We start from the raw sequence: 57,671 nt of genomic DNA, 5'->3' as shown, positions 1-57,671 counted from the left end.
TCAGAACCTTGACATCGATCTCGTCGCCAACGTTGACGATTTCCGAAGGATGCTTGATACGCTTCCAAGCCATGTCGGTAATGTGCAGCAGGCCATCGACGCCACCCAGATCGACGAATGCGCCGTAATCGGTGAGGTTCTTGACGATACCTTTGACTTGCTGGCCTTCCTGCAGGGATTCCAGCAGAGCTTCACGCTCAGCGGAGTTCTCGGCTTCGAGGACGCTACGACGGGAAACGACAACGTTGTTGCGTTTCTGGTCAAGCTTGATGACCTTGAATTCCAGCTCTTTGCCTTCCAGGTGCGTGGTGTCGCGCACAGGACGGACGTCAACCAGAGAACCTGGCAGGAACGCACGGATGCCGTTAACGTCGACAGTGAAGCCGCCTTTAACCTTACCGTTGATAACGCCCTTGACCACTTCTTCGGCTGCGAAGGCTGCTTCCAGAACAATCCAGCATTCAGCGCGCTTGGCTTTTTCACGGGACAGCTTGGTTTCACCAAAGCCGTCTTCAACCGAGTCCAGAGCAACGTGAACTTCGTCACCGACGTTGATGTTCAGTTCGCCAGCGTCGTTGTAGAACTGCTCAAGCGGGATGAGTGCTTCAGACTTCAGGCCAGCGTGAACGGTTACCCAGCGAGCTTGGTAATCGATATCAACGATAACACCGGTGATGATGGAGCCTGCCTGAAGGTTCAGGGTTTTTAGGCTTTCTTCAAAGAGTTCCGCAAAGCTTTCGCTCATTTTAATTCCTGTTGATAAGGGCGAAGAATACGCCCATCTCCACACCCCAGACGGTGTGGGTTAGTTTCATTTAAAAGAAGCGCCGCAGGACTATGACTGGTCCCCTACGGCCTTCTTGGTCACCCGGCGATATCGCGCAGGGCGATTTCGCTCATGATGCGTTCCAGCACCTGATCGATGGACAACTCCGTGGAATCCAGCTGAATCGCGTCGACCGCCGGCTTGAGCGGGGCTACCGCTCGCTGGGTGTCGCGCTCATCGCGCACACGGATCTCATCTAGCAGACTCGACAGACTAACATCCTCGCCTTTGCCCTTCAACTGCAAATATCGGCGGCGCGCCCGTTCCTCGGCGCTGGCGGTCAGAAAAATCTTCAAAGGTGCATCGGGAAAGACCACCGTGCCCATGTCGCGGCCATCGGCCACCAGCCCCGGGGCCTCCTGGAAAGCCCGCTGGCGCTGTAGCAGCGCCTCACGTACAGCCGGCAGCGCAGCCACCTGGGACGCCCCGGCACCGGCAGCTTCGGTGCGAATCGCGTCGCTGACTTCATCCCCTTCGAGAATGATGCGCTGCAACTGACCGTCGGTCGCCGCAATGAACTGCACGTCCAGATGAGCGGCGAGTTTCTTCAGCAACTCCTCGTTGGTCAGGTCGACCCCGTGGTTACGCGCAGCGAACGCCAGCAGACGGTACAACGCCCCGGAATCCAGCAGATTCCAGTTCAGGCGCCTGGCGAGCATGCCGGCAATAGTGCCTTTACCCGAACCGCTTGGCCCGTCGATGGTGATAACTGGAGCAATGTTGTTCACGACTGAGCCTCTTGGGCAACGCGGATACCGACCTGCGCGCACAACGCGAGGAAATTCGGGAAGGAGGTGGCGACGTTGGCGCAATCATGGATGCGGATCGGCGCATTGGCGCGCAGCGACGCAACACTGAAGGCCATCGCAATCCGGTGATCGCCATGACCGTGGACTTCGCCACCACCGATCTGGCCACCATCAATGATAATGCCATCCGGGGTCGGCTCGCACTTGACGCCCAGCGCCAGCAGACCGTCGGCCATGACCTGGATGCGATCCGACTCCTTGACCCGCAGCTCTTCGGCACCGCGCAGGATGGTCCGACCTTGCGCACAAGCCGCCGCCACGAACAGCACCGGGAATTCGTCGATGGCCAGCGGCACCAGCGCCTCGGGAATCTCGATGCCCTTGAGTTGAGCCGCGCGCACACGCAGGTCAGCGACAGGCTCGCCGCCGACTTCACGCTGGTTCTCCAGGGAAATGTCGGCACCCATGAGACGCAGGATATCGATCACCCCGGTGCGCGTCGGGTTGATGCCGACATGTTCCAGCACCAGTTCGGAACCTTCGGCAATCGAAGCAGCGACCAGGAAGAAGGCCGACGAAGAGATATCGCCCGGCACTTCAATGTGGGTGGCCGTCAGCTTGTGGCCGGACTCGACCGAGGCCGTTGCCCCCTCGACAGTCACCGGATAGCCGAAGCCGCGCAGCATGCGCTCGGTATGGTCACGGGTAGGCGCAGGCTCGGTGACCGTGGTCTGGCCTTCGGCGTACAGACCGGCCAATAGCAGGCAGGACTTAACCTGGGCACTGGCCATCGGCATGGTATAGGTCAGGCCCTTGAGGGCATGACCACCACGAATGATCATCGGCGGACGACCCTCGGCGGCGGTTTCGATCACGGCGCCCATTTCCCGCAGGGGATTGGCCACACGATTCATCGGACGCTTGGACAACGAGGCATCACCCGTCAGGGTGCTATCGAAGCTCTGCGCAGCCAGAAGGCCAGACAGCAGGCGCATCGAAGTGCCGGAGTTGCCCAGGTAGATCGGGCCAGGAGCCGGTTTCAAGCCATGCAGGCCCACACCGTGGATGGTCACACGACCATGGTGCGGCCCTTCGATGACCACCCCCATGTCACGGAAGGCTTGCAGAGTCGCCAGGGCGTCTTCACCCTCAAGGAAGCCTTCGACTTCGGTGACACCTTCAGCCAGGGAACCAAGCATGATCGAACGGTGGGAAATCGATTTATCGCCCGGTACACGAATCCGCCCAGTCAGGCGGCCACCAGGTTGTGCCAGGAAAATCAGGTCGTTGGAGTTCATAGCGTCCACATAGGCCCGGCGGGCCAGGATTTTACTGAAATGCTCGCGGGCAACCCGGGCGCGAGTGAATACGCCCAACAATTGGTGCCCGTCCCCTGCATCGACCGCGTCGCGCAAGGCGTCGAGGTCACTGCGAAATGTATCGAGTGTGCGCAGCACCGCTTCCCGGTTAGCGAGAAAGATGTCATGCCACATCACCGGGTCGCTACCGGCGATTCTTGTGAAATCGCGGAAGCCGCCCGCAGCGTAACGGAAGATCTCAAGATTTTCATTGCGCTTGGCCAACGAATCGACCAAACCGAACGCCAGCAGGTGCGGCAGATGGCTGGTTGCGGCCAGCACTTCATCGTGACGTTCGACCTGCATGTGCTCGACATCGGCACCCAATTCGCGCCAGAGTCGATCAACCACCGCCAGGGCAGCCGGATCGGTTTGCTCAAGCGGCGTGAGGATCACCTTGTGCCGGCGGAACAACTGGGCATTGGAAGCCTCTACCCCACTCTGCTCGGAACCGGCAATCGGGTGCCCCGGCACGAAGCGTGGCGGCATGCCGCCGAATGCCTGGGTCGCCGCTCGCACTACATTACCCTTGGCACTGCCGACATCCGTCAGGATCGCGGCGCCCAGGTCCATGCCAGCCAGCAACGCCAGAAGCTTTTCCATGGCCAGGATCGGCACTGCCAACTGGATGACGTCCGCACCGACACAGGCGCTCGCCAGGTCGTCTTCACAACGGTCGACCACCCCCAGCTCCACGGCCAGCTTGCGTGATTGCGGATCAAGATCGACACCCACCACCTCACGGCAAATGCCGCTTTCACGCAAGCCCTTGGCAAACGAACCGCCGATCAGCCCCAGGCCAACCACCACCAGGCGACCGATCAACGGCGCAGCAGGTTGCGCGGCACTGACATCAACCACGGGCCAGGACCTTGCTCAGCGCTTCGAGGAAACGGCTGTTTTCCGCCGGCAGACCGACAGTGACGCGCAGGTGATTCGGCATGCCATAGTTGGCCACCGGACGCACGATTACGCCCTCACGCAGCAAGCCCTGGAAGATCGGCGCAGCATCCTGCCCCAGATCCACACAGATGAAGTTGCCCCGGGACGGGATCCAGCCCAGCCCCAGCTCACGAAACCCCGCTTCCAACTGCTGCATGCCAGCGTCATTCAGGCGCCGGCTTTCAGCCAGGTATTCTTCGTCCCGCAAAGCGGCACAGGCGGCTGCCAGTGCCAGGCTGTTGACGTTGAAGGGCTGGCGCACGCGATTGAGCACGTCGGCCACCACCGCCGTCGACAAGCCGTAACCCACGCGCAACGCCGCCAGGCCATAGGCCTTGGAGAAGGTGCGCGATACCAGCAGGTTCGGATACGCGGCAAGGAAGTCCAGGCCATCTGGCAGGTCACTGCCCTCGGCGTACTCGATGTACGCCTCGTCCAGCACCACCAGCACCGATGCCGGCACATCCTGCAGGAACTCATCCAGCGCCTGGGCACTGAACCAGGTTCCGGTCGGGTTGTTCGGGTTGGCAATGAACACCACGCGGGTGTTGGCATCGATCGCCGCCAGCATGGCCGGCAGGTCGTGCCCCCAGTCCCTGGCCGGAATCACCCGCGCGTCAGCACCAATGGCCTGGGTGACGATTGGATAGACCGCAAAGGCGTGCTCACTGAACACCGCATTCAAGCCGGGCGCCAGATAGGCACGCGCCACCAGCTCAAGGATGTCGTTGGAGCCATTGCCCAACGTCACTTGGTTCAGTTCGACGCGGCATTGCTCAGCCAGCAGGGTCTTGAGCGCAAAGCCGTTACCGTCCGGATACCGGGTCAGCTCAGCCAGCGCTTCATGAATCGCTGCCAAGGCCTTGGGACTGGCGCCCAGCGGATTTTCATTGCTGGCCAGTTTGACGATGCTGGCCGGATCGATATCCAGCTCGCGAGCCAGTTCGTCCACGGGCTTGCCCGGAACGTAAGGCGAAAGTTGTTGCACGCCCGGCTGTGCCAGAGCGAGGAAGTCGCCACTCATTGTTAACGCCCTTAGAGAACTGCTTTGGGGTAGGAACCCAACACTTTCAGTGCCACTGCTTCCTGACTGATTTTCTCCAGCACACCCTTGACCAGCGGATCACGGTGGTGGCCGACGAAGTCGATGAAGAACACATAGGTCCACTTGCCACTGCGCGACGGACGCGTCTCGATGCGAGTCAGGTCAATGCCGTTGTCGTGGAAAGGCACCAGCAGTTCGTGCAGCGCACCTGGCTTGTTGCTCATCGAGACAATGATCGAGGTCTTGTCGTCGCCAGTCGGCGGCACTTCCTGGCTACCGATCATCAGGAAGCGCGTGGAGTTGTCCGGACGGTCTTCGATTTTCTCGGCCAGGCGCGTCAGGCCGTAAAGGCCCGCGGCCATATCGCCAGCGATTGCCGCCGAATTCCACTCACCCTTGACCCGCTTGGCCGCCTCGGCGTTGCTGGAGACCGCCACGCGCTCGACGTTCGGGTAGTGCGCGTCCAGCCACTTGCGGCACTGGGCCAAGGACTGGGCATGGGAGTAGATGCGACTGATGCTGTCGGTCTTGGTGTTTTCACCCACCAGCAAGTGGTGGTGAATCCGCAACTCGACTTCGCCACAAATGACCATGTCGTGCTCAAGGAAGCTGTCGAGGGTGTGATTGACTGCGCCTTCCGTGGAGTTTTCCACAGGCACCACGCCAAAATTCACCGCGCCGGCAGCTACTTCACGGAACACTTCGTCGATTGCCGCCATCGGCTTGCTGATCACCGCGTGACCGAAGTGCTTCATGGCGGCCGCCTGGGTGAAGGTGCCTTCAGGGCCCAGGTAAGCCACTTTCAGCGGCTGCTCGAGCGCCAGGCACGAGGACATGATTTCACGGAACAACCGCGCCATCTCTTCATTGCCCAGCGGCCCCTGGTTACGCTCCATCACGCGCTTGAGCACCTGAGCTTCACGCTCAGGACGATAGAACACCGGCACTTCGCCTTCGGCCAGCGAGGCCATCTTTACTCGCGCGACTTCCTGGGCGCAGCGGGCACGCTCACTGATCAGCTCCAGGACCTTTTCGTCCAGCGAATCAATGCGCAGGCGCAGTGCCTTGAGTTCTTGCTCAGACATTAGCCGTGTTCCTTCTCGAACTCTGCCATGTACGAAACCAGTGCGTTGACCGCAACGATGTCGACGGCGTTATAGATGGAGGCGCGCATACCGCCCACGGAGCGGTGACCTTTGAGGTTCAACAGACCCCGCTCGTCGGCACCAGCCAAAAATGGCTTGTCCAGACGATCGTCAGCCAGACGGAACGGCACGTTCATCCACGAGCGGTCGGTCCTGTTGATCGGGTTGCTGTACAGGCCACTGGCATCGATGAAGTCATACAGGGTGCGCTGCTTGACTTCGTTGAGCTTACCAATAGCTTCCACGCCGCCTTGCTCCTTGAGCCATTCGAACACCAGACCGGAGAGGTACCAGGCCAGGGTTGGCGGAGTGTTGTACATCGAGCCATTGTCGGCCGCGACCTTGTAGTCGAGCATGGTCGGGCACAGCGAGCGGGCACGACCCAGCAGGTCTTCGCGCACGATGTTGACCACAATACCGCTCGGGCCAATGTTTTTCTGGGCGCCAGCGTAGATCATGCCAAACCGCGAAACATCGATGGGACGCGACAGAATGTCCGAAGACATGTCGGCGACCAGCGGTACATCACCGGTTTCCGGCACCCAGCCAAACTCCAGGCCGCCGATGGTTTCGTTCGGTGCGTAGTGCACGTAGGCCGCGTCTTGCGACAACTGCCACTCGTTTTGTCCGGGAATTGCAAAATAGTCGTAGGGCTTGGCGGTCGCAGCAACGTTGACGTGGCCGTAACGGGAAGCCTCTTCGATAGCTTTCTGCGACCAGATACCAGTGTCGATATAGTCGGCGGTGCCGTTTTCCGGCAGCAGGTTCAGCGGAATCTGGGCAAATTGCTGGCTGGCGCCGCCTTGCAGAAATAGCACCTTGTAGTTCGAAGGGATATTCAGCAGATCACGCAGATCCTGCTCGGCCTTGGTGGCAATGGACACGAACTCATCACTGCGATGACTCATTTCCATGACGGAGAGGCCCTTGCCGTGCCAATCCAGGAGTTCACCCTGGGCACGTTGCAGGACAGCTTCGGGAAGTGCCGCCGGACCGGCACAGAAGTTATAGGCTCTCTTGCTCACATCCAATCTCGCTCTGATTTGGTGGTATCACACATTTATAGTGGGCGATCGCCACTCACATGGCTGAGCAGCGATCAACTGCAGGAGCGAGCTTGCTCGCGAAAAACCTGAGGACGCCGCGTTTAATCAGGAAACCCGCGTCATCGTTAACGTCCATCGCGAGCAAGCTCGCTCCTACAGGGTCATCAATTTTCCATAGGGACAAACAACAAGGGGGCGAATTTTCATCCGCCCCCTGTTTATCCGCTTACTCTTGCGGCTCTTCGTCAGCGGCGGCGTCAAGTTGCTGATCGTCAACCACGTCGTCGATCACGACTTCGCCGTCGAATACCGCGCCCTCTTCACCTTCCAGCTCGTCACCTTCGACTTCCGACGGCTCCTGAACCCGCTCCAGGCCCACCAGCGTTTCGTCGCTGGCCAGCTTGATCAGGGTCACACCCTGGGTGTTACGCCCCAGACTCGACACTTCGTCGACACGGGTACGCACCAAGGTGCCCTGGTCGGAAATCAGCATGATCTCCTCACCGTCGAGCACCTGCACGGCCCCTACCAGGCGGCCGTTGCGGTCGTTGCTGACCATGGCGATCACACCCTGGCCGCCACGCTTGTACTCCGGGAACTCGCTGATGGCGGTACGCTTGCCGTAGCCACGTGCCGAAGCGGTGAGGATCTGGCTGCCTTCTTCCGGGATCAGCATGGAAATCAGCTTCTGCCCTTCCGGCAGGCGCATGCCGCGCACACCGCGCGCGGTACGACCCATGGCACGTACATCGGACTCTTTGAAGCGAGTGACCTTGCCGCCATCGGAGAACAGCATGACCTCACGCTCGCCATCGGTGATGGCTGCGGAAATCAGCACATCGCCTTCGTCCAGCTCCAGCGCGATCAGGCCGACGCTGCGTTGACGGCTGAAGGATTCCAGCGGGGTCTTCTTCACGGTGCCCTTGGCGGTCGCCATGAAGATGAAGTGACCTTCGGTGTATTCCTCGACCGGCAGCATGGTGGTGATGTACTCATCACTGTCCAGCGGCAGCAGGTTGACCAGCGGACGCCCACGGGCGGCGCGGGAAGCTTCCGGAATTTCGTAGGTTTTCAGCCAGTACACTTTGCCCTTGCTGGAGAACAGCAGCAGCGTGGTATGGCTGTTGGCAACCAGCAGGTGAGCGATGTAGTCCTCATCCTTGACGCCCGTCGCCGACTTGCCTTTGCCGCCACGACGCTGGGCCTGGTACGCAGCCAATGGCTGGGTCTTGGCGTAGCCACCGTGGGAAATGGTCACGACGCGCTCTTCTTCCGGGATCATGTCACCCAGGGTCAAGTCGAGACGGGCATCGAGAATTTCGGTGCGACGCACATCGCCGTATTCGGCGCGGATCACTTCCAGCTCTTCGCGGATCACTTCCATCAGGCGCGTGGCGCTGTTGAGGATGCGGATCAGCTCGCCGATCTGGTTGAGGATCTCTTGATACTCGGCCAGCAGCTTTTCGTGCTCCAGGCCAGTTAGGCGATGCAGACGCAGTTCCAGAATGGCTTGCGCCTGTTCCGGCGACAGGAAGTACTTGCCTTCGCGCAGGCCATACTGCGGATCCAGGGTCTCTGGACGGCACGAATCAGCACCGGCACGCTCGACCATCGCCACCACGGCAGAGGATTCCCAGGCCGTGCTGATCAGCGCTTCCTTGGCTTCCGATGGCGTTGGCGAGGCCTTGATCAGGGCGATGACCGGGTCGATGTTCGACAGGGCTACGGCCTGGCCTTCCAGGATGTGGCCACGCTCGCGGGCTTTACGCAGCTCGAACACGGTACGACGGGTCACGACTTCGCGACGGTGACGCACGAAGGCTTCCAGCAGATCCTTGAGATTGAGGATCCGTGGACGGCCATCGATCAGCGCCACGATGTTGATACCGAACACTGCCTGCAGCTGGGTCTGGGCGTAGAGGTTGTTGAGAATCACCTCTGGCACTTCGCCACGGCGCAACTCGATCACGACCCGCATACCGTCCTTGTCGGACTCGTCGCGCAGTTCGGTGATGCCTTCCAGCTTCTTCTCTTTGACCAGCTCGGCGATCTTCTCGATCAGGCGCGCCTTGTTCAACTGGTAAGGCAGTTCGGTGATGACGATCTGCTGGCGACCACCGACCTTGTCGATGTCTTCGATCGTCGAGCGGGCACGCATGTAAATGCGCCCGCGACCGGTACGGTAGGCCTCGATGATGCCGGCGCGACCGTTGATGATCGCAGCGGTCGGGAAGTCCGGACCCGGGATGTATTGCATCAGCTCGTCGACAGTCAGCTCGGGATTGTCGATGAGCGCCAGGCAACCGTCGATGACTTCACCGAGGTTGTGCGGCGGAATGTTGGTCGCCATGCCCACGGCGATACCGCTGGAGCCGTTGACCAGCAGGTTGGGAATACGGGTCGGCATGACCGCCGGGATCATTTCGGTGCCGTCGTAGTTCGGCACCCAGTCCACGGTTTCCTTGTGCAGGTCAGCCAGCAGCTCGTGCGCCAGCTTGGTCATGCGCACTTCGGTGTATCGCATCGCAGCGGCGTTGTCGCCGTCGACCGAACCGAAGTTGCCCTGGCCGTCGACCAGCAGGTAACGCAGCGAGAATGGCTGCGCCATCCGAACGATGGTGTCGTACACCGCGGTATCACCGTGGGGGTGATACTTACCGATCACGTCACCGACAACACGGGCAGATTTCTTGTACGGCTTGTTGAAGTCGTTACCCAGCTCGCTCATAGCGAACAGCACACGCCGATGCACGGGCTTCAAGCCATCGCGCGCATCAGGCAGTGCCCGCCCGACAATTACGCTCATCGCGTAGTCGAGGTAGGACTGCTTCAGCTCGTCTTCGATATTGACCGGGAGGATTTCTTTGGCCAGTTCGCCCATGAGAAGCCTGATTCCTTTTTCTGGTGAAACTTCGTCACATCCAGATGGGACGAACGAAGCTCGCCGCTGCAGGCTGAGTGCCATGCACCGACTTACGACAAATCAACGAGTTATGCCATGGATCTGCGCAGTAAAGGTTACCCCGCGGGGCGACCTTGGAAACCGCCGGATGTTATCACAAGAGCCGCCACGCACCTATCCCCCTGATGCGCATGGAGCATAGTTAGTTGACCGATGACAGGCTTGAAGGGGACGAGAGAAGCTCAGAGGCTTATCGAATGCTGATTCGAGGCTCGATTAAAGGCTGGCTTGTCGATTTACGCGCGAACCTGTGGGAGCGTGCCTGCTCGCGATAGCCAGCGCACAGCCACCCGAGCTCATCAATGCAGGCGCTTGCGGCACATCAATTGCGCCATCTTCGCGGTATCCGGCCGCTCGACCAGGCCTTTTTCGGTGATGATGGCATCGATCAAGTCCGCTGGCGTGACGTCGAACACCGGATTGAAGGCCTCGACACCCTCGCCGATCCGCCGGCCGCCCACCTCGAGCAACTCACCGGCATCACGCTCTTCAAGAACGATGTCTTCACCGCTGGCCAGGTTCATGTCGATGGTCGAACTCGACGCCACCACCATGAAGCGCACGCCGTGGTGCATGGCGTTGACCGCCAGTTGGTAGGTACCGATCTGACTAGCGACATCGCCATTGGCGGCGATCCGGTCGGCACCGATAATCACCCAGGTAATGCCCTTGGTCTTCATGATGTGGGCGGCGGCGGCATCGGCGTTGACGGACACCGGGATGCCTTCGTTGGCCAGTTCCCAGGCAGTCAGGCGCGAGCCTTGCAGCCAGGGCCGGGTTTCGTCGGCGTAGACCCGCTCGACCATGCCCTCCAGGAACGCCCCGCGAATCACCCCCAGTGCCGTGCCGAAACCGCCCGTGGCCAACGCACCAGCGTTGCCATGGGTGAGGATGGTCTGCGCGTTGCCCTGATGCTTGCGAATCAGGTCGACGCCCAACTGGGCGATGGTCAGGTTGGCTTCACGATCACTTTCATGGATCGCCTGGGCTTCGGCTTCGAGCACGGCCAAGGGATGGGCGTGATTCTTGAGCCGTGCCAGGCGTTCGCGCATGCGCCCCAGGGCCCAGGACAGATTCGCTGCGGTCGGACGAGACTCGGCCAGCAGGGCAAAATCCTCCTCCAGCGCCGCCTGCCAATCCCCACCTGCGGCAAACCGGGCACGCGCGGCCAGCACCATGCCATAGGCGGCGCTGATGCCGATGGCCGGAGCGCCGCGCACCACCATGCCACGAATGGCCTCGGCCACCTGCGCCGCAGTGGTATAAGCCATCCAGCGCTCCTCGAACGGCAGCAGACGCTGGTCCAGCAGGTACAGGGCGCCGTCTCGCCAATCGATGGCCTTCACCTTCTCAGCAGCCAACAGTCGATCGCGCATCCCTCACCCCGTACTCATGAACAAAAGCCGTCGATTATAGCGATCCCCCCGCGAAGACGCTCGGGTATACTTCGCCATCCTTTACAAAAGCACTGGACCGAATCCTCGATGCCGAACCCTGTTGCTGCGCTCGACCTCCTCTTGCTGCCGACCTGGCTGGTGCCTGTCGAACCGGCGGGCGTGGTGCTCAAAGAGCATGGCCTGGGGATCCGCGACGGGCGAATTGCCTTCATCGGTCCGCGCAGCGCTGCACTCAAACTCGCGGCCCGCGAGGTCAGGGAGTTGCCAGGCATGCTGCTCAGCCCCGGGCTGATCAACGCCCACGGGCATGCCGCAATGACCCTGTTCCGCGGCCTGGCCGATGACTTGCCGCTGATGACCTGGCTCGAACAGCACATCTGGCCGGCCGAGGGTAAGTGGGTCGATGAAGCCTTCGTACGCGACGGCATGGACCTGGCCATCGCCGAGCAGATCAAAGGTGGCATCACCTGCTTCTCGGACATGTACTTCTACCCCAAAGTTGCCAGTGAGCGCGTACATAACAGCGGCATACGGGCCCAGATCGCGATTCCGATCCTCGACTTCCCGATTCCCGGCGCCAGCAGTGCCGATGAGGCGATCCGCCAGGGCATCGAACTGCTCGGCGACCTCAAGCACCATCCCCGCCTCAAAATCGCCTTCGGCCCCCATGCACCCTACACCGTTGGCGATGAAAACCTGGAGAAAGTCCGGATGATCGCCGAGGAGCTGGACGCCGCCATTCACATGCACGTTCACGAAACCGCGATCGAAGTGCAGCAGGCGCTGGAAAAACACGGCGAGCGGCCATTGGCCCGCCTGGCACGCCTGGGCCTGCTGGGGCCGCGCTTCCAGGCAGTGCACATGACCCAGATCAGCGAAGACGACCTGGCATTGCTGGTAGAAAGCAACAGCAGCGTGATTCATTGCCCGGAATCGAACCTGAAGCTGGCCAGCGGCTTCTGCCCGGTGGAGCGTTTGTGGCAGGCCGGGGTCAACGTAGCGATCGGCACCGATGGCGCCGCCAGCAACAATGACCTGGACCTGCTGGGTGAAACCCGCACCGCCGCTCTGCTGGCGAAGGCCGTTGCCGGCTCCGCCAGCGCCCTGGACGCCCATCGCGCCCTGCGCATGGCGACCCTCAACGGCGCCCGCGCCCTGGGCCAGGAGCAACAGATTGGTTCGCTGGAAGTCGGCAAATTTGCCGACCTGGTGGCCTTCGACCTGTCCGGCCTGGCCCAGCAACCGGTCTACGACCCGGTATCGCAACTGATCTATGCCACCGGCCGGGACTGCGTTAAACACCTTTGGGTCGCCGGCAAGCAATTGCTCGACGACCGGCGCCTGACGCGCCTCGATGAACAACAGCTGTGCGCCACGGCCAACGCCTGGGGCCAACGCATCAGCGGCCACACCGAATAGAACGAACCCTTGAGCTGAACCTCAAGGCTGACAGCAAACTATTTCAGATTCAGAGGATTACCCATGAGCAACGTCGACCACGCTGAAATCGCCAAATTCGAGGCCCTGGCCCATCGCTGGTGGGACCGCGAAAGCGAGTTCAAGCCCCTCCACGACATCAACCCACTGCGGGTCAACTGGATTGACGAACGCGTCAAACTGGCGGGCAAGAAGGTCCTGGACGTCGGCTGTGGTGGCGGCATCCTCAGCGAATCCATGGCACAGCGCGGCGCCACCGTGATGGGCATCGACATGGGCGAAGCGCCCCTGGCGGTCGCCCAGTTGCATCAGTTGGAGTCCGGGGTGAGCGTGGAATATCGGCAGATCACTGCCGAAGCCCTGGCCGAAGAAATGCCCGAGCAGTTCGACGTGGTTACCTGCCTGGAAATGCTCGAGCATGTGCCCGACCCCTCGTCGGTGATCCGCGCCTGCTTCCGCATGGTCAAGCCTGGCGGCCAGGTGTTCTTCTCCACCATCAACCGCAACCCGAAGGCCTACCTGTTCGCCATCGTCGGCGCTGAATACATCATGAAGCTGCTGCCGCGCGGCACCCACGACTTCAAGAAATTCATCCGCCCTTCCGAACTGGGCGCCTGGAGCCGTGCAGCCGGCCTGACCGTCAAGGACATCATCGGCCTGACCTACAACCCGCTGACCAAGCATTACAAGCTGGCCGCCGACGTTGACGTCAACTACATGATCCAGACCCTGCGCGAGGAGTAAGCCCATGGTTATCAGAGCAGTTCTCTTCGACATGGACGGCACCCTGCTCGACACCGCGCCGGACTTCATCGCCATCTGCCAGGACATGCTGGCCGAGCGCGGGCTGCCCGCGATCCTGGACACACGCATCCGCGACGAGATTTCCGGCGGGGCCAAGGCCATGGTCGCCGCAACCTTCATGATGGACCCGCAGGCGCCGGGCTTCGAGGCGCTGCGCCTGGAGTTCCTGGAACGCTACCTCAAGGGCTGTGCAGTCCACAGCAAACTGTTCGACGGCATGGCCGAACTCCTGGCCGACATCGAGAAGGCCAATCTGATCTGGGGCGTAGTGACCAACAAGCCGCTGCGTTTTGCCGAGCCGATCATGCAGCAACTGGGGCTGGCCGAGCGCTCGGCCCTGCTGATCTGTCCGGACCACGTGAAGAACAGCAAGCCCGACCCGGAACCGTTGATCCTGGCGTGCAAGATGCTCGACCTCGACCCGGCCAGCGTCCTGTTCGTCGGCGACGACCTGCGCGACATCGAGTCCGGACGCGATGCCGGCACCCGCACCGCCGCGGTGACCTACGGCTACATTCACCCAGACGACAACCCGCGACACTGGGGTGCGGACGTGGTAGTGGATCACCCGCTGGAGTTGCGCAAGGTGCTCGATAGCGCGGTGTGCAGCTGCTAAGCAGGCATCTATGGCAACGCGCCCGCGCCTGACCTGAAGAATTTTTGTAGAGGTTTTTTATGTTTGATTACTCCGCTCGTCCTGAATTGCTCAAGGACCGGGTCATCCTGGTCACCGGTGCCGGCCGCGGGATCGGCGCAGCCACCGCGAAAACCTACGCCGCTCACGGTGCCACTGTGCTGTTGCTGGGCAAGACCGAAGCCAACCTGACCCAGGTCTACGACGAGATCGAAGCCGCCGGCCACCCACAACCTGCGGTGATCCCGTTCAACCTGGAAACCGCCCTGCCGCACCAGTACGACGAACTGGCGGCGATGATCGAGACTGAATTCGGCCGCCTGGACGGCTTGCTGCACAACGCCTCGATCATTGGACCACGCACGCCGATCGAGCAGTTGTCCGGCGAAAACTTCATGCGCGTGATGCAAGTCAACGTCAACGCCATGTTCATGCTGACCAGCACCTTGCTGCCCCTGCTCAAACTGTCCCAGGACGCCTCGGTGATCTTCACCTCCAGCAGTGTCGGTCGTAAGGGTCGTGCGTACTGGGGCGCTTATGGCGTCTCGAAGTTCGCCACCGAGGGCCTGATGCAGACCCTGGCCGATGAAGTCGACACGGTCGCACCGGTCCGCGCCAACAGCATCAACCCGGGCGCCACCCGCACCAGCATGCGCGCCCAGGCCTACCCCGGGGAAAACCCGAACAACAACCCGACCCCGGAAGAAATCATGCCGGTCTACCTGTACCTGATGGGGCCGGACAGCAGCGGCATCAACGGCCAGGCGTTCGACGCCCAGTAAGTTGGCGCCATAGCCTGCCGCGACGGCTTCCCGTCGCGGCATGGCCAGGCCGGGGCCGCCCCTCTGCGACGTTGAGTCAAACAACTGTCAGATTGACCGTCAGCATGGTTCACCTAGCGACCCAACAGATTGATTGCATTCGGTTTTTCTTGAAAATGAACCGATGGCACGTATTTCGCTCTAAATCTGCATCAAACACGCTGTAACCCAGCTTGTCAGACAGCATTCCTGCTTGGGGACACACGCCATATGAAATCTCCGACCCAGACCCACGCAATTGATTTTGATAGCGCCAAATTGCAACGCCTGGGTTTTGGCCAAATCCCGCCCCTGCTGGAACGCCCTGCGAGCCTCAGCCAGTTGCGCCAGCAAATGGCCCTGCAACTGCAAACCAGCCTTGAACCGCAACGCATCCTCGGCCTGTTTTTTCGCGAAGTTCAGCGCCTCGTCCCGCTGGACGCCCTGCACTATCGACACGAGTCCAGCGAATTGCGCCTGGAGCTCGGTCAGCGTGGCCACCACTCGGTGAGCTACAGCCTCAGCCACCAGGGCGAGCACCTGGGTGAACTGGTGTTCCGGCGCAATCAGCGCTTCAGTGAGCAGGAGCAGACCAACCTCGAAGCCTTGCTGGTGCCGTTGTTGTTCCCGATGCGCAACGCCCTGCTGTATCGAGTGGCCACCCAAAGCGCGCTGCGCGATCCCCTGACCGGCACCGGCAACCGCATCGCCATGGATCAGACCCTGGAACGGGAAATCCACATGGCCCGGCGTCACCAACAGCCCTTGTCCCTGTTGATGCTGGATATCGACCACTTCAAGCGCGTCAATGACCGCCACGGCCACAGCGCCGGCGACCACGTGCTCAAGGCCGTCGCCACATCGATCAAGAGCCAGCTGCGCAACGTCGATATGGTCTTTCGTTTCGGCGGCGAAGAATTCCTGATCCTGCTCTCCAATACCAGCCGCGAGGCCGCGGCCATGGTCGGCGAACGCCTGCGATACAGTTCACAGGTGGCGGATTACCGGGTAGAGGGCAAGCAAATCGAGCTGACCGTCAGCCTTGGCTGTTCGACCCTGCTCCCCGCAGAATCGGCTGACAGCTTGCTGCGACGCGCTGACAGTGCGCTGTACGTGGCCAAGCGAGAGGGGCGGAACCGGCTGGCGATGGCAGGTTAACCGCCCCTTCACCCCGACGTGAGAACGTCGGGGTCGCTACGCAACCCAACGCAGGCTGCGCCAGCGGCTACAGGGCCCTAACGGTCAGCCTTCGGCCATCGCCATGCGCCCACGGACTACGCTGGGCTTGTGGACGTATTCCAGTTGCAGGCAACGCTCCAGGAACAGGTACATATAGTCGTAGCTTTTGCACACGGCTTGGCGCAGCTCTTGCTGCAGCGCCTTGCTGGGATTGAGGCCGGCGAGCGTACACATGATCTCCAGCGCCTCCCATGGATGAGCATCATCGTACTGCGCGTGCATTTTCAGCCACTTCATGGCGCGCTTGCGCTCCTCATCGGCAAAGGATGCCGCATAGATCCCATTGGAGCAGACCAGCGCCGACCACTCCCCGGTCGCGCCCTCGATCGCATAGTTGGTGGCGGCGATGGCCACGATCAGCGAGTCGGACGAACTGGTATGCCAGCACCAATGGCTCAACGCATGGAGCTCCGGCGCCACCTGTTGCGCCTGCAAGTCTTCCAGGCTGACGCCATGGGCGCGACTCCAATGCAGCCAATAGTCGGCATGGTTGAGTTCAACTCGGATATTGCGCATCAACCAGCGACGCGCCATGTCTTCGCCCGGGTGCCGGGCAAAACGGGTCTTGGTCAAGTTCTGCGCCATATACAGCGCAAACTGCTCCACCACGGGCCAACCACCAATCAAGTACTGGCGCATGGTCCTGGCGCTGAGTCGGTTATCACGCATACGGTGGTAAAGTTCATGTTCGACCACCCGGCGTTTACTCTCGCTGCAGGCCTGGATCAGTTGCTGAGCCCAGACGGGATAACTTGCAGCTTCCATAAGCGGGCCGGTTCTATTGAATGCATCGATCACTGTCGTACTCCTTTTGATTGTGATGGTTACGGATCGACAGAGAACTTCAACGGAACGTGCCGGGCGCCTTGAACAACAACGGCAGAGGTCGACTCGGCCGACAGATCAGGCTGTCAGTGGTAAACAACTGCGGACGTTCTATATTGTAACCCTGAGCATAATCCACGCCGATTTCCAGCAAGGCCTGCTCGATCTGCGGGGTTTCAACAAATTCGGCAATTGTGCGCTTACCCATGACATGACCAATGTGGTTGATCACTTCGACCATTGCACGGTTAATCGGGTCATCCAGCATATCCCTGACGAAACTTCCGTCGATCTTCAGAAAGTCTACAGGTAAGTGTTTCAGATACGCGAACGATGACATTCCGGCACAAAAATCATCCAAGGAAAAGTAGCAACCCAAGCCCTTGAGTTCATTAATAAATTTAATTGCACTGGATAAATTTGAAATGGCACTGGTTTCAGTAATTTCAAAACAAATCATTTCAGGCGGAATACCGTAAATAACAAACTGCTGGCGCAAGAAGATTAAAAACGCGTCATCGCCAATAGTATTACCTGACAGATTAATCGCACACATCGCCATCGGCGCTTCATGTTGTTGGGCCATACACTGGGCAATGATCTTGAATACATTCTCGACTACCCAGCGATCCAGGGAAGTCATCAAGCCATAACGCTCGGCAGCGGGAATGAAACTATTGGGCAATATCATTCGCCCGGCTTCGTCATGCAGTCGCAGCAGGATTTCGACATGCCCGCCCCCTGTCTCGACGTGCCCCAGGGTGGCGATTTCCTGGGAGTACAAACAGAAGCGGTTTTCTTCAAGGGCCATGTGCAAGCGCTGCACCCAGGCCATTTCGCCAAACCGTAGCGACAACTCCGAGTCGTCGACATGATACAGCTGCACGCGGTTACGGCCCTTCTCCTTGGCCATGTAGCACGCCATGTCCGCGGCCCGCAGCAAGGCTTCCAGGGTCGCCGGATTCTGTGCCACGTGCACCAGGCCAATACTGACAGTGGTCACGAATGGCCGGCCTTTCCAGACAAAGTGCAGGTTTTGTACGGTCTGGCGCAGGGTTTCGGCAATTTTCTCCGAAGACTCGGGTGCGCAATTCTCCAGGAGTATGCCGAACTCGTCGCCCCCCAACCGAGCCAGGGTATCGCCCTCGCGCAGTCCCGACTGCAACAAGGCACAGATGTGTCGTAGCAACTCATCGCCGGCAGCGTGCCCACAGGTGTCATTGACCAGCTTGAATTGATCGAGGTCGAGGAACATCAGCGCATGCCGCCCCGGTTGGCGCGTCAGGTTATGCAGCGCCTGCTCCAAACGAAACTCAAATTCGCGGCGGTTGGCCAGGCCAGTCAAGGTGTCGTGGGTCGCCTGCCAGGAGAGGTTGGCGATGTATTGCCGCTCCTGGGTCATGTCGTGCAACACCAGCACTGTGCCACTGACCTTGCCGGCCGTGTGAATCGGCGATCCCACCAGGGTCACCGACACCGTACTGCCGTCCAGGCGCTGGATCAGCTTGGCGTGCTCACTGCTACCACTGAGCTGCCCACTGAGGATGTGCTCGATCAGGGTAAACCCATCGGCCTGGGCGTTTTCATCCAGCAAATTGAACAACGCCGCCAGCGGTTGGCCTACTGCCTGTCCGGCCTTCCAGTGGGTCAGTGCTTCGGCCGCCGGGTTCATGTAGGTGATGGCGCCTTCCACATCGGTGGTGATCACGCCGTCGCCAATGGACTGCAAGGTAATTTGCGCGCGTTCTTTTTCCAGTTGCAGGGCATCGGCAAAGGCGTGGCGCTGGGCCAGCAATTTGTGGGTCCGCAACAAGGCCAGGGCAATCAGGCCGAGTGCGGTCGCCAGGTTTGTGAACAACAGCCACCGCAAAATCACCCGCGACCCCTCGCCCAGGGCATCGCTGAAGGCCTTGGCGGCGGGAGTTACACCTTCATTGATGGCAAATATCTGCGCCTTCCAGCGCGCCATGTCCACTTCGGTCGCCTGGTTATGAGTGATGCGCTCACGCATGTCCTGGGCGACATTGTCCAGCTGGACCAGGTAGGCATCACCCTCAATCCAACGATCGATCGCGATTTGCAGATAGCTGAAATGGCGAAAATTCAGGTAGAGCCAGATCAGGCTCGGCACGTCGTCCGGGTGGTTGCCCCCCTTGATAATGCCCCGTCGGGCCGCTTCCAGGTCCGGGGGCTCGCGATCCAGGGCAACCCGCAGCTCATGGCCACCTTCAGGCACCGTCATGGCCTGCTGGTATTTTCGGAATATGGACTCGTCGCGGTTGTCGACGTAGAGATTGAGGTAGTAGATCGCGTCTTTCTGGCTCTTGGACCACAGGCTCTCGCCCCCCACATAGCCGCGAACCGCCGACAGCGTATAGAGGCTGACACCCCCGAGCAGGGCCTGAAATACCACGACGGCAATAAACGGCCAGACGATGCCCAGCAGCCGAGGTGTCCCGAGCGTCCTTTTTTGCTTCATGAGGTCCCTTGCGTTAGCACTGCCTGGTCATCGTCTGGACGAAATCGCTACAGCTAGCCTAGGAGGCGTTCGTAGTCCCGGCAAGCAAGAACTGGCTTCACGGGTAAAAGATGCCGCTTCAGGAACGAAGCCGTCTTTCTGACGACCGCTGCACTATCTACATACCGCACGACCTGCGCCATGACCCGTTGTAATCGGTAGCAAACGCCAGCGCTCATTGAATCGAGCATTGGAAAACCGAAAATACCAAAGACGAGGTCGATAGTCATGCACACACCCCTTCCGAACAACACAACCAACAACACCACAGACCCCCTCCCGAGTGCCATGCAGGTCTATCAAAGTCAACTTGAGGACTATGAACTACTGCTGTCCTTCATGCGTGGGGAAGTCGGCTCTATCACTGAATTCGCGAACACCTTACTCAAGCCCCGCACATTTTCCCCTCTGAGTGAGGAAAACGAAGTTGGACAACTCGCCCTGCAAGCACTGATGAAAGATAGCGATTACCTGGCCGCGTGCAGAGCGAAGAATGTTTCCCCGCATTATTTGACTGTTACTCTGGAAGGCAGAACCTATCATTATCAGACGTCGAACCGCGAAAACCAGGACAAAGTAACACTGGAATTAAATGAAATTGGAGATTTACCGGCACTCAAATCCCGAATCGAAAAAACGGTGAGGTTAATGGCCGGGCAAATACGCTATGACCGGCTTGTCACGCTGCCCAGAATGGCGACGTTTTACGGGATGTCGCCCTGGGATCCGACTAACGCTGTAGCACATCAGACGTCGATCTATACGCTTGAGGAAAAAATTTCCAGTTACCGGCTGAGGCTTGAGGACGAATTCAGTATGTTGGACCTGAGTTCAGGTCTTCTGGAGAAAACTCGTTCGGTTTCATTGCAGCAATCTCCATCAGAAAACTCTGATATCGAAATAGATAGTCAATTTATTATCGGCGCCATCAAGCATACCATTCAGGCCTTCTTGCCTAATGAAACGTCTTTATTAACTCATTTGGCCAATGACATCCTTTCATCAACCATGCTTGAGCGTATTCGCGCCCAGCCGACGGTTTATCTTGAGAAAATCCTGCAAGGCCCTGAAGCCAGGAAGCTTGAAGGTCTGTTGCTGTCAGCGCTGGATTGGTACGGCGCAAACCCTGGGGAAGAGGCCTCTCCTTATATAAGCACCAAGGTCTTGGCAAACGCACTGCAGATCTGGTTTGAACATCGGATCGTCGAATTTCCCGACAGAATCGCCGGCTTTGATTTGCACTCACGGGCACACTGGGGAAAAAGCCATAAGGAAATCTGGAAACAATTCGAAGAGCATCTACTGACTTCCAAACGAGCAGCATCGGAAAAAGAAGCCGTTATCATGGCGCGACTGTACCTAAGTCAATTTCCCTGCGAATTCCGCGCCGCAAATATCTCGACAGAGCTGCCTTACCGTAGCTCTATCGCTTGGGTAAATTTTGCCCACGGCGCCTATCTTGCCAGCGCGATCAATCCGCGCTTGCTGGATAGACTGAGCTTCCAGCAACTGATCGACCTGCCAACCCAGTACGCCACTGAAGGGCCATCTGAAAATTTGAAACTGATCGCACTTACGAGAGTGAAACCGACGCTTGAGTGGGCCGTCACAAACGGACTGGTGTCATTCAAATCCGATGCAAACTACACAACGCAGGACGCAACAAATGCTGCGAAAAAACTCGATGTCACGATCAATAGCTTGAAGCAAACTATCGGCTGGCTGGATATTACTCCTCCAGACAGGCTTAACATTGCAAAACTCAAAGTGCAACGACTGTTTGGTGATCATCTTTTTATAGACGATGGCAGGAAACTGGTCGAAGAGAGCAGTTCTTATACGGCCCCTCCTATACGATTCAGCGGACCAGTGGACAGGCTCGCACCCGATACAGCTACGTTCATTGATGCCTATGCGTCCGGAAAGCTTGATGGAGAAAAAAAATGGTTCATCACGGCTCCGGATGGCAATATCGTAACTGATCTCTGGATCAAAATCGGCAAGGATCGTAGCGTGCAAACCAACCTGGACTGGTCCGGCTTGACTTCAAGTCCGCCTGAAACGAAATCACTTCCAGATATCGAATCGACGTTCAACACTCACTTCAAAATCTATCTTGACGTCACCCGAAGCGCTTACAGATCGTTAATCACTCATCAACTTGCTTCCTTGCCCTTGGCTGATCGTCAAGCCTTGGAGTACGGGGATGTGAAAATATACACCCTACGAAAAGCAACAACGGGGATCGAAGCGGAAAATGAGTTAGAGAAGAACACATTACCCCTCAGGGCACGCAAGGGTTTCATCTTGGAAACAACCTACGATGAAACGGTTTCATATTACGAACTCCTGCCCCGGGCCGGAGTGATTCGCCGCCGGATTGATATTCAACCACATCATATTGGAGGACAAAGAATACTGGAGAAATGGAAAATCAGCAGTGGCTCGTCTGTCAATGTGACTGTACTACGCCATAAAAACCTACCCTTCGACTGGGATGCTCATGAAAAAGGAGCCCCTCCCCGTGCCAACACAGAATGCCAAGCGATCATGGATCAGTTAGGGAGTACGCTTGAACGAGCGGGGCAAAATGAAGATCACGAAAATATACCCCGCACACTGGAATCAAGGAATATCTTCAACCTTGCCAACTATATCTCGCAGAACTTTCTCTTTATTGACGAAAACAAATTACTTGACAGTTGCTATGGCGAAACAAAATTTGACCGTAAAGACGCCCAACGAGACAAGGCAATTGAAGTTGTAAAAATGTTTGTACCTTTTTGGAGCAGCATCGAAGACTTGAATTCCGGAGATCGAGATCGGATGGTTCGCGGCGTATTCGGCGTATTCGCAGATTTCGCTTCATTCATTCTTCCCATAGGAAAATTTGCGTCTGGATCACTTAAACTGATCAACGTCGCCGGCAAGATTAGTATTGGCGCAACTTTACCGTCATTTGCAAAACTGACGGGCACGCTACTCATCTCCACCCTAAATCCGTTCGATGGCATACCGTCATTATTAAAAGCAGTAGGCCAAAGGGTATTCAGGCTCGGTAAAAAAGGTCTTTTAAATCTAAAGATGTTGACGGGTAGCGCTGACCAATATGATTTTATCCAAAGCATGCCTCAAGTCACTCATCCAGGCCGATGGCGTCCACTGAACGTTAACGATCAATTGGCTACATGCCAGGGGATAGAGGATATCCTTGTACGCAACACCGCCCCCAGGGGAAAGTCCGACTATCGCCTGATTGACCCTTCATCCTCCAAACCGTATGGCCCTTCGCTGACTGCTGACTCATTCGAACTTTCATTGGGGCGCTCTCGGTACAGCACTCTGGCCAATACCGATACCCATGTCATCGTCGAGGTACCCGCAAAGACCCATGTGCGAGAAATATTTGAAATCGATAAAACAAGAACCTTCTACCTGGATGATATCCCCTATCGATTGAAAGACGGAAAGCTGTGTCGCATAAACAACACTGACACAATTGAAAAACTTAAAAAAGTTCCATGCCGTACTTCTCGCGCATTAGATGGTGTATGCCTCACCAGATTTGTACTGGATAACAACCCCGCCGAGCGCCCCCCGATTGGAGAGTTCAATCAGCAAAATAGTTGGGCGAGCTGGTTCGGTGACAACACTTACTATCCCTCGACACCTCAGGCGCCGAACGAACGGTCTTTACTATCCTTTGAAGGAAAAATCTACCAATTCAAGAATGGAAAGCTCAACACCTACAAAGGTAAGCCAGAATGGATTGGCCTCAAAAGCAAAACGCCAATACCGAAAAAAACAGTCTCTGCAACGATTGAGTTTCAGAACGGAATATTTGGGGGAATCAAAGTCACCGGAACAGCCGAAAAAATCAACGACACCCATATAACCGGCGCGATCATAGCACCCTCCATCGACAAGAAATCCACCTATGTGTTCACTCGCTTGAACATCAATGACTATTACCTCGTAAAACTATCTCCCGAGGACAGTCTTCAGTCCCCTTTAATTCTGAAAAAACTTGACGCGGCCGAACTCGCCCCGAGAACCCTTGGAGAAGAGCTACAGCGAGTGTATGTAGGTTCTCTGAATGCAAATAATATGGTCCGGACTTACGGCCAAGATAAAGTCGAGCTAATACTGGACAACCTCGATAAAATTGCAAAACCCATCGGGGCACCGATCGACCCTGCTTCAGAACTAAAACATGTAAATGTCACAGCTTATTCCGCCTCGTCACTGCTATTCGATCGCCGAACAAGAATAATTACCGCAGAATTGCCTAATGGCGCAGCGGTATGGAGCCCTATTTATCTTGCACCAGAAGTAATAAAAACATCAACGACCAATACGTTCAATACACTTTTTACGACTCCCTCCCCGGCCGGCTCATCGAACTCAGCTGGCAGAAGCCTCACGATCAATGATGCCATGCAAGAGCTACAAGAAATCCTTCCAACTCAAGATCCAAAAAACATAGCATTCGCCGAAGTCACAACAGCGTCAGGCAACATAGAAATATATGTCAGCGTCTCCGGAATTGATGACTACACAAGCCATATTCCTTTGTTCAAACGCAACAAAATCGCTACAGAAGTAGTGATCAATGACGTCACCTATTTCAATGTCGACAAAATTAGAAACCCACTTCATCCCGCTTCCTTGAGCGTGAGTGCGGATGGAAAATTGCTGGCTATACCACATCCCATGGATGCCTTCAGTGATCCCGACGTATTGAATCGAGTGACCTCAGGAGACAGTGAAAGCAAACTGATTGGCTATATCAGCGAAAAATATCCGAATGATGACGACATCAAGTCGATCACGGTGGCAACTACGTTACCCCCATGTGACTCCTGTGCGATCGTCATGAAAGAGTTTGGTCATGAGCGCGGAGCCACTGCCCTGAACGTCATATGGGGAAAGCGTCGTAAGCGCCCCGCACCTACGTCAAGCGATTCGCAGAGTTCTTCAAGTTCTTCAAGTTCTTCAAGTTCTTCAAGTTCTTCAGACTGAATATAGCAATCAGTGCTGCTGCAAATGCCCATACAGCTTGGCGTACAAACCACCATCGGCGATCAGCTGCTGGTGGTCGCCATCCTCGGCAACTTGCCCGCCATCGAACACCAACACCCGGTCGGCCTGCTTCACCGCAGACAGGCGGTGGGCAATGATCAAGGTGGTCCGCCCACTGAGAAACCGCGCCAGCGCCAGGTGCAGGTTGTACTCGGTGGCCGCATCGAGGGCCGAGGTGGCTTCGTCGAGGATCACCACCTTGGGTTCGGCGAGCACCATCCGGGCAATGGCCAGGCGCTGGCGTTGACCACCGGACAAACGCACCCCGGAACGCCCGACGATGCTGTCCAGCCCTTGGGGCAAGCCCTTGACCGTGGCATCGAGCTGGGCAATCTGCAGGGCCTGCCAACAGGCTTCATCACTGCGCTCACGGCCCATGGTCAGGTTGGCCCGAATACTGTCGTTGAACAGCGCCGGGTGCTGCAGCACCACCGCCACATGCTCACGGATGGTTTCCAGGCCAATGTCGCGCTGGGTGACACCCCCAAAACGAATCTCGCCGCCCTGGGGGGTATAAAGCCCCAGGAGCAACTGCACCAAGGTACTTTTACCGCCACCGCTGGCCCCAACGATGGCGACTTTTTCTCCGGGCGCAATGGACAGGTTCATCTGGTCCAGCACCGGCTCGTCGCCATAGCTGAAACTCAGGCCTTGCACCTCGATGCCTACCGTCTCGCGCCCCTTGAACGGATCGATGCCCCCCGGGTATTGCGGCTCGTCGGCGCGCGACAACAGCTCGTTGATCCGCGTCAGGGCCCCTCCGGCAGCGTAATAGGCGTATTGCAGGTTCAGCAGTTGCTCGACCGGACCGATCATGAACCACAGGTAGCTGAACACCGCCAGCATCTGGCCGATGGACAGGTCGGAAAACAGCACGGTGAGCATCGCCGCGGCACGAAAGATGTCGATGCCGAACTGGAACAGCAGGCCACTGGCGCGGCTCGAGGCGTCGCTTTTCCACTGGGAGTTGACCGCATAGTTGCGCACGTCCCGGGCGCGCATGCCGAGGCGACCGAGGAAAAAGCCCTGACGGTTGCCGGCACGGATTTCCTGAATCGCGTCCAGGGTCTCGGTCAGTGCCTGGGTGAACCGCGAGGTACTGTCGTTCTCGAGTTTCTTTAGGTGCTTGACCCGCTTGCCCAATTGCACCGTGGCGTAGATCACCAGCGGGTTGAACAGCAGAATCAGCAGCGCCAGTTGCCAGTGCATCCAGACCAGGATCGCCGCCGTGCCCACCAGCGTGAGCATGGCCACGAGGAACCGGCTGAGGGTTTCGCCGACAAACTTGTCGACTGTATCCAGGTCGGTGACCAGGTGGGTGGTGACCGTGCCGCTGCCCAGGCTTTCGTACTCTCCCAGGGAAATACGCTTGAGGCGCTCGATCAGGCGCAGGCGAATGCGATACACGATGTCCTTGGCCAAACCCGCAAACAGCCGGGCCTGCACCACGTTGAACAACAGCGCCGCGCAACGCAGGGTCAGGGTGATCAGTAACATCAGGCCGATATAACCGGCGGCGCTTTGCCAGGCCTGGGGCAGCGCGTGGTTCATCACTTTCAGCGCAGCATCGCCATGCCCCAGCAACACCTCATCCACCAGCAACGGCAACAGCAACGGGATGGGCACGCTGCACAGGGTCGCCAGGACGGCAACGCCGTTGGCGATCCACAAGGGTTTTTTATGTTGCAGGGCCAGACGACGAATGTGCGCCCAACTCAGCCGATCGACTCGCTCCGGTAGCTGTCCAGCGTCAGGCGGGTCATACACAGGCGGCACGCTCCAGCCAGCGGCCAAGCAGAGGGGACAACTCGCTAAGTGGCTGGTAGCCGTTGGTCAACAAGGCCAACTGACCGTTACGCTCGGCCAACAAGGTCGGGAAGCCGGCAATCCCCAGGTCCTGCACCCAGGTGAAATCCGCCGCCGTAGCAGCGTGCTGGTCGGCACGGTCGAAGGCTGCGGCGAATTCGATCCGCGGCAAGCCCGCTTGCTCGGCCAACTCCACCAGCACACTGGCATGGGTGACGTCGCGACCTTGGGCATAGAAAGCCTGCTGGATCAGCTTGAGCAACTGCCAGGCGCAATCCGGTGCCAGGCTGCGGGCCGTGACCAGCGCACGACAGGCGGGCTCGGTGTCATAGACAAAACCTTCGGGCAGCGCGCCGTCGAGCTTGAACGGTTGACCGGTGGCGTCGTTGACCGCCTGCCAGTGCTCGAGAATATAACGCCGGGTGGTCGGCTCCAGCGCCGCGCCACTGCCGGTGCGCAAACCACCGACCACCAGGTGCAAGTCCACGCCGGCGGCCTGCGCCTGCTCGACCAATGCCTCGGCCACCGGAGCGAACCCCCAGCACCAGGAACACATCGGGTCCATTACATAGAGCAGGCGCGCGGTCATGGTTCAGGCCTCCGAGCTGGATTGCTTGTAATTGTAACCAATCGGGTGCGGCTGGTTGCGCGCCTTGGCCAGTTCGATCTGTTTTTGCCGGTCAATCGCACTGCGACGGGTTTTCTCGCTCAGCTTGTCCCAGCAATGGGGGCAACTGATACCGGCCACATAGTGCTCGGATGCGCGGTCCTCTACGCTGACCGGTGTACGGCAGGCATGACATTGATCGTAGTCGCCTTCGCTCAAGTCGTGGCGAACGGTGACCCGGTTATCGAACACAAAGCAGTCGCCCTGCCATTTGGTTTCTTCCTGCGGCACCTCTTCGAGGTACTTGAGGATCCCGCCCTTGAGGTGGAAGACCTCATCGAAGCCCTGGCTGAGCATGTAGCTCGACGCCTTCTCGCAGCGAATGCCACCGGTGCAGAACATCGCGACCTTCTTGTGCTTGGCCGGATCGAAGTTGGCTTTGATGTAGTCGGGAAATTCGCGAAAACTGGTGGTCTTGGGGTCAATCGCCCCTTCAAAGGTACCGATCGAGACCTCGTAGTCGTTGCGGGTATCGATCAACAGCACTTGCGGATCGCTGATCAAGGCGTTCCAGTCCTGCGGCTCGACGTAGGTGCCGACTTTCTTGTTCGGGTCGACGCCTTCGACGCCCAGGGTCACGATCTCTTTCTTGAGCTTGACCTTGGTGCGGTAGAACGGCTGCTCGTCGCAGTACGATTCCTTGTGGTCGATATCGTCCATGCGCGGATCGTTCTTGAGCCAGGCCATCAGCCCATCAATGCCTTCGCGGCTACCGGAAACCGTGCCGTTGATGCCTTCCTCGGCAATCAGCAGGGTGCCTTTGATGCCATTGTCGACCATCGCCTGCAGCAGGGGCTCGCGCAGCGCGACGTAATCTTCCAGGGTGACGAACTTATACAGTGCCGCCACGACAATCTGTTGTGTCATGGGTATTTCTCCAGGTGGCTACCCTCGTAAAGGGTGAACCGGATGCGAAAAAAAACGCGCCGGCATAAGCGGCGCGCTGCGTAGTCTAACAAAAATCAGCTGGCCTGTTGGCGGTCAGTGCTTGCTGCCGCCGGCACAGGTCGGCGAGGCAGGCGCCGCACCGATCTTGGCCCACTCCTCAGGGGTGTAGGTGTGCAGCGCCAACGCGTGAAACTCGCCCATCAGGTCGCCCAAGGTGGCGTAGACCTTCTGGTGGCGTTTGACGCTGTTGAGCCCGGCGAACTGTTCGCTGACCACCACCGCCTTGAAGTGGGTCTGCAACCCGCGGCTGTGCATGTGGCTTTCGTCCAGCACATCCAGGTGCACGGGTAACAACGCGCTCAGCGTCGTCTCAATACGTTGTTGCATGGTCATCACGGGCTCCGGTCAGGGCTTTTTCTTGGCATCTGCCGCGGCTTTTGGATCAAGTTCGTTGGTCATGTCGGCCAGCAGTTTGTTGACCACCGGTACCGCGCTTTCCAGCTTGGCCTGGGTCATCTGCGCCGATTGCTGAGTCAGCTGGGGCATTTTTTCCAGGACTTTCTTGCCCAGTGGCGACTTGTAGAACGCGACCAGGTCCTTGAGTTCGGATTCGCTGAAGTTGCTGGTGTACAGCTTGACCATGTCCGGTTTGAGCTTTTTCCAGCCAATGGCCTGGTCCAGCGCGGCGTTGGCCTTGGCCTGGTAGGTTTCCAGCAGGGCTTTTTTCGACTCCGGGGCCTTGGTTTGGGCAAAGCGCTGGGCAAACATCTGCTGCACCTGCATGTACACCGGGGTACCCAGCTTGTCGGCATGCGCCAGGGTCAGGAAAGCCTCGGCGCTGGCATTGTGGCTGGCGGTATCGGCGAAGGCCTGGCCGCTGGCGCAGACCAGGGCAACCGCGGTACAGATGGCACGAAGACGGGTCATCGAGTTTCCTTTTCTAGCTGGCGAGGTAAACCTCAAGGGGAGCCATTCTGCGCCTAAAAAACGCGTGCGCTCAACCCCTCCCCCTGGCCGGGCCTGATTTGCAGCAACCGAATGGTAGAAAACTCGACTGATGGAACCCCCAGCGGCATTCAGCACCTAAACTTCGCTATCAACCCTGAAGGAATGTGACCCATGAGCCGTATTGAAACCGACAGCCTTGGCCAGGTTGAAGTCCCGGATGACGCCTACTGGGGCGCGCAGACCCAGCGCTCGCTGATCAATTTCGCGATTGGCAACGAACGCATGCCGCTGGCGGTGCTGCACGCATTGGCATTGATCAAAAAAGCCGCGGCCCGGGTCAACGATCGCAATGGCGACCTGCCGGCCGACATTGCCCGGCTGATCGAACAGGCCGCCGACGAAGTGCTCGACGGCGAGCACGACGAGCAGTTTCCCCTGGTGGTCTGGCAAACCGGCAGCGGCACCCAGAGCAACATGAACGTCAACGAGGTGATTGCCGGCCGTGCCAACGAACTGGCCGGCAACCCCCGTGGCGGCAAGTCGCCGGTGCACCCGAACGACCACGTCAACCGCTCGCAGAGTTCCAACGACTGTTTCCCCACCGCCATGCACATCGCCACAGTGCAGGCTGTGCAACAGCATCTGCTGCCGGCCATCAACGAACTCTCCGGTGGCCTGGCCGAGCTGGCGGCGCGTCACATGAAGCTGGTGAAGACCGGGCGCACCCACATGATGGATGCCACGCCCATTACCTTCGGCCAGGAGCTTTCCGCCTTCATCGCCCAGCTCGACTACGCCGAGCGGGCAATCCGCAGCGCCTTGCCGGCCGTCTGCGAGCTGGCCCAGGGTGGCACCGCCGTTGGCACCGGGCTCAATTCGCCCCAGGGTTTTGGCGAGGCGATTGCCGCGGAACTGGCCGCCCTCTCAGGCCTGCCGTTTGTCACCGCACCGAACAAGTTCGCCGCGCTGGCCGGCCATGAGCCGCTGACCACCCTGTCCGGCGCCCTGAAAACCCTCGCCGTGACCCTGATGAAAATCGCCAACGACCTACGCCTGCTCGGCTCCGGGCCTCGCGCCGGTTTCGCCGAGGTCAAGCTGCCCGCCAACGAACCGGGCAGTTCGATCATGCCCGGCAAGGTCAACCCGACCCAGTGCGAAGCCCTGTCGATGCTGGCGTGCCAGGTGATGGGCAACGACGTGGCGATCGGCTTTGCCGCCAGCCAAGGTCACTTGCAGTTGAACGTGTTCAAGCCGGTGATCATCCACAACCTGTTGCAATCGATCCGTTTGCTCGCCGATGGCTGCAGCAACTTCCAATTGCACTGCATCGCCGGCCTGGAACCGGATGCCGGGCAGATGGCGGCTCACCTGGAGCGTGGCCTGATGCTGGTGACCGCCTTGAACCCGCACATCGGTTATGACAAGTCGGCGCAAATCGCCAAGAAAGCCTACAGCGAGGGGCTGACCCTGCGTGAGGCGGCGTTGCAGTTGGGCTACCTGACAGACGAGCAGTTCGACGCCTGGGTGCGCCCGGAAAACATGCTGGAGGCAGGCAAGCAGGGCTGAGCCGGCCCGCACGCCAACACCGAGCACGCTTTGCCCCAGGTAGGCGCAAGGCGTGCCCGCGACAAACGAAAATGCGCTCTACCGACTGATCGCCGCCCGCATCCGCCGCGCCCTGAGCCCGGCCATCAGCGATGGCCCCAAGGCCACCAGCGCCGAACCCAGCACCACCAGCAACGCGCCGCCATACGCCAGGCCATTGATCTGCTCGGCCTGTACATACTCGGGCCATAACCAGGCCGCCATCGCCACCGCCGCAAACGTCACCAACGGCGTGATCGCCAGCGTCGCACTGACCCGCGAGGCTTCCCAATGGGCCAGAGCCTCGGCAAACGCGCCATAGGCAACCAGGGTATTGAGGCAGCACGCCAGCAGCAGCCAGCCTTGCAGCGGGCTCAATTGCAGCGACTCCAGAGGATGCACCCAGGGCGTGAGCAGCAGGGCGCAAAACAGGTAGATCACCATCATCACCTGCAGCGAGTTCCACACCGTCAGCAATTGCTTTTGCCCCAGCGCATAGAACGTCCACACGGTGGAGGCCAACAAAATCAGGAGCACCCCAGCGGTGTAGTCACTCAGGGACGTCAGCAACTCGCTCAGGCGCTGGTTGAAAAACAGCCCGAAACCGAGCAACAGCACCAGCAGGCCAATCCCCTGCCCCAGGCTGAAACGCTCCTTGAATACGAACACACTGGCAATCAGCAACAGGATCGGCCCCATCTGCACCACCAGTTGCGCAGTGCCTGGGCTCAACAGATTCAGGCCCATGAGGTACAGCACGTAGTTGCCCACCAACCCGAGCACCGCCATCAGCACCAGCCAGCCGCCTTTGGGGCCGAGGGCCTTGTGGCTCGGCAGGCGCCCGGTGGCGGCCAGGTAGACAAACAGGCACCCACCGGAAACCAGCAGGCGGAACCAGGTCACCGTGACCGGGTCCATCACCAGCAGCACCTGCTTGAGCTTGATCGGCAGGATGCCCCATAAAAAAGCGGTCAGCAGGGCCAGGAACAGACCATAGACCCAGCGACCGGACGAAATGTGCATGCAAACCCCAGGGCAGGACGGCGAGAAAAGCCCATTCTAGGCTTCCCCGCCGGCATCACACAGGGACAGTTGCGCACTAGCCGCTAACGAGACTGTACGGGTCGGTCCGCTCAACGCACCGTTTCGAACAACCCGCTGGCGCCCATGCCACCGCCCACGCACATGGTCACGATGCCGTAGCGCAGGTTACGCCGCTGCAGTTCGCGCACCAGGTGCCCGACCTGGCGCGAGCCGGTCATGCCGAACGGATGGCCGATGGAGATCGAGCCGCCGTTGACGTTGTACCTTTCGTTGTCGATTGCCAGGCGGTTACGGCTGTACAGGCATTGCGAGGCGAAGGCTTCGTTGAGTTCCCACAGATCGATATCAGCGATTTGCAGGCCCTTGGCCTTGAGCAGCTTGGGCACCGAGAACACCGGACCGATGCCCATTTCATCCGGCTCACAACCGGCCACGGTGAACCCCCGGAAGAACGCCTTGGGCTTGAGACCCAGTTGCAGGGCTTTTTCCAGGCTCATTACCAGGGTCATCGAAGCACCGTCGGACAGTTGCGAGGAGTTGCCGGCCGTCACCGAGCCGTCCTCGGCGAACACTGGCTTCAGTCCGGCCAGGCTTTCGTAAGTGGTGTCGGGGCGGTTGCAATCATCGCGATCGACGACACCCTCGAGAATCTGCACCTCGCCGCTGTTCTTGTCCTCGACCTTGTACTTCACGGCCATCGGCACGATTTCGTCATCGAACAATCCGCCGGCCTGCGCCTGGGCGGTGCGCAACTGGCTTTGCAGGGCATAGCGGTCCTGCTCTTCGCGGCTGACCTGATAACGACGGGCAACGATTTCCGCGGTCTGGCCCATGGGGAAGTAGATACCCGGCACCTGCTCCTTGAGCAACGGGTTGATCAGGTTGTCGGTATTGACGCTTTTCATGGTCAGGCTGATGGACTCGACGCCACCGGCGACAATGATGTCGCTGCAACCCGAAGCGATCTGGTTGGCCGCAATGGCAATCGCCTGCAGACCCGAAGAACAGAAGCGGTTGAGGGTCATGCCGCTGGTGCCAGTGCCCAGGCGCGAGAGCACGGCCACGTTGCGTCCAATGTTGAAGCCCTGGGCGCCTTCGTTGGAGCCGGCGCCGACGATGCAGTCCTCGACGCTGGCCGGATCGATACCATTTCGTTGCAGCAGTGCGTTGACGCAATGGGCCGCCATGTCATCCGGGCGAGTCTGATTGAACTTGCCGCGAAAAGACTTGGCCAGGCCGGTTCGCACGCTATCGACGATCACTACTTCACGCATGGCATACCTCATTGTTGTTGTCGTTCAGGGGAGTGAACCGAGGATAAATCCCCCCCCTGCCGACCGCGACAATCATTCATCCCGCGTATGCAAACCCATGGTGCTCGCTCGCGATGAGGTCGGCGCAACCAACATGAATGGAGCCTGAAACACCGTGGGAGCGGGCTTGCCCGCGATGAGTGGGTACAGCCCGCTTGCGACTTGCCAGAGACCTACCCCAACTTGTGTTTCTTGTCGTGCTTGTCGGATTTTTCGAACGCCGCCTCCAGCGCCCGGTTGAGGGTGCGCAGCACCTTGACCCGGGCCCAGCGCTTGTCGTTGGCCTCCACCAGGGTCCAGGGCGCGACCTCGGTGCTGGTGCGGTCGACCATATCGCCCACGGCCCCCCGGTAGTCGTCCCACTTTTCCCGGTTACGCCAATCGTCCTCGGTGATCTTGAAGCGCTTGAAGGGAATCTGCTCGCGCTCCTGGAAACGCTCCAGCTGGGTCTGTTTATCAATGGCCAGCCAGAACTTCACGACGATCACATTGGACGCGTCGAGCTGCTCTTCGAAGTCGTTGATCTCGCCATACGCCCGCATCCAGTCAGCCGGTGTGCAGAAACCTTCAATGCGCTCCACCAACACCCGGCCATACCAGGAACGGTCAAAGATGGTGAACTTGCCCCGCGCCGGAATGTGCCGCCAGAAGCGCCACAGATAAGGCTGGGCACGTTCTTCCTCGGTCGGAGCGGCAATCGGCACGATGCTGTACTGGCGCGGATCGAGCGCCGCGGCCACCCGGCGGATCGCCCCGCCCTTGCCCGCCGCGTCATTGCCCTCGAACACCGCGACCAGTGCGTGCTTGCGCATGCGCTTGTCCCGCAGCAAGCCGGCCAGCCGAGCCTGCTCGGTGATCAGTTGCTCTTCATAGTATTTCTTGCCCAGGTGCTGGCTCATGTCCAGGGCATCCAGCAGCCCGCGCTGGTCCACGCTGGTGGTCAGGGGCGCGGCGCTGACTTTGTCCGGCTTGAGGTGGGGCCGCTTGAGGGCGGCCTGCAGGCCAGCGAGCAGGATCTTGCCCACCGCCAGGCTGCGGTATTGGGGGTCGACGCCTTCGATAATGTGCCATGGCGCGTAATCGCGGCTGGTGCGGCGGATCACCCGCTCGCCATACTTCACGAACTTGTCGTAGGTCTGGGACTGCTGCCAGTCCAGTGGGCTAATGCGCCAACTGTGCAGCGGATCGTCCTGCAGCGACTTGAGGCGTGCCTTCATTTGCTGCTTGGACAGGTGAAACCAGAACTTGAAGATCAGAGCGCCTTCGTTGCAGAGCATTTTCTCCAGGCGTTCCGCGCCATTGATTGCCTGGTCCAGCACCGCGTCCTTGAACAAACCGTGCACCCGGCCTTGCAGCATCTGGCTGTACCAGTTGCCGAAGAACACCCCCATGCGGCCTTTGGCCGGGAGCATGCGCCAATAGCGCCAGGCCGGTGGCCGCGCCAGCTCTTCATCGGTTTGCTGGTCGAAGGTGCGTACTTCAATCAGCCGCGGGTCCATCCACTCGTTGAGCAATTTGACCGTCTCGCCCTTGCCGGCGCCTTCGACACCGTTGATCAGCACGACCACCGGAAAGCGGTTCTGCTGCTGCAACTCGAACTGGGCTTCGAGCAAGGCTTCACGCAGCGCCGGTACTTCGGCATCAAAGATTTCTTTATCGATCGCGTGACCGATTTCGGCAGATTCGAACATGAGTGGCTCCCATCCAAGATGGCGCAAGCCTAGCGGATTGACCGGCGGTTTGTGCGGCTAATACACGCCGAGCTGCCATAGATCAGTTCCCGCTGTCCTGATCCGCTAGAATGGCGACCTTGCCAATGCTGAGCCCGCCATGAACCCTGTACTGCCCCACGCCCAGCTCGACTGGGACGACCACGGCCGCCCGCGCTCGCGGGTGTTCGACGACGTGTATTTCTCCGACCAATCGGGCCTGGAAGAAACCCGCTATGTGTTCATCGAACAGAACCGCCTGGGCGAACGTTTTGCCGCCCTGAGCGCCGGCGAAAAACTGGTGATTGGCGAAACCGGCTTCGGTACCGGGCTGAATTTCCTCTGCGCCTGGCAACTGTTTGAACAGCAGGCAGTGGCCGGCGCGCGCCTGCATTTCATCAGCGTTGAAAAATACCCGCTGAGCCCTGCCGATCTGCAGCGAGCCCTGGCCCTGTGGCCCGAACTCAAGGCCTTCGCCGAGCCCTTGCTGGCGCAGTACGTCGCCATCCACCAGGGTTTTCAACGGCTGGTGCTGGACCATGGCCGCGTCACGCTGACGCTGCTGATTGGCGACGCCCTGGAACAATTGCCACAGCTGGATGCGCAGGTCGACGCCTGGTTTCTCGACGGCTTTGCCCCGGCCAAAAATCCCGAGATGTGGACCGCCGAACTGTTCGCCGAACTGGCGCGCCTGGCCGCCCCCGGCTCGACCATCAGCACCTTCACCAGCACCGGCTGGGTGCGTCGCTTGCTCAACGCCGCAGGCTTCAAGATGCGCCGCACGCCGGGCATCGGCCACAAATGGGAGATCCTGCGCGGGGCGTTCATCGCCTGGCCCACAGAGACGCCCGCACCGGCCACCGTCAAACCCTGGTTTGCCCGTCCACCGCAGCGCCCCAGCGAACGCCATGCACTGGTGATCGGCGCCGGTCTGGCCGGCTGCGCCAGTGCCGCCAGCCTCGCCGCACGGGGTTGGCAAGTCAGCCTGCTGGAGCGTCACGCCGACCTGGCCCAGGAAGCCTCGGGCAATCCGCAAGGGGTGCTGTACCTGAAGCTGTCGGCCCACGGCACCGCCCTCTCGCAAATGATCGTCAGCGGCTTCGGCCATACCCGGCGCCTGCTGGAACACTTGCAGCGCGGCCACGACTGGGATGATTGCGGAGTCCTGCAACTGGCATTCGATGCCAAGGAAGCCGAGCGCCAGGCCAAGCTGGCGGCGGCTTTTGCGGCCGATCTGCTGCACCCGCTGGATCAAGCCCAGGCACAAGCCCTGGCCGGCATCGGCCTGGAGCACGGCGGGCTGTTTTATCCCGAAGGCGGCTGGGTGCATCCGCCAGCGTTGTGCCGCTGGCAAGCGGCCCACGCCCAGGTGCAACTGCTGGCCCACCGCGACGTGCTGCAGTTGCGCAAGGTCGGCCAGCACTGGCAAGCCTGGGACGGCGAGACGCTGCTGGCCAGCGCGCCGGTGGTGATCCTGGCTGGCGCGGCGCAGATCAAACAGTTTGCGCAAAGTGCCGACTTGCCCCTCAAGCGTATTCGCGGGCAAATCACTCGTTTAGCGCAGACGACACAAAGCCAGAGCCTCAGCACCGTGGTGTGTGCCGAAGGGTACGTCGCCCCGGCGCGCCTGGGTGAACACACCCTGGGCGCCAGCTTTGACTTCAAGAGCGACGACCTCACCCCGACCACCGCCGAACACCTGGGCAACCTGGACATGCTCAAGGACATCTCCCCCGACCTGGTCGAGCGCCTGCACATCGCCGAACTGGACCCGGAGCAACTCCAGGGGCGCGCGGCTTTCCGTTGCACCAGCCCCGACTACCTGCCAATTGTCGGTCCGCTGGCCGACAGCCAGGCCTTCACCCAAGCCTATGGCGCGCTGGCCAAGGACGCCCGGCAAGTACCGGACACCCCCTGCCCCTGGCTCGACGGCCTGTACGTCAACAGCGGCCACGGTTCCCGGGGGCTGATCACCGCACCGCTGTCTGGCGAGCTGCTCGCGGCCTGGCTGGACAATGAACCGCTGCCCCTGCCCCGCAGCGTGGCCGAAGCTTGCCACCCCAATCGTTTTGCCTTGCGCCAGTTGATTCGTGGCAAAGCCTGAGGTCCAACTGGCACCCGCCGCTTATAACCGATCGATCTAAAACTCACAGCTCCGCAGCAGGTCAGTTTCTGGGTACCCGCCACTTCCGGCGGGTTCGAGATTGACCCTCCCCAACGGAAAAACCGGTAAGGAATTTATGTGCGGATTAGCTGGCGAGTTACGTTTTGATCATCAACCGGCCGACTTGGCCGCCATTGAGCGAATCACCCATCACCTGGCGCCTCGTGGCCCCGACGCCTGGGGTTTTCACAGTCAGGGGCCGATTGCCCTGGGCCATCGACGGCTGAAAATCATGGACCTGTCGGACGGCTCCGCGCAGCCGATGGTCGACAGTCAACTGGGCCTGTCCCTGGCCTTCAACGGCGCGATCTACAACTTCCCCGAATTGCGCACCGAGCTGGAAAGCCTGGGTTATGCCTTCTATTCCGGCGGTGACACCGAAGTGTTGCTCAAGGGCTATCACGCCTGGGGCGCCGACCTGCTGCCCCGGCTCAACGGCATGTTTGCCTTCACCATCTGGGAGCGTGACAGCCAGCGCCTGTTCCTCGCCCGCGACCGCCTCGGCGTGAAACCCTTGTACCTGTCGCGCACCGGCCAGCGCCTGCGCTTCGCCTCGACGTTGCCGGCCCTGCTCAAGGGTGGCGACATCAACCCGATCCTCGACCCGGTGGCACTCAATCACTACCTGAACTTCCACGCGGTGGTCCCGGCGCCCCGCACCTTGTTGGCCGGCATCGAGAAACTGCCGCCGGCGACCTGGATGCGCATCGAGGCCGACGGTAGCACCGAGCAGCACACTTGGTGGACGCTGCCCTATGGCCCCCGCGCCGACGAACGGGACCTGACCCTGGAAGACTGGCGCGACCGGGTGCTGCAGAGCACCCGTGAAGCGGTGGCGATTCGTCAGCGCGCGGCGGTGGATGTCGGCGTGCTGCTGTCCGGTGGCGTCGACTCCAGCCTGCTGGTGGGGCTGCTGCGCGAAGTCGGTGTGCAAGACCTGTCGACCTTCTCCATCGGCTTTCAGGACGCCGGCGGCGAACGGGGTGACGAGTTTCAGTACTCGGACCTGATCGCCAGGCACTACGGCACCCACCATCACCAACTGCGCATCGACGAGAAGGAAATCATCGAGCAACTGCCCGCCGCGTTCCGCGCGATGAGCGAGCCGATGGTCAGCCACGACTGCATCGCCTTCTACCTGCTGTCCCGGGAAGTGGCCAAGCACTGCAAAGTGGTGCAAAGCGGCCAGGGCGCGGATGAACTGTTCGCCGGTTACCACTGGTACCCGCAGGTCGATGGCGCCAGCGACCCGTATGCCGCCTATCGCGAGGCCTTCTTCGACCGCAGCTACGACGACTACGCCGCCACCGTGCAACCGCAATGGCTGACCGAGCATGACGCCGCCGGCGACTTCGTCCGGGCGCATTTCGCCCAACCCGGCGCCGCTGCGCCTGTGGATAAAGCGCTGCGCCTGGACAGTACGGTGATGCTGGTCGACGACCCGGTCAAGCGTGTGGATAACATGACCATGGCCTGGGGCCTGGAGGCGCGTACGCCGTTTCTCGACTACCGCCTGGTGGAATTGTCGGCGCGGGTACCGGGCAAGTTCAAACTGCCGGACGGCGGCAAGCAGGTGCTCAAGGAAGCCGCGCGGCTGGTGATCCCCAGCGAGGTGATCGACCGCAAGAAGGGGTATTTCCCGGTCCCTGGTCTCAAGCATTTACAAGGCGCGACCCTGGACTGGGTGCGCGAACTGCTGCTGGATCCGAGCCAGGACCGCGGCCTGTTCAAGCCGGCCATGCTCGACCGCCTGCTCACCGACCCGCAAGGTCAGTTAACCCCGTTGCGCGGTTCCAAGCTGTGGCAACTGGCAGCGCTGAACCTATGGCTCAGCGAACAAGGAATCTGACTGATGAAACCTCACGCCACAGCGTTGAACCAGCGCTTGCTGCGCGGCCAGGCACCGTCCTATGAGCGCCTGCAGGCGCGCTTCGCCGAAGACGGCAGCGACGCAGGCGAGCCGATTGCCGTGCATTGCGGCTGGGGCCGGTTGCTGATCGGCCATACCTTCCCCGACGCGGCGAGCCTGGCCCGGGAACTGGCCCATGAAGAACCGGGCGAACGCGACATTGCGCTGTACGTGGCCGCGCCCCAGCAAGTGCTGGGGCTGGAGCCGGCGCAGCTGTTTCTCGACCCCTCCGACACCCTGCGCCTGTGGTTCAGCGACTACCGCCAGGCCACCCGGGTCTTTCGCGGTTTCCGCATTCGCCGAGCGCAAAGCGACGCCGACTGGCACGCCATCAACCAGCTGTACCAGGCCCGCAACATGCTGCCCATCGACCCGCAGCGCCTGACGCCCCGGCATCACGGTGGCCCGGTCTACTGGCTGGCCGAGGATGAGGGCAGCGGCGCGGTGATCGGCAGCGTCATGGGCCTCAACCATGACAAGGCCTTTGCGGACCCAGAACACGGCAGCAGCCTGTGGTGCCTGGCGGTCGACCCGCAGTGCTCGCGACCCGGGGTTGGCGAAGTGCTGGTGCGTCACCTGGTCGAACACTTCATGAGCCGTGGCCTGAGCTACCTCGATCTCTCGGTATTGCACGACAACCGTCAGGCCAAGCAGCTCTACACCAAGCTGGGGTTCCGCACGCTGTCGACCTTCGCCATCAAGCGCAAGAACGGCATTAACCAGGCGTTGTTTCTCGGTCCGGGCCCCCAGGCCGACTTCAACCCCTATGCGCGAATCATCGTCGATGAAGCCCACCGCCGCGGCATCGATGTACAAGTCGACGATGCCCCGGCCGGCATGTTCACCCTCAGCCATGGCGGACGCCGGGTGCGTTGCCGCGAATCCCTCAGTGACCTGACCAGCGCCATCAGCATGAGCCTGTGCCAGGACAAGAGCCTGACCCACAAGGTGCTCAAGGCGGCCGGGCTGAATCTGCCGGCCCAGCAACGGGCGGGCAACGCCGACGACAACCTGGCGTTTCTCGACGAACACCAACGGGTGGTGGTCAAACCCCTGGACGGTGAACAGGGCCAAGGCGTGGCGGTGGATCTACAAAGCATCGACGAGCTGCAACAGGCCATCGACGACGCCCGCCGCTTCGACTCCCGGGTGCTGCTGGAAAGTTTCCACCAAGGCCTGGACCTGCGCATTCTGGTGATCGGCTTCGAGGTGGTGGCAGCCGCCATCCGCCGCCCGGCGCAGATCATCGGCGATGGCCAGCATACGATCGACGCCTTGATCCAGGCCCAGAGCCGGCGCCGGCAGGCCGCCACCGACGGCGAAAGCAAAATCCCCCTGGACCACGAAACCGAGCGCACGCTGCAAGCCGCCGGTTACACCTACAGCAGCATCCTGCCCGCAGGCGAGCGCCTGTGTGTGCGGCGCACGGCCAACCTGCACACCGGCGGCACCCTGGAAGATGTCACCGAGGGGCTTCATCCCACCCTGGTCGATGCCGCCGTGCGCGCGGCGCGGGCACTGGATATCCCGGTGGTGGGCCTGGACCTGATGGTGCCGGCCGCCGATCAGCCGGACTACGTGTTCATCGAAGCCAACGAACGTGCCGGGCTGGCCAACCATGAACCACAACCAGTGGCCGAGCGGTTTGTGGATCTGTTGTTTCCCCATAGCTGAACGCCGCGAGCGGCAAGCCACGACAGACCGCGCTTGCTCGTGAAGCTTGCCGCTCGCCACTCACGTCAATTCAAGGAATTCCCATGACCCGTCAGATTCCCGAGCCCGACCTTGCCTACCTGCAGAAAGTCCTCCTGGAAATGCTCGCCATTCCCAGCCCCACCGGTTTCACCGACACCATCGTGCGCTACGTCGCCGAGCGCCTTGAAGAGCTGGGCATCCCCTTTGAGCTGACCCGCCGCGGCACCATTCGCGCCACCCTCAAGGGCCAGAAAAACAGCCCCGATCGCGCCGTCTCCGCCCACCTGGACACCATCGGCGCCAGCGTGCGCGCGGTCAAAGACAACGGCCGCCTGACCCTCGCCCCGGTAGGCTGCTGGTCCAGCCGTTTTGCCGAGGGCAGCCGCGTCAGCCTGTTCACCGACAATGGCGTGATCCGGGGCAGCGTGCTGCCGCTAATGGCCTCCGGGCATGCGTTCAACACCGCGGTCGACGAGCTGCCGGTCAGTTGGGACCACGTCGAATTGCGCCTCGATGCCTACTGCGCCACCCGGGCCGATTGCGATTCGCTGGGGGTGAGCATCGGCGACTTTGTCGCCTTCGACCCCTTGCCGGAATTCACCGAGAGCGGCCACATCAGCGCCCGGCACCTGGACGACAAGGCCGGAGTGGCCGCCCTGCTGGCCGCACTCAAAGCCATTGTCGACAGCGGCGAACCCTTGATGATCGACTGTCATCCGCTGTTCACCATCACCGAGGAAACCGGCAGTGGCGCGGCGGCGGCATTGCCCTGGGATGTCAGTGAGTTTGTCGGCATCGACATTGCGCCGGTCGCCCCGGGCCAGCACTCCAGCGAACACGCGGTCAGCGTGGCGATGCAGGATTCCGGCGGGCCCTACGACTACCACCTCTCGCGTCACCTGTTGCGCTTGGCCAGCGACCATGAATTACCTGTGCGCCGCGATCTGTTCCGCTATTACTTCAGCGACGCCCATTCGGCCGTCACCGCCGGCCATGACATCCGCACCGCCCTGCTGGCATTCGGTTGCGATGCCACCCATGGGTACGAGCGCACCCATATCGACAGCCTCGCCGCCTTGAGCCGGTTGTTGGGTGCCTACATCCTCAGCCCGCCGGTCTTTGCCAGCGATGCCCAGCCAGCCAAAGGCTCACTGGAGCGCTTCAGTCACCAACTGGAACACGATGCACAGATGGAGAGCGATACCCGCGTGCCCTCGGTGGACAGCCTGGTAGGGCAACGTTCGTCCTAGGACCTGGGTCACTTTGCACTGGTCCTGCTGCGTGAAGCGCCGTAGGATCGGCGCATTGATGACCGAGGTAGCCATGCTGATTCCCCACGACCAACTTGAAGTCGACACCCTGACCCGCCTGATCGAAGACTTCGTCACCCGAGACGGTACTGACAACGGTGATGACACCCCGCTGCAGACCCGGGTGCTGCGGGTGCGCAACGCCCTGAGCAAAGGCCAGGCACTGATTGTCTTCGACCCCGAGAGTGAGCAGTGCCAACTGATGCTCAAGCACGATGTACCCAAGCACCTGTTCGACTGAGCCTCATTCGCGCCTTTCCCGGGCGCGCCTGGCCTGGATGCGTTCATAGACTTCACAGCGGTGGACATTGACGTGCCGCGGGGCTTCAACGCCAAACCGCACGTTGCCACCGCTGACGTCGAGAACACGCACCGTGATGGTGTCGCCAATGGAGATCAATTCACCGACAGCGCGGCTGAGTACAAGCATGGCTCTAGTCCTTGAGATTACCGAACCCTGAAGATGGCCGGCGAACCCCGGACCTTCAAGACAGCGGCAGGAAAACAGCCCCCTCCTACACGCCAGATCGATTTACCCTACAGACATCCCCTGCAATACCCGCCAAATGACTCAGGCCGAGGTGAAGCGTGGGCCAAACAGAATAATACTCGCCCCCAGCACACACAGGGCGACCCCCAACCAGTCCGAACTCAGCGGGCGAACCCGTTCGACCATGCCCAGCCAGGCAATCGAGGCGACGATGTAGATCCCACCGTAGGCGGCATAGGCACGCCCGGCGTAGGTCGCCTCGACCTTGGTCAACAGCAAGGCAAACAGCGTCAGGCTGAGCAACGCCGGAACCAGCCACCAGGCGCTTTGGCCCTGGCGCAGCCACATCCAGAAGGCGTAGCAACCGGCGATTTCAAACAGCGCCGCGAGGAAGAACCACAGGTAGTTGAGCATGGGCACATCTCGTCAGGGTTGCCAGAATGCGGCAACCCTAACCATGGCGCCCCTCCCCTGCAAGTTCAGCTGGCGTTTTGCCGGGCCTTGGCGCGCATCTTGTCGGCCATGACGGTCATTTCGTTGTAGAGCAATTGCGGGTTCTTTTGCTTCAGGGCCCAGGCCATGCGCCCCTGCTCATGGGGCAGGATCATGAACTCGCCAGCCGCGACGTGCTGGTAGATGTAGTCAGCGATATCGCTGGCGGTGATGGGCGAGCTTTCCAGCAGCTTACCGACCTGGGCCTTCATGGCGGGAGTCGGGCCGCGGAACGAGTCGAGCAGGTTGGTCTGGAAGAACGACGGGCAGACCACATGCACACCGATCTCCTGGTGCGCCAACTCGATCAACAGGCTCTCCGACAGTGCCACCACACCGGCTTTGGCCACGTTGTAGTTACTCATGGCCGGCCCCTGCATCAGCGCCGCCATCGAAGCGATGTTGATGATCTTGCCCTTGCTTTGCTCCAGCAGCGGCAGGAAGGCCTTGCAACCCTTGACCACGCCCATCAGGTTGATCGCGATCTGCCAATCCCAGTCTTCCAGCGACAACTCGCTGAAGAAGCCACCGGAGGCGACCCCGGCGTTGTTGACGATCACGTCGATGCCGCCGAACTTGACCTCGCAGGCCTGGGCAAAGGCCGTCAACTGGCTGTAGTCGCGCACATCACAGCGCTGCACAAAGCCGTCGCCACCGGCCTCGCGGACCAGCCTGAGGGTTTCCTGCAAGCCTGGCTCGCTGACGTCCGACAAGGCCAACTGCCAACCTTCACGAGCCCAGCGCAGAGCGATTTCGCGACCCAGGCCGGACCCGGCGCCAGTGATCATCATGCGATTTTGCATAGGAAGTTGCCTTGTTGTTCTGGGAAAGATGCTCGCAGTGTAGCGAAGGATTTTCCTACACCCATGACCATCAAAGCGCTGAATGCCCCAGGCAAACCGAACCCCAGCGCAGTCCCCTTGCGGGGTTTGATAAAAGAAATAAACCGGTAAGCAAATAGCAGTAAAGAAACTTTGAATTTTCTCACGCCCGCCACAGTCGGAAATATTAAGCCGCTCGGATTTATTGCAATCGAGCCTGTTATTCAACCAATGCGACGTTCAATAACTCTCCAATAAGGAATTCGACATGGGCACGATTCTTCTGGTTATTCTGATTCTGCTGTTGATCGGAGGTCTGCCGGTATTCCCCCACTCCAGAAGTTGGGGCTATGGGCCATCCGGGGTGATCGGCGTAGTGGTAGTGGTACTGCTGGTATTGCTGTTGCTCGGCAGGATCTAAGCCACAACTTACAGGCAAAAAAAGAGGCCCGAACGGGCCTCTTCTTATTACGCCAGTTCTTAGTCCGGCGTGCCGTCGACCACACCTGCGGTGTTATCGATCAGGCTTTTGGTTGCCGTCTGCAGGAAGGCTTCCAATTTCTGCTTCATCTCGGCGGTACGCGGTGCATCCGCAATGATCTCGGCACGTGGATTGGCCCCCAGTTGGTACTGGTACATCTTCGGCGCCATGTCCTTTTCCTTCGGCAGTACCAGGATGTGATCCTGGGTGATGATCGCCGTGGTCTGCTCGCTACCCGAAGGCTTGATCACGCCAAAGCCGGGGTCGCCCTGGGGCAGGTTGAGCAGGTCGCGCCCCCAGCACTGGTGACGCACTTCGCCACCCAGGCGACCCATGATGGTCGGCACGATGTCGACCTGAGTCCCCACGGTGTGATCCAGGGTACCGAATTTTTCCTGGATACCCGGCGCGATCAGCAGCATCGGCACGTTGAAGCGGCCCAGGTCCATTTCCGTGATCTGGCGCTCGTTGCCAAAACCATGGTCGCCCACGATGACAAACAGGGTTTCCTTGAAGTAAGGCTCCTTGCGGGCCTTCTCCATGAACTGCCCCAATGCCCAGTCGGAGTAGCGCATGGCGGTCAAGTGTTCGTTGAGGCTGCCACGGCCGGTGACCGGCTCCACCGGCAAGGGGGTCGGCAAGGCGTACGGGGTGTGGTTGGACAGGGTTTGCAGCAAGGCATAGAACGGCTTGCCGTTTTCACGTGCCTTGAGCTCTACCAGGCCACGGTCGAACATGTCCTGGTCGGACACGCCCCAGGTCGGGTCGGAGAACACCGGGTTGACGAAGTCGTTGCGGCCGACAAAGTTGGTCATGCCCTGGTTGCTGAAGAAGCCTGACTGGTTATCCCAGGCAAAGTCACCGTTGTAGACATACACGTCATCGAACTTACGTGCACTGAGCAACTGCGGCAGGCCCGACAACTTGTGGCTGCCTTCCGGGGTCTGCATCAGGTATTCAAAGCCTGGCAGGTTGGGGAAGCACGCCATGGTGGCGAACATACCCTGGTGGGTGTGGGTGCCGTTGGAGAAGAAGCGGTCGAACAGCAGGCCTTCCTGGGACAGTTTGTCCAGGTACGGCGTGATGTTGCCCGACGCGCCCAGCGCACCGACCGAGTGACCGGCCATGCTTTCCATCAGGATGACGACGACGTTCTTGACCGGCAGGGTCTTGTCGGCAGGCGGCAGGAAATCCCGGCGTACGGCGGCGCTGTCGGCATCCACCAGTTTCTCGTCCGGCATCACCAGCATGTCGCGCACGATCTGCTGCGCCTCAGGCTGCGGCAGGGTGGCCTTCCAGATGTTGTCGCGGTCTTCGGACATACGGCTTTTCGCCGCGGCCACCAGTTGCAGGGTGCCATTGAGGCCCAACTGGTTGGCGAAGTTGGAGTCGGTGGTGTACACGTCGCCCCAACGCATCGGCGGGCCCTGGCGCAGGGTGCCACGGGCGGCCGCGACACAGATCAACAGGCAGACCATGAAGACCGCCGTGCGCAAGTACCACGGCGCCACCTGACGGGTGCCGACATTGCCGCCGCTGAACGGGCCGCGCGGACGAGTGGCACGGTCAGCACCCTTGAATGCCAGGCTCAGCAGCCAGGTGCCGACCGCCCAGGCCAGCAGGTAGCGCACCACCGGGAACCCGTACCAGAGCATGCTCATCACGGTCTTCGGGTCTTCCTTCACGTACTGGAAGACCAGGCCGTTGAGGCGCTGGTGGAACTCGCGGTAGAAGTCCATCTCCATCAGGCCGAGGAACAGCGCGATGCTCGAGACCACTGTCAGCCAGAGCCGGAACAGGCCACGGGCCGCCATCGCCCGAACGCTGAACAGCGACAGCAGCAGCGGGATGCTGAGGTAGACCACCAGACGCAGGTCGAAACGCAGGCCGTTGGCGAAAGCTTCGAGGAAAGTCGAAGCCGGTGTGTCAAGAATCATCTCCCGGTTGTACACCAGCAACGCCACGCGCAGCAGGGAGAGCATCACCATCATGACCAGGGCGCAGAGTAGCGTATACGCCAGATGGGATTTGACGGTCGGTTGCAGCAAGCGATTCGAGGCTCGCTGCTGATTCAGGGCGTCCGTGTTTGACATGTCGTTTTAGGACCCATTGGAAGTTGAAGTTACAAAGAAGTAGCGGCGCCCAGGCCTTCTTATAGCCATGACTTGCGGGAAATGGCCGGGACCTTGCGCGGAGCGCAAATGTTGCCCGATCACCCACGGCATTGCCATTGATTACTCGCCAGCACAGGCGGGACGAGAGCCGGGGATGAAAATCAAGCGGGAGAATTGTCTTGGAGCGGTTGTGAAAATTTCGTGCAACGCATATCTGGAAACACAAAAAAGGGTACTGCGAGCTAACCTGGTCCTGTAACAGCTGCCGAAGGCTGCGTTGGGTTGCATAGCGACCCCCTGCGGCGCTATTGCCAAGTTTAATGAACGTCCTGCGGCCGTTGACGCAGCCTCGCGCTGCTCGACAGCGGCTACGGTTGTTGATGGGGGTTACAGGCGCACGTTACCCCGAGGGCCGGCGATGGCCCAGATGATCAGGCCCAACACTGGCAGCAGCAGGATCAGCAGCACCCAGACGATTTTCATCCCGGTTTGCGCGCCGCTCTTGAGCACGTTGATGATCGCCCAGATATCCAGCGCCAGGATGATCAGGCCAACCAGGCCATTGAAGGTGGAACCCATGGTGTTGCTCCCAATAGAAGGCATTCCCCCCTTAGGATAGCCGGCTCCTGGGAGGGTTCCGTTTTATTGCTGCGGGTTAAACGTGGACGGCTACCTTGAGCGCTTCCAGGGACGGCGCCGCGCTGATCCCGACTTCGCCGCACAACTCCAGGACCCGAGCCACGTCGTTGCCATACACCAGCACCAACTGGATCTCGTCATCGAGCAACTGGCTGAAGTTGAGCAGCGTGTAGCCGCCATTTTCCGGGTTCATGCTGCCCATCTGGATCTGGATCCGGTTGAGCGCGGTCAGCGCCTCGGTCTTGGCCAGTTGCTTGGGCTTGATGTTGAACGCCACCCCCGGGCCGAACGACGCGACGATCTGCGCAAACAGGTCCATGTAGGTGTCGGCCTGGAACAGCACGGTGTCCGGCAGGCTGCCGACCACCACCCACTCGCCCAATGCAATCGGGAAAGTGTCGTCGTAGTTGATGTCCGGATTGGCCGCCAGGAACGCTTGCGGGTCGGCGTACGCCTGCGCCGCCTCATCGGCGATCTGCACGATCTGCGCGTCGCTCATGCAGCCGGAGCTGATTTTACTGATGAGTTCGATGAGTGCGGCTTTCATGGCAAATCCTGTAGCGAGGGAGATTTTCGGCCGCGAAGGATAGCGTATTTAGCGGTAAGTATTCAGCGAAGCTTGCAGCCCTACGCAGCTATCAACCGAGGATCTTCTCCAACTGCGCCGTAGTATCCACCGCGCCCATGGTCTTCGCCGCGTCCAGCGCGGTGATGCCATTGGCGTCCTTGGCCCGGGGATCAGCGCCCTTGCCAATCAGGTAGTCGACGATGGCCGTGCGGTTGAACATCGCTGCCATCATCAGTGCGGTCCGGCCATCAAAGGACGAACCTTCGATCTCTGCCCCGCCGTCAACCAGTGCCGCCACCACCGCCAGGTCACCCTTGAACGCCGCCCCGGCAATCGGGCTCTGGCCGTTGTCGTTGCGAATCTGCGGATCGGCCTTATGTTCCAGCAGCACTTTTACCGCGTCGACATGCCCGTGGTAAGCCGCCAACATCAACAGGGTATCGCCCTTGTGGTTACGCAGGTTCGGCGGCAAGCCCTTGCTCAACAGGGCCGCGAGCATCGCCGCATCGCCTTCGCGAGCCTTGTTGAAAACCTGCTCGGCAAACTCCGCGGCTTCTTCCGGGGTCATCTGGCGGGATTGGTCTGACATTGGTGACTCCACATTCGGTCAATCGATAGGCCGCTAGTGTCCGCAAGCGGCCTGCCCCCTGTCATCCCTTTTTTCTCTCATGCCATCATAGCCACAATCAATAACGGAACTTGCCGCCATGGATATCCGCCAATACCTGCTCGGTGATCTGCACGTAGGTGTCTGAACCTGGCAACCAGGCATAGATCGGATCGTCGCCGGTTTTGCTGGGGTCGAAGGCTTCGTCCTTGAGGCGGGTCTTCTGGTACTTGAAGGTCCCGGTGGTTTCCATTTTGACTTTCACCCGCAGGAACAGCGGTACCGCATAGGCCGGCAGTTGATCGCGGGCGAAACTCAACAGTTCACTGAAATCCAGGGTCGCCAGGGATTCGGCCGGGGTGATCGCCGCCATGCCGGCACGCCCGTTGGTGTTGCTGATCTCCACGCCATAGGCCACCGCCTCGGCGATATGCGGGTGCTGCAACAGGATGTTCTCGACCTCGGTGGTGGACACGTTCTCGCCCTTCCAGCGATAGGTGTCGCCCAGCCGGTCGACGAACTGGGCGTGACCAAAACCGATGTTGCGCAACAAGTCACCGGTATTGAAGTAACGGTCACCCTTTTCGAACACATCGTGCAGCACCACTTTTTCGGTCTTTTGCGGGTCGGTGTAACCGTCCAGCGGTGCCTTGTCGTCGATCTTCGCCAGCAACAGGCCTTGCCGGCCCTTGCCGACTTTCTGCATGAAGCCCGCGCTGTTGCGTATCGGCGCACCGCTGTCGTGGGCGTACTCGACCAATTCCCAGGACATCAGCGAAAAACCGATGGTGTTGTCGAAGTTGAGGATGTTGCTGAAACCGATGTTGCCGTCACTGGCGGCGTACAGCTCACAGATGTGGTTGACCGCAAAACGCCCCTTGAACTCACTCCACACCCCGGGGCGCAAGCCGTTGCCAATTATCTTCACGACCGAATGATCGCGGTCGTTGGTGGCCGGCGGCTGATCGATCAGGTAGCGGCACAACTCCCCCACGTAACCGATGGTCGTGGCCCGGTACTTGCGCACATCGTTCCAGAATTGGCTGGCGCTGAACTTGCGACGAATGGCGAAACCCGAGGCGCCGCAGATGGCTGAGCCCCAGCACACGCACAGGCCGGTGGCGTGGTACAGGGGCAAGGTGCAATAGACGACATCGTCCGGGCCCATATCCAGGGCGATCATGCCGAAGCTGGCACTGCTGCGCATCCAACGCCCGTGCTTGAAGACCCCGGCCTTGGGCAACCCGGTGGTGCCGGAGGTGTAGATGTAGAAGCACGGGTCGTCGAGAAACACCTGCTGGCTACTGGGCGGGTTCTCGCTGGAGCACTCGACACACGCGGCCATCAGGTTGCCGAAACCGGCAGGTGCTTGGCCGCTAAGCCGGGAGCAATCCTGGTCAGCCACCCACCAGGTGCGGGTTTCGTCGATAGAGACCTGCTGGCGAATCGCCGAATAGGCCTGGACCAACTCCCCGCCCACCACGATGGCCGCCGGTTTGACCAGGTTGATACTGTGCAGCAGCGCTTGCTGGGTTTGCGACGTATTGAGCATGGCGCTGATGGCACCGACCTTGGCCACCGCCAGCACCGTCACCAGCAGCTCTGGACGGTTCTCGATGAACACCCCGACCACGTCGCCCTTGCCAATGCCCTGGGCCAGTAGGTGATGGGCGATACGGTTGGCCCACTGGTTGACCTGTGCATAAGTCAGGGCCACGCCACCGTGCAGCAAGGCGGGACCATCCGGGTTACGAGCGGTCGCCTGCTCGAAGGTGAACGCCAGGCCACAAGGCTGGTCCGGCTGTTTGACGTTGGCGACCTTGAGGCCCTTGATCACCCGGGGCAGGGCTTTGACGATCGACGGCAACTTACGGAGCATCATGCTCCAGGTAATTGTGTCGTGCTGCGTGCTGCTCATGGTTGCTCCCGTTCGACCCTCTGCGGCGGGCCTGTATTGTTATTGTCGGGCGAACATGCAATCGAGGCGTTCGGGCAACTTCATCCCTGGATGAGACACAACGGAAAACCTCTGTTTAACGGCAAAAAAGTACGCCAGGGGTTCTGTCGCTGTACACGCGGTTTTTGAAATGTTTTGTATCCGGCCCACGCCCGCTGCCGCTGCCGCCAGGCGGGCCCGCAAACGGCTGCGTCATCTCGCAAAATGCAGGATGCACGATGGCCATTCATGCAGAATGCACGAATCCGAAAAATTCACTTTTTATTATCTGATTGATTTATAAGGGTTTTTTTAGATAGCAGTACTGGCACAATCGCTGCAACTACCCCTCCATGATTGCCATTCATGTGCACACGGAGCTGATAGACATGAGCCTGATCCAAGAAAAATTTACTTCCCTGTTCTCCAACTTCGACGTCACCACCCAGGCGCGCCCGGATGGCGGCATTCTGCTGACCTTGCGCAGCAGCGAAGGCAAAGTCTTCAAACGCTCGATTTCCTACGCCCAATTGCATGCTGGCGATCAATTGTCCTGGGTGATCAGCGCGATTCGTCGCGACCTGGCGGAACAAGCCAGTGAGTTGCCGCACATTTCCATGCTGCAGAGCCAACAACGCTTTGCCCTGCCGACCTATCACTCGATGTAATCGAAGCGGGTCGTTGCCAGCTATCTTTGGGCCGCCTGACACTCCGTCAGGCGGCCTTTTTTTAGCTCAGCATCCCGCGTTTGGCCGCCTCACCCACCGCTTGCGCGCGATTGCTGACCTGCAGCTTGGCGTAGATGTTGGCCAGGTGAAATTTCACTGTGGCCTGGGAGATCGAGCGGATCACACTGATTTCCCAAACGGTCTTGCCGCGCTTGGCCCAGTGCAGGATTTCCAGCTCCTTTTCGCTCAGGGGCTTGCCTGCCCGATCCGCACGCCGGCGCTTGACCGGCTTGACTCCCGGCCCGGCATCACCCGTTGCACTGTCCATTACCTTTCTCCTGGTGATCGTCCATGCCCTGCGCTCGAACGGTGATCGTCCGGGCCAGTGGTTGAGTGTCAGAAAGAAAGAGTTACATAGAGGGCGGATTAAACAAGCGCATGAACACTGAATCAGTCATCACTGACTCAGCAATAGGCAACGTCCTACGCGCTGTGCAAGGCAAGCCCGGATGGCACGCACCACACCAGCGTTTAATTCCATGGAGCGCATCCGGTCGAAGTTTAATCGTCCAACGGCGGGAAGTCCCCGGCGATGCCCCCTGGGGTGATATGGGCCAGCGGTTCCAGGGCAGTGCGGAACAGGCCAATCGCGACAAAATGCGGCCGCTCGCCCATGTCGAACCAGTGCCGAGTACCGGCTGGCACCAGGATCAGGTCGTTTTTCTCACAGAGCACGGCGTACACATACTCGCCGATGTGCAGGTTGAACAGGCCACGGCCGGCAACAAAAAACCGTACGTGGTCTTCTTCAAAATGCTGTTCTTCCAGGCGCCTGGCCTGTGGTTCGGCGGACGGTTGCTGTTCGCTGCTGACACTGATGACCTGCACTCCCAGGTAACCGCGGTCGGTCATCAGTTGATCGAGCGGCCCCTGGTAGGCGGCCACCAGTTCTTCGTCAGTGGCACCCGGCTGCAGCTTCACCGCTGCCTGCCAACGGTCGAATCTCACGCCCTGTTCGGCCAGGGTCGCGGTGATGTCGTCGAAGTGGGTCAGGACCTTGTTCGGCAGGTCCGGGCTTGAAACGTGGTAAACCGACAGGCTGCTCATTTCGGCAACTCCTCTTGCATGCGTGTGGCAATGATAACGGCTGCCGCCAGCGCGGCGAGGCTTGCAATACTAAAGGTGAAGGTGGCGCCCAGGGCACTCCAGCTGTAGCCGGCGTACAACGCCCCCAGCGCGCCACCGGTACCGGCCAGTGCCGCGTAGAGCGCCTGGCCCTGACCCTGCTGGCGCGGGCCGAAACTGCGTTGGACAAAATGAATGGCCGCGGCGTGAAAGCTGCCAAAGGTGGCCGCGTGCAGGAGCTGCGCAAACAGCAGCACCCAGAGAAACTCGGCGAACGAACCCAGCAGCAGCCAGCGCAACGCGGCCAGCAGGAAGCTGGCCAGCAGCACCCGGCGCACTGAAAACCGCGCCAGGATCCGGCTCATGAACAGGAACATCAAGACTTCGGCGACCACCCCCACCGCCCAGAGCATGCCGATCACACCACGGCTGTAGCCCAGGCGCTCCAGGTGCAGGGTCAGGAAGGTGTAGTACGGCCCGTGGCTGAGCTGCATCAGGCCCACGCAAGCATAAAATGCCAGCACTCCCGGATTGCGCAATTGCTTGACGAAGCCTTCCCCCGCCAGTCGATTACCGGGCGCTGGCTGGGCGTTGGGCACCCACAGGCTGCTGATGATGATCCCGGCCATGATCACCACCAGGGTCACCGGGTAGATGTCCAGGCTCAACCATTCGAACAGCCGACCCAACGCAACCACCGCGATAATGAAGCCGATCGAGCCCCACAGGCGGATCTGGCTGTAGCGCGAAGCCTGGCCTTGCAGGTGCGCGAGGGTGATCACTTCGAACTGGGGCAGCACCGCGTGCCAGAAAAACGCGTGCAGGGCCATGACCATTGCCAGCCAGGCGTAGCTTTTGCTGACGAAGATCAGGCAGAACGTCAGCAGCGTACAGACCGCGCCAAACCGCACGATGGCCAGGCGCCGGCCCGTGTAGTCACCCAGCCAGCCCCAGATATTGGGCGCGACGCAGCGCATCAGCATCGGGATGGCCACCAGCTCGCCAATCCGCGCAGGCGAAAACCCCAGGTGGTCGAAGTACAGCGCCAGGAAAGGCGCTGTCGAACCGAGCAAGGCGAAATAAAACAGATAGAAGCTGGAAAGCCGCCAGTACGGGAGCGCCGCCACGGCCATCAGACCGCAGCGACGTCAGGGCCCGGCTTCACAGCTGGCCCAACACCGGGGTGCTGACACGCACGTCGGCGTTTTGCCCGCGATGGCGCAGCAGATGGTCCATCAACACAATGGCCATCATCGCTTCGGCAATCGGCGTGGCACGGATGCCGACGCACGGGTCGTGGCGGCCCTTGGTGATCACGTCCACCGGGTTGCCGTGGACATCGATCGAACGGCCCGGGGTGGTGATGCTCGACGTTGGCTTGAGCGCCAGGTGGGCGACGATCGGCTGGCCGGAAGAAATGCCACCGAGGATGCCGCCGGCGTTGTTGCTGAGGAAACCTTGTGGGGTCAGCTCGTCGCGGTGTTCGGTACCGCGCTGGGCGACACTGGCGAACCCGGCGCCGATTTCCACGCCCTTGACCGCGTTGATGCTCATCAGCGCATGCGCCAGCTCGGCATCGAGGCGGTCGAAGATCGGCTCACCCAGGCCCGGCTTCACGCCTTCGGCGACCACGGTGATCTTGGCGCCGACCGAATCCTGGTCACGGCGCAGCTGATCCATGTAGGCCTCGAGCTCCGGCACCTTGTCCGGGTCGGCGCTGAAGAACGCGTTCTGCTCCACCGACTCCCAGCTCTTGAACGGGATTTCGATCGGGCCCAACTGGCTCATGTAGCCGCGAATCACGATGCCCTGGGTGGCCAGGTACTTTTTCGCAATCGCCCCGGCCGCCACGCGCATGGCGGTTTCGCGCGCGGAACTGCGACCGCCGCCGCGGTAATCGCGTTCGCCGTATTTGTGGTGGTAGGTGTAGTCGGCGTGGGCCGGGCGGAACAGATCCTTGATCGCCGAGTAGTCCTTGGACTTCTGGTCGGTATTGCGGATCAGCAGGCCAATGGCGCAGCCAGTGGTACGGCCTTCGAACATGCCGGAGAGGATTTCCACCTCGTCGGCTTCCTGGCGCTGGGTGGTGTGGCGGCTGGTGCCTGGCTTGCGTCGGTCGAGATCGCGCTGCAGGTCGTCCAGGGACAACTCAAGACCCGGCGGGCAGCCGTCGACAATGGCGACCAACGCCGGACCATGGCTTTCGCCCGCGGTGGTGACAGTGAACAGCTTGCCGTAGGTATTGCCGGACATGCAGGGCGCTCCGTGAAATCGCTGAACTAAGTGCGCGCCAGTATACGCAGGCTCACTCAGTAGTTCATCCTCGAACCTTATGGGTGTCTGCGAGTCCAACCGACACCTTGTGAATGATGGCGTGATGATGCTGCGAGTTATAGCCTTGAGCCTTACCCTGATGACCGGTCTGTTGTGCAACTTCGCGCAGGCCACGGTCCTGCAACGCCCGGTCAGCCTGGATACCGGCAGCGGCGAGCTGTTTGGCTCGATGCTGCTGCCCAAGTCCGACACCCCGGTACCGGTGGTCCTGATCATTTCCGGCTCGGGCCCCACCGATCGCAACGGCAATAACCCCGAGGGCGGCAACAACGACAGCCTCAAGCGCCTGGCCTGGGTGCTGGCCAAACACAATATCGCCAGCGTGCGCTACGACAAACGCGGCGTGGCGGCGAGCCTGGCAGCCACCCCGGACGAGCGCAACCTGACGCTTGACGCCTACGTGGCCGATGCCGTGGCCTGGGGCAAGCAACTCAAGAGCGACCCGCGCCTGGGGCCGCTGATTCTGCTGGGACACAGCGAAGGGGCGCTGGTGGCTACCCTCGCCGCCCCCCAGGTGGACGCCGCCGGCCTGATTTCCCTGTCCGGCAGCGCGCGCCCGGTGGACCAGGTGCTGCGTCAACAGTTGAGTCATCGCCTGCCGCCGCAGTTGCTGTTGCGCAGCAATGAACTGCTGGACAGCCTCAAGGCCGGCCAGGTGGACAGCAACGTGCCACCTGCACTGCAAGTGATCTTCCGCCCCAGCGTGCAACCCTACTTGATCAGCCTGTTCCGCCAGGACCCGGCCGCTGCGTTTGCCCGCGTGCAAATACCGGCGTTGATCATCCAGGGCAGCCATGACATGCAGGTTGGCGTCGGCGATGCGCAAATGCTCAAGGCCGCCAAGCCCGACGCCCAGTTGGCGGTGATCGAGGGCATGAACCACGTGATGCGCATCGTGCCCAACGACCTCAAGCGCCAGGTGGCGTCCTACAAGGATCCGCAGTTGCCACTGGCGGCAGAACTCGGCACGCGGATTCTTGGCTTTATTGATGCCATTGCTCGAAGTTAGCCCGGTTTTACCCTCCAGTCCTGCGCAAATCGGCCGATAAGCCAATGTCGACAGCCCATTGTCTGTCGACAAGCAGCGCTTGGACAGGATCTCGCCGTTATGACTGATACCCACAAATCACCCGACACCACGCCCGATCCAACGGCCCCCGAAGCGGCGGAACAGCCGTGGGCGGACGTGGAGGCCGAGCACCGGCGGATGCTGCGCCTGGCGCCGTTGAAAACCGACCGCAGCACCGGGGGACGGCCGTTGCGTTTTGTCGAGTTCGGCTATGCCGAGCGCAACAACCAGGAGCGCAGCCTGTTGCGCCTGAGCATCACGCTCCCGGGCCAGCGGGTGCGCAAGGAGCAGAACCACCTGGATGTCTGGGTCGACCACGAGCAACGTCGCGTGCACTTCGGCCCCGACACCGGGGTGCAGATAGAGCCGTTGAACCGTGGCATCGGGCGTTTTCTCGCGGCCCAGGGCATTACCTGGGCGAAGAAAAAGTGGGCGAGCTACAGCTTTGATGCCATGGACTTGAGCAACAAGGATGCCCTGGTCGAAGACACCCGCCTGCGCCGCGACCACTTTTTGCGGGTGCATGGTTTTGACGTGGTCTACGCCGACGCCCAGCATTTGAAAGGCAGCGTCAAGGCCGGCAAGGTCGGTGACCTGCTGGGCGACTGGAACACCGAGAAGTTGCAGTTCGTGGACATCCTCGAAGCCGCGCAGATGTTGCAGCAGGCTGAGCAGAACCTGGCCGAGCAGGAAGTCAAACTGCAAAAGCAGGAAGAAATCGTCAGCAAATTCAAACGCGAAGAAACCGGATTGCGCTTCACCATCACCTGCCTGGTGGCGTTCTCAGTGTTCCAGGCCGGTTTGCTGATCTGGATCGCGACGCACCGCTGAGCACCTGAATGTCAATCGCAGGCGCCGGCCTATAGGAGCCCGGCTTGCCCGCGAAGGACGTCGGGGTCAGGTCCGTGATGCAAACAGCGCCTGGTGTTCACGGCATTGCTCGGCACTGAGCATGAACACGCCGTGACCGCCGCGTTCGAATTCCAGCCAGGCAAAATCGACTTCCGGGTACAGCGCCTCGACGTGTACCTGGCTGTTGCCCACCTCGACAATCAGCAAACCTTTCTCGTTCAGGTGATCAGCCGCCTGCGCGAGCATCCGTCGCACCAGGTTCAGGCCGTCTTCGCCACAGGCCAGGCCCAGTTCAGGCTCGTGCTGGAACTCGTCGGGCATATCGGCAAAGTCTTCGGCATCCACGTAAGGCGGATTGGACACGATCAAGTCGAAGCGCTGGCCAGGCAAACCATCGAAGCCATCGCCCTGGACCGTATACACCCGCTCATCGACGCCATGGCGCTCGATATTCTGGTTGGCCACCTCCAGGGCTTCGAACGACAAGTCCGCCAGCACCACTTCAGCGTCCTGGAACTCGTCGGCACAGGCGATGCCGATACAACCGGAGCCGGTGCACAGGTCGAGAATGCGCGCCGGCTCGCTGTCCAGCCAGGGGGCGAAGCGTTTTTCGATCAGTTCGCCAATCGGTGAACGCGGGATCAACACGCGCTCATCGACGATGAACGACATGCCGCAGAACCAGGCCTCGCCCAGCAGGTAGGCGGTGGGGATGCGGTCTTCGATACGACGCTTGAGCAACCGCTGCAGGTTGACCAGTTCGTCGTCTTCGAGCGCGCAGTCCAGGTAGCTGTCGGCAATTTCCCACGGCAGGTGCAACGCCCCCAGCACCAGTTGACGGGCTTCATCCCAGGCGTTGTCGGTCCCATGGCCGAAAAACAGATCCTCCCCATGAAAACGGCTGACGGCCCAACGAATGTGGTCGCGCAAGGTGCGCAGACGGGAAGTGATCACGGGGTAAACTCCTGAAAAAACGACCGGGGATTCTAACAGCCTAAACCTGCCCCGACGATCAATGAAAAAAACCCTGGGTGAATGTAGGATCTATCCGGTTTTTCAGCTTTTGGTTGAACATCCGGTCAGCTCTTGACAGGCTGCAGCCCAGCAACGACGGTGCCTACGATGGTAGCGATTCACAGAAGCGCTCAGCCAGAGGACAATGTCGCAAAAGCCCCACTCGAAGGAGCCCCAGAATGTCCGTTCCAAAGACGATGTTTCAACTCAGCGGTCGTGGTTACGCGCCAGCCAATCTGGCCCACGCGACACTGGTGATCATCGATGCACAAAAAGAATACCTCAGCGGCCCGCTGGCCCTGACCGGCATGGCCGAGGCTGTGGCCAACATCCAGCAATTGCTCGCAGCAGCCCGGGCCGCGGGACGGCCGATCGTCCACGTGCACCACCTGGGCACCGTCGGCGGCCTGTTCGACCCCCAGGGCGAGCGCGGTGAGTTCATCCCCGGCCTCGAACCCCTGAGCGACGAAACCCTCATTGGCAAGTTGCTGCCCAGTGCGTTCCACGGCACGACCCTGGAAAAACGCCTGCAGGACCTTGGCTCCCTCGACCTGATCGTCTGCGGCTTCATGAGTCACTCCAGCGTCAGCACCACCGTGCGCGCGGCCAAGAACC

Annotated in this window: 49 protein-coding genes (2 of these 49 cut by a window edge); 17 read left to right on the top strand and 32 right to left on the bottom strand. The window is 60.3% G+C overall.

All coding sequences use genetic code 11. The features are described 5' to 3' along the window. The 8 genes from rpsA to mtnA form a co-directional block, all read right to left on the bottom strand. A protein-coding gene (gene rpsA, locus AACY45_RS01355) for a 30S ribosomal protein S1 (RefSeq protein WP_014337228.1) crosses the window boundary here: on the bottom strand, window positions 1-745 show its 5' end (the start). Its footprint begins 950 nt before the window's first position; 745 of the gene's 1,695 nt are visible here — the first part of the coding sequence; it begins with the start codon at window positions 743-745; the stop codon falls past the left edge of the window. Window positions 746-864: 119 nt separating this feature from the next. After that, window positions 865-1,554 (bottom strand): (d)CMP kinase, encoded by a 690-nt coding sequence (cmk, locus tag AACY45_RS01350; protein WP_159997356.1) that lies wholly within the window; start codon window positions 1,552-1,554, stop codon window positions 865-867. Next, window positions 1,551-3,758 (bottom strand): bifunctional prephenate dehydrogenase/3-phosphoshikimate 1-carboxyvinyltransferase, encoded by a 2,208-nt coding sequence (locus AACY45_RS01345; protein WP_339543918.1) that lies wholly within the window; start codon window positions 3,756-3,758, stop codon window positions 1,551-1,553. The genes cmk and AACY45_RS01345 overlap by 4 nt, the downstream gene beginning before the upstream one ends. A gap of 28 nt (window positions 3,759-3,786) precedes the next feature. Next, window positions 3,787-4,899: a histidinol-phosphate transaminase gene (hisC, locus tag AACY45_RS01340; protein ID WP_339543790.1), complete on the bottom strand. Its 1,113-nt coding sequence runs from the start codon at window positions 4,897-4,899 to the stop codon at window positions 3,787-3,789. Between the two features lie 11 nt (window positions 4,900-4,910). Then, complete coding sequence (gene pheA / locus AACY45_RS01335) at window positions 4,911-6,005, bottom strand: prephenate dehydratase (protein WP_017129662.1); 1,095 nt, start codon at window positions 6,003-6,005, stop codon at window positions 4,911-4,913. Further along, the gene (gene serC, locus AACY45_RS01330; RefSeq protein ID WP_339543789.1) at window positions 6,005-7,090 is read right to left on the bottom strand and encodes a 3-phosphoserine/phosphohydroxythreonine transaminase; all 1,086 of its coding nucleotides are present in this window, start codon (window positions 7,088-7,090) and stop codon (window positions 6,005-6,007) included. Before serC ends, pheA begins: the two co-directional genes overlap by 1 nt. Before the next feature lie 247 nt (window positions 7,091-7,337). After that, entirely contained in the window at window positions 7,338-9,992 is a 2,655-nt protein-coding gene (gyrA, locus tag AACY45_RS01325; RefSeq protein ID WP_339543788.1) for a DNA gyrase subunit A, read from the bottom strand. A 380-nt stretch (window positions 9,993-10,372) separates the two neighbouring features. After that, on the bottom strand, window positions 10,373-11,449 hold the full coding sequence (gene mtnA, locus AACY45_RS01320) for an S-methyl-5-thioribose-1-phosphate isomerase (protein ID WP_339543787.1): 1,077 nt from the start codon (window positions 11,447-11,449) through the stop codon (window positions 10,373-10,375). 108 nt (window positions 11,450-11,557) lie between these two features. Here mtnA and AACY45_RS01315 point away from each other — a divergent pair, with 108 nt between their 5' ends. The 5 genes from AACY45_RS01315 to AACY45_RS01295 all read left to right on the top strand — a co-directional run bounded on the left by AACY45_RS01315 (window position 11,558) and on the right by AACY45_RS01295 (window position 16,303). Continuing rightward, complete coding sequence (locus AACY45_RS01315; protein ID WP_339543786.1) at window positions 11,558-12,889, top strand: TRZ/ATZ family hydrolase; 1,332 nt, start codon at window positions 11,558-11,560, stop codon at window positions 12,887-12,889. 63 nt (window positions 12,890-12,952) lie between these two features. Next, on the top strand, window positions 12,953-13,651 hold the full coding sequence (gene ubiG / locus AACY45_RS01310) for a bifunctional 2-polyprenyl-6-hydroxyphenol methylase/3-demethylubiquinol 3-O-methyltransferase UbiG (RefSeq protein ID WP_182341636.1): 699 nt from the start codon (window positions 12,953-12,955) through the stop codon (window positions 13,649-13,651). A 4-nt stretch (window positions 13,652-13,655) separates the two neighbouring features. After that, window positions 13,656-14,327, top strand: a complete 672-nt coding sequence (mupP, locus tag AACY45_RS01305) for an N-acetylmuramic acid 6-phosphate phosphatase MupP (protein WP_339543785.1) — start codon at window positions 13,656-13,658, stop codon at window positions 14,325-14,327. 59 nt (window positions 14,328-14,386) lie between these two features. Next, window positions 14,387-15,127, top strand: a complete 741-nt coding sequence (locus AACY45_RS01300) for a YciK family oxidoreductase (RefSeq protein WP_339543784.1) — start codon at window positions 14,387-14,389, stop codon at window positions 15,125-15,127. A gap of 249 nt (window positions 15,128-15,376) precedes the next feature. After that, a complete protein-coding gene (locus AACY45_RS01295) occupies window positions 15,377-16,303 on the top strand; it encodes a GGDEF domain-containing protein (protein ID WP_339543783.1) in 927 nt (308 codons plus the stop codon). Window positions 16,304-16,387: 84 nt separating this feature from the next. Here the strand turns inward: AACY45_RS01295 and AACY45_RS01290 are convergent, their stop codons facing one another. From AACY45_RS01290 to AACY45_RS01280, 3 genes are all read right to left on the bottom strand, one after another. Next, window positions 16,388-17,149 carry a TenA family transcriptional regulator gene (locus tag AACY45_RS01290; protein ID WP_445261151.1) on the bottom strand — a complete coding sequence of 254 codons (762 nt, stop codon included), beginning with the start codon at window positions 17,147-17,149 and terminating at the stop codon, window positions 16,388-16,390. A gap of 79 nt (window positions 17,150-17,228) precedes the next feature. Beyond that, window positions 17,229-19,688 carry an EAL domain-containing protein gene (locus AACY45_RS01285; protein ID WP_339543781.1) on the bottom strand — a complete coding sequence of 820 codons (2,460 nt, stop codon included), beginning with the start codon at window positions 19,686-19,688 and terminating at the stop codon, window positions 17,229-17,231. A gap of 53 nt (window positions 19,689-19,741) precedes the next feature. Then, the gene (locus AACY45_RS01280) at window positions 19,742-19,957 is read right to left on the bottom strand and encodes a hypothetical protein (protein ID WP_339543780.1); all 216 of its coding nucleotides are present in this window, start codon (window positions 19,955-19,957) and stop codon (window positions 19,742-19,744) included. Here AACY45_RS01280 and AACY45_RS01275 point away from each other — a divergent pair. Beyond that, complete coding sequence (locus AACY45_RS01275) at window positions 19,956-24,749, top strand: deaminase domain-containing protein (protein WP_339543779.1); 4,794 nt, start codon at window positions 19,956-19,958, stop codon at window positions 24,747-24,749. The two genes, AACY45_RS01280 and AACY45_RS01275, sit on opposite strands and share 2 nt — an antisense overlap. Window positions 24,750-24,758: 9 nt before the next feature. On the opposite strand, the gene AACY45_RS01270 is transcribed toward AACY45_RS01275, so the two are convergent. The 5 genes from AACY45_RS01270 to AACY45_RS01250 all read right to left on the bottom strand — a co-directional run bounded on the left by AACY45_RS01270 (window position 24,759) and on the right by AACY45_RS01250 (window position 29,097). Beyond that, window positions 24,759-26,576 carry an ABC transporter ATP-binding protein gene (locus tag AACY45_RS01270; RefSeq protein ID WP_339543778.1) on the bottom strand — a complete coding sequence of 606 codons (1,818 nt, stop codon included), beginning with the start codon at window positions 26,574-26,576 and terminating at the stop codon, window positions 24,759-24,761. Then, window positions 26,569-27,171, bottom strand: coding sequence for a DsbA family protein (locus tag AACY45_RS01265; RefSeq protein ID WP_339543917.1), 603 nt, complete (start codon window positions 27,169-27,171; stop codon window positions 26,569-26,571). The genes AACY45_RS01270 and AACY45_RS01265 overlap by 8 nt, the downstream gene beginning before the upstream one ends. A gap of 36 nt (window positions 27,172-27,207) precedes the next feature. Further along, a complete protein-coding gene (gene trhO, locus AACY45_RS01260) occupies window positions 27,208-28,149 on the bottom strand; it encodes an oxygen-dependent tRNA uridine(34) hydroxylase TrhO (RefSeq protein WP_339543777.1) in 942 nt (313 codons plus the stop codon). Window positions 28,150-28,263: 114 nt separating this feature from the next. Next, window positions 28,264-28,563, bottom strand: a complete 300-nt coding sequence (locus tag AACY45_RS01255) for a BolA family protein (protein WP_339543776.1) — start codon at window positions 28,561-28,563, stop codon at window positions 28,264-28,266. Between the two features lie 12 nt (window positions 28,564-28,575). Further along, window positions 28,576-29,097: a DUF2059 domain-containing protein gene (locus AACY45_RS01250; protein ID WP_339543775.1), complete on the bottom strand. Its 522-nt coding sequence runs from the start codon at window positions 29,095-29,097 to the stop codon at window positions 28,576-28,578. Window positions 29,098-29,289: 192 nt separating this feature from the next. On the opposite strand from AACY45_RS01250, the gene AACY45_RS01245 reads away from it, so the two are divergent. Continuing rightward, entirely contained in the window at window positions 29,290-30,684 is a 1,395-nt protein-coding gene (locus AACY45_RS01245; protein WP_339543774.1) for a class II fumarate hydratase, read from the top strand. 78 nt (window positions 30,685-30,762) lie between these two features. Here AACY45_RS01245 and AACY45_RS01240 read toward each other — a convergent pair whose 3' ends face one another. The 3 genes from AACY45_RS01240 to pap all read right to left on the bottom strand — a co-directional run bounded on the left by AACY45_RS01240 (window position 30,763) and on the right by pap (window position 34,750). Next, a complete protein-coding gene (locus AACY45_RS01240) occupies window positions 30,763-31,725 on the bottom strand; it encodes a DMT family transporter (protein WP_339543773.1) in 963 nt (320 codons plus the stop codon). 110 nt (window positions 31,726-31,835) lie between these two features. Next, window positions 31,836-33,020 (bottom strand): thiolase family protein, encoded by a 1,185-nt coding sequence (locus AACY45_RS01235; protein ID WP_339543772.1) that lies wholly within the window; start codon window positions 33,018-33,020, stop codon window positions 31,836-31,838. Window positions 33,021-33,232: 212 nt separating this feature from the next. Beyond that, entirely contained in the window at window positions 33,233-34,750 is a 1,518-nt protein-coding gene (gene pap, locus AACY45_RS01230; protein WP_339543771.1) for a polyphosphate:AMP phosphotransferase, read from the bottom strand. Window positions 34,751-34,889: 139 nt separating this feature from the next. On the opposite strand from pap, the gene mnmC reads away from it, so the two are divergent. The 5 genes from mnmC to AACY45_RS01205 all read left to right on the top strand — a co-directional run bounded on the left by mnmC (window position 34,890) and on the right by AACY45_RS01205 (window position 42,087). Beyond that, window positions 34,890-36,872: a bifunctional tRNA (5-methylaminomethyl-2-thiouridine)(34)-methyltransferase MnmD/FAD-dependent 5-carboxymethylaminomethyl-2-thiouridine(34) oxidoreductase MnmC gene (gene mnmC, locus AACY45_RS01225; protein WP_339543770.1), complete on the top strand. Its 1,983-nt coding sequence runs from the start codon at window positions 34,890-34,892 to the stop codon at window positions 36,870-36,872. 136 nt (window positions 36,873-37,008) lie between these two features. Then, window positions 37,009-38,781 (top strand): N-acetylglutaminylglutamine amidotransferase, encoded by a 1,773-nt coding sequence (locus AACY45_RS01220; RefSeq protein WP_339543769.1) that lies wholly within the window; start codon window positions 37,009-37,011, stop codon window positions 38,779-38,781. A gap of 3 nt (window positions 38,782-38,784) precedes the next feature. Continuing rightward, window positions 38,785-40,515: an N-acetylglutaminylglutamine synthetase gene (gene ngg / locus AACY45_RS01215; RefSeq protein WP_339543768.1), complete on the top strand. Its 1,731-nt coding sequence runs from the start codon at window positions 38,785-38,787 to the stop codon at window positions 40,513-40,515. A gap of 83 nt (window positions 40,516-40,598) precedes the next feature. Further along, window positions 40,599-41,786, top strand: coding sequence for an osmoprotectant NAGGN system M42 family peptidase (locus AACY45_RS01210; protein WP_339543767.1), 1,188 nt, complete (start codon window positions 40,599-40,601; stop codon window positions 41,784-41,786). Between the two features lie 73 nt (window positions 41,787-41,859). Continuing rightward, window positions 41,860-42,087 (top strand): YheU family protein, encoded by a 228-nt coding sequence (locus AACY45_RS01205; protein WP_095168255.1) that lies wholly within the window; start codon window positions 41,860-41,862, stop codon window positions 42,085-42,087. 3 nt (window positions 42,088-42,090) lie between these two features. On the opposite strand, the gene csrA is transcribed toward AACY45_RS01205, so the two are convergent. The 3 genes from csrA to AACY45_RS01190 all read right to left on the bottom strand — a co-directional run bounded on the left by csrA (window position 42,091) and on the right by AACY45_RS01190 (window position 43,631). After that, on the bottom strand, window positions 42,091-42,276 hold the full coding sequence (csrA, locus tag AACY45_RS01200; RefSeq protein ID WP_339543766.1) for a carbon storage regulator CsrA: 186 nt from the start codon (window positions 42,274-42,276) through the stop codon (window positions 42,091-42,093). Between the two features lie 141 nt (window positions 42,277-42,417). Next, complete coding sequence (locus AACY45_RS01195) at window positions 42,418-42,750, bottom strand: YnfA family protein (protein ID WP_339543765.1); 333 nt, start codon at window positions 42,748-42,750, stop codon at window positions 42,418-42,420. A 65-nt stretch (window positions 42,751-42,815) separates the two neighbouring features. Further along, entirely contained in the window at window positions 42,816-43,631 is an 816-nt protein-coding gene (locus tag AACY45_RS01190) for an SDR family oxidoreductase (protein ID WP_339543764.1), read from the bottom strand. A gap of 286 nt (window positions 43,632-43,917) precedes the next feature. On the opposite strand from AACY45_RS01190, the gene AACY45_RS01185 reads away from it, so the two are divergent. Further along, complete coding sequence (locus tag AACY45_RS01185; protein WP_095167980.1) at window positions 43,918-44,070, top strand: DUF3309 family protein; 153 nt, start codon at window positions 43,918-43,920, stop codon at window positions 44,068-44,070. 59 nt (window positions 44,071-44,129) lie between these two features. Here AACY45_RS01185 and AACY45_RS01180 read toward each other — a convergent pair whose 3' ends face one another. From AACY45_RS01180 to AACY45_RS01160, 5 genes are all read right to left on the bottom strand, one after another. Continuing rightward, on the bottom strand, window positions 44,130-46,223 hold the full coding sequence (locus tag AACY45_RS01180; protein WP_339543763.1) for an LTA synthase family protein: 2,094 nt from the start codon (window positions 46,221-46,223) through the stop codon (window positions 44,130-44,132). Window positions 46,224-46,631: 408 nt separating this feature from the next. Next, window positions 46,632-46,823, bottom strand: coding sequence for a PLDc N-terminal domain-containing protein (locus tag AACY45_RS01175; RefSeq protein ID WP_339543762.1), 192 nt, complete (start codon window positions 46,821-46,823; stop codon window positions 46,632-46,634). 76 nt (window positions 46,824-46,899) lie between these two features. Further along, window positions 46,900-47,430 carry a hypothetical protein gene (locus tag AACY45_RS01170; protein WP_339543761.1) on the bottom strand — a complete coding sequence of 177 codons (531 nt, stop codon included), beginning with the start codon at window positions 47,428-47,430 and terminating at the stop codon, window positions 46,900-46,902. Window positions 47,431-47,521: 91 nt separating this feature from the next. After that, window positions 47,522-48,040, bottom strand: coding sequence for an ankyrin repeat domain-containing protein (locus AACY45_RS01165; protein ID WP_339543760.1), 519 nt, complete (start codon window positions 48,038-48,040; stop codon window positions 47,522-47,524). A 97-nt stretch (window positions 48,041-48,137) separates the two neighbouring features. Beyond that, the gene (locus AACY45_RS01160; RefSeq protein WP_339543759.1) at window positions 48,138-49,976 is read right to left on the bottom strand and encodes a long-chain-acyl-CoA synthetase; all 1,839 of its coding nucleotides are present in this window, start codon (window positions 49,974-49,976) and stop codon (window positions 48,138-48,140) included. Between the two features lie 407 nt (window positions 49,977-50,383). On the opposite strand from AACY45_RS01160, the gene AACY45_RS01155 reads away from it, so the two are divergent. Continuing rightward, on the top strand, window positions 50,384-50,662 hold the full coding sequence (locus AACY45_RS01155; RefSeq protein ID WP_339543758.1) for a DUF3509 domain-containing protein: 279 nt from the start codon (window positions 50,384-50,386) through the stop codon (window positions 50,660-50,662). A 61-nt stretch (window positions 50,663-50,723) separates the two neighbouring features. Here AACY45_RS01155 and AACY45_RS01150 read toward each other — a convergent pair whose 3' ends face one another. The 4 genes from AACY45_RS01150 to aroC form a co-directional block, all read right to left on the bottom strand. Beyond that, the gene (locus AACY45_RS01150; protein ID WP_339543757.1) at window positions 50,724-50,990 is read right to left on the bottom strand and encodes a helix-turn-helix domain-containing protein; all 267 of its coding nucleotides are present in this window, start codon (window positions 50,988-50,990) and stop codon (window positions 50,724-50,726) included. Window positions 50,991-51,223: 233 nt separating this feature from the next. Next, window positions 51,224-51,769 carry an acireductone dioxygenase gene (locus tag AACY45_RS01145; RefSeq protein WP_339543756.1) on the bottom strand — a complete coding sequence of 182 codons (546 nt, stop codon included), beginning with the start codon at window positions 51,767-51,769 and terminating at the stop codon, window positions 51,224-51,226. Further along, entirely contained in the window at window positions 51,766-52,920 is a 1,155-nt protein-coding gene (locus AACY45_RS01140; RefSeq protein ID WP_339543755.1) for an MFS transporter, read from the bottom strand. Before AACY45_RS01140 ends, AACY45_RS01145 begins: the two co-directional genes overlap by 4 nt. 28 nt (window positions 52,921-52,948) lie before the next feature. Next, complete coding sequence (aroC, locus tag AACY45_RS01135) at window positions 52,949-54,040, bottom strand: chorismate synthase (RefSeq protein ID WP_339543754.1); 1,092 nt, start codon at window positions 54,038-54,040, stop codon at window positions 52,949-52,951. 79 nt (window positions 54,041-54,119) lie between these two features. Between aroC and AACY45_RS01130 the strand changes: the two genes are divergently transcribed. Both AACY45_RS01130 and AACY45_RS01125 read left to right on the top strand, forming a co-directional pair. Beyond that, window positions 54,120-55,130 carry an alpha/beta hydrolase gene (locus tag AACY45_RS01130; RefSeq protein WP_339543753.1) on the top strand — a complete coding sequence of 337 codons (1,011 nt, stop codon included), beginning with the start codon at window positions 54,120-54,122 and terminating at the stop codon, window positions 55,128-55,130. A 99-nt stretch (window positions 55,131-55,229) separates the two neighbouring features. Continuing rightward, complete coding sequence (locus tag AACY45_RS01125; protein WP_339543752.1) at window positions 55,230-56,021, top strand: hypothetical protein; 792 nt, start codon at window positions 55,230-55,232, stop codon at window positions 56,019-56,021. A gap of 66 nt (window positions 56,022-56,087) precedes the next feature. On the opposite strand, the gene prmB is transcribed toward AACY45_RS01125, so the two are convergent. After that, window positions 56,088-56,996, bottom strand: a complete 909-nt coding sequence (prmB, locus tag AACY45_RS01120) for a 50S ribosomal protein L3 N(5)-glutamine methyltransferase (RefSeq protein WP_339543751.1) — start codon at window positions 56,994-56,996, stop codon at window positions 56,088-56,090. Between the two features lie 239 nt (window positions 56,997-57,235). On the opposite strand from prmB, the gene AACY45_RS01115 reads away from it, so the two are divergent. Continuing rightward, window positions 57,236-57,671, top strand: partial view of a cysteine hydrolase family protein gene (locus AACY45_RS01115; RefSeq protein ID WP_339543750.1) — the 5' portion only. 155 nt of this gene lie beyond the right edge of the window; 436 of the gene's 591 nt are visible here — the first part of the coding sequence; it begins with the start codon at window positions 57,236-57,238; the stop codon falls past the right edge of the window.

Origin of the sequence: Pseudomonas sp. RA_35y_Pfl2_P32 (assembly GCF_963970735.1) — a bacterium.
Taxonomy (GTDB): Bacteria; Pseudomonadota; Gammaproteobacteria; order Pseudomonadales; family Pseudomonadaceae; genus Aquipseudomonas.
Note: the sequence above shows the minus strand (reverse complement) of the source record. Positions and strands in the feature narration are given on the sequence as shown.

What these genes read in the sequence shown, in the direction of transcription:
- AACY45_RS01175 (WP_339543762.1), bottom strand. Translation starts at nt 46,823, where the DNA reads ATGGGTTCCACCTTCAATGGCCTGGTTGGCCTGATCATCCTGGCGCTG.
- AACY45_RS01235 (WP_339543772.1), bottom strand. Translation starts at nt 33,020, where the DNA reads ATGCGTGAAGTAGTGATCGTCGATAGCGTGCGAACCGGCCTGGCCAAG.
- AACY45_RS01145 (WP_339543756.1), bottom strand. Translation starts at nt 51,769, where the DNA reads ATGAGCAGCCTGTCGGTTTACCACGTTTCAAGCCCGGACCTGCCGAAC.
- AACY45_RS01190 (WP_339543764.1), bottom strand. Translation starts at nt 43,631, where the DNA reads ATGCAAAATCGCATGATGATCACTGGCGCCGGGTCCGGCCTGGGTCGC.
- AACY45_RS01315 (WP_339543786.1), top strand. Translation starts at nt 11,558, where the DNA reads ATGCCGAACCCTGTTGCTGCGCTCGACCTCCTCTTGCTGCCGACCTGG.
- AACY45_RS01185 (WP_095167980.1), top strand. Translation starts at nt 43,918, where the DNA reads ATGGGCACGATTCTTCTGGTTATTCTGATTCTGCTGTTGATCGGAGGT.
- mupP (WP_339543785.1), top strand. Translation starts at nt 13,656, where the DNA reads ATGGTTATCAGAGCAGTTCTCTTCGACATGGACGGCACCCTGCTCGAC.
- AACY45_RS01290 (WP_445261151.1), bottom strand. Translation starts at nt 17,149, where the DNA reads ATGGAAGCTGCAAGTTATCCCGTCTGGGCTCAGCAACTGATCCAGGCC.
- aroC (WP_339543754.1), bottom strand. Translation starts at nt 54,040, where the DNA reads ATGTCCGGCAATACCTACGGCAAGCTGTTCACTGTCACCACCGCGGGC.
- mnmC (WP_339543770.1), top strand. Translation starts at nt 34,890, where the DNA reads ATGAACCCTGTACTGCCCCACGCCCAGCTCGACTGGGACGACCACGGC.
- mtnA (WP_339543787.1), bottom strand. Translation starts at nt 11,449, where the DNA reads ATGCGCGATCGACTGTTGGCTGCTGAGAAGGTGAAGGCCATCGATTGG.
- AACY45_RS01210 (WP_339543767.1), top strand. Translation starts at nt 40,599, where the DNA reads ATGACCCGTCAGATTCCCGAGCCCGACCTTGCCTACCTGCAGAAAGTC.
- pap (WP_339543771.1), bottom strand. Translation starts at nt 34,750, where the DNA reads ATGTTCGAATCTGCCGAAATCGGTCACGCGATCGATAAAGAAATCTTT.
- ubiG (WP_182341636.1), top strand. Translation starts at nt 12,953, where the DNA reads ATGAGCAACGTCGACCACGCTGAAATCGCCAAATTCGAGGCCCTGGCC.
- AACY45_RS01295 (WP_339543783.1), top strand. Translation starts at nt 15,377, where the DNA reads ATGAAATCTCCGACCCAGACCCACGCAATTGATTTTGATAGCGCCAAA.
- AACY45_RS01140 (WP_339543755.1), bottom strand. Translation starts at nt 52,920, where the DNA reads ATGGCCGTGGCGGCGCTCCCGTACTGGCGGCTTTCCAGCTTCTATCTG.
- AACY45_RS01150 (WP_339543757.1), bottom strand. Translation starts at nt 50,990, where the DNA reads ATGGACAGTGCAACGGGTGATGCCGGGCCGGGAGTCAAGCCGGTCAAG.
- AACY45_RS01170 (WP_339543761.1), bottom strand. Translation starts at nt 47,430, where the DNA reads ATGAAAGCCGCACTCATCGAACTCATCAGTAAAATCAGCTCCGGCTGC.
- AACY45_RS01245 (WP_339543774.1), top strand. Translation starts at nt 29,290, where the DNA reads ATGAGCCGTATTGAAACCGACAGCCTTGGCCAGGTTGAAGTCCCGGAT.
- AACY45_RS01240 (WP_339543773.1), bottom strand. Translation starts at nt 31,725, where the DNA reads ATGCACATTTCGTCCGGTCGCTGGGTCTATGGTCTGTTCCTGGCCCTG.
- AACY45_RS01275 (WP_339543779.1), top strand. Translation starts at nt 19,956, where the DNA reads ATGCACACACCCCTTCCGAACAACACAACCAACAACACCACAGACCCC.
- AACY45_RS01280 (WP_339543780.1), bottom strand. Translation starts at nt 19,957, where the DNA reads ATGACTATCGACCTCGTCTTTGGTATTTTCGGTTTTCCAATGCTCGAT.
- AACY45_RS01250 (WP_339543775.1), bottom strand. Translation starts at nt 29,097, where the DNA reads ATGACCCGTCTTCGTGCCATCTGTACCGCGGTTGCCCTGGTCTGCGCC.
- AACY45_RS01300 (WP_339543784.1), top strand. Translation starts at nt 14,387, where the DNA reads ATGTTTGATTACTCCGCTCGTCCTGAATTGCTCAAGGACCGGGTCATC.
- AACY45_RS01285 (WP_339543781.1), bottom strand. Translation starts at nt 19,688, where the DNA reads ATGAAGCAAAAAAGGACGCTCGGGACACCTCGGCTGCTGGGCATCGTC.
- AACY45_RS01125 (WP_339543752.1), top strand. Translation starts at nt 55,230, where the DNA reads ATGACTGATACCCACAAATCACCCGACACCACGCCCGATCCAACGGCC.
- AACY45_RS01130 (WP_339543753.1), top strand. Translation starts at nt 54,120, where the DNA reads ATGGGTGTCTGCGAGTCCAACCGACACCTTGTGAATGATGGCGTGATG.
- pheA (WP_017129662.1), bottom strand. Translation starts at nt 6,005, where the DNA reads ATGTCTGAGCAAGAACTCAAGGCACTGCGCCTGCGCATTGATTCGCTG.
- ngg (WP_339543768.1), top strand. Translation starts at nt 38,785, where the DNA reads ATGAAACCTCACGCCACAGCGTTGAACCAGCGCTTGCTGCGCGGCCAG.
- csrA (WP_339543766.1), bottom strand. Translation starts at nt 42,276, where the DNA reads ATGCTTGTACTCAGCCGCGCTGTCGGTGAATTGATCTCCATTGGCGAC.
- AACY45_RS01160 (WP_339543759.1), bottom strand. Translation starts at nt 49,976, where the DNA reads ATGAGCAGCACGCAGCACGACACAATTACCTGGAGCATGATGCTCCGT.
- AACY45_RS01220 (WP_339543769.1), top strand. Translation starts at nt 37,009, where the DNA reads ATGTGCGGATTAGCTGGCGAGTTACGTTTTGATCATCAACCGGCCGAC.
- hisC (WP_339543790.1), bottom strand. Translation starts at nt 4,899, where the DNA reads ATGAGTGGCGACTTCCTCGCTCTGGCACAGCCGGGCGTGCAACAACTT.
- gyrA (WP_339543788.1), bottom strand. Translation starts at nt 9,992, where the DNA reads ATGGGCGAACTGGCCAAAGAAATCCTCCCGGTCAATATCGAAGACGAG.
- AACY45_RS01205 (WP_095168255.1), top strand. Translation starts at nt 41,860, where the DNA reads ATGCTGATTCCCCACGACCAACTTGAAGTCGACACCCTGACCCGCCTG.
- AACY45_RS01180 (WP_339543763.1), bottom strand. Translation starts at nt 46,223, where the DNA reads ATGTCAAACACGGACGCCCTGAATCAGCAGCGAGCCTCGAATCGCTTG.
- AACY45_RS01165 (WP_339543760.1), bottom strand. Translation starts at nt 48,040, where the DNA reads ATGTCAGACCAATCCCGCCAGATGACCCCGGAAGAAGCCGCGGAGTTT.
- AACY45_RS01265 (WP_339543917.1), bottom strand. Translation starts at nt 27,171, where the DNA reads ATGTGTTCCTGGTGCTGGGGGTTCGCTCCGGTGGCCGAGGCATTGGTC.
- trhO (WP_339543777.1), bottom strand. Translation starts at nt 28,149, where the DNA reads ATGACACAACAGATTGTCGTGGCGGCACTGTATAAGTTCGTCACCCTG.
- AACY45_RS01195 (WP_339543765.1), bottom strand. Translation starts at nt 42,750, where the DNA reads ATGCTCAACTACCTGTGGTTCTTCCTCGCGGCGCTGTTTGAAATCGCC.
- AACY45_RS01155 (WP_339543758.1), top strand. Translation starts at nt 50,384, where the DNA reads ATGAGCCTGATCCAAGAAAAATTTACTTCCCTGTTCTCCAACTTCGAC.
- AACY45_RS01255 (WP_339543776.1), bottom strand. Translation starts at nt 28,563, where the DNA reads ATGACCATGCAACAACGTATTGAGACGACGCTGAGCGCGTTGTTACCC.